This window comes from Nostoc sp. FACHB-892 (assembly GCF_014698795.1).
Lineage (GTDB): Bacteria > Cyanobacteriota > Cyanobacteriia > Cyanobacteriales > Nostocaceae > Nostoc.
Genome location: NZ_JACJTR010000038.1, coordinates 1 through 57,671, shown reverse-complemented (window position 1 = coordinate 57,671; position 57,671 = coordinate 1). Strand labels below are relative to the sequence as shown.

Annotated in this window: 57 protein-coding genes and 2 pseudogenes (1 of these 59 running past the window's edge); 18 read left to right on the top strand and 41 right to left on the bottom strand. The window is 41.5% G+C overall.

What is annotated here, in order from left to right:
* Nucleotides 1–26 carry the 3' end of a CopG family transcriptional regulator gene (locus tag H6G96_RS31310; RefSeq protein WP_190916889.1) on the top strand. The gene continues 136 nt to the left of window position 1, outside the view, so the window shows 26 of its 162 coding nt (coding positions 137–162); the start codon falls outside the window, past its left edge; it ends in the stop codon at nucleotides 24–26.
* 526 nt (nucleotides 27–552) lie between these two features.
* Here H6G96_RS31310 and H6G96_RS31305 read toward each other — a convergent pair.
* Both H6G96_RS31305 and H6G96_RS31300 read right to left on the bottom strand, forming a co-directional pair.
* Nucleotides 553–750 (bottom strand): DUF2811 domain-containing protein, encoded by a 198-nt coding sequence (locus H6G96_RS31305; protein ID WP_190916887.1) that lies wholly within the window; start codon nucleotides 748–750, stop codon nucleotides 553–555.
* Between the two features lie 644 nt (nucleotides 751–1,394).
* Nucleotides 1,395–1,586 (bottom strand): hypothetical protein, encoded by a 192-nt coding sequence (locus H6G96_RS31300; RefSeq protein ID WP_190916885.1) that lies wholly within the window; start codon nucleotides 1,584–1,586, stop codon nucleotides 1,395–1,397.
* Between the two features lie 628 nt (nucleotides 1,587–2,214).
* Between H6G96_RS31300 and H6G96_RS31295 the strand changes: the two genes are divergently transcribed.
* Nucleotides 2,215–3,480: an AIPR family protein gene (locus tag H6G96_RS31295; RefSeq protein ID WP_190916883.1), complete on the top strand. Its 1,266-nt coding sequence runs from the start codon at nucleotides 2,215–2,217 to the stop codon at nucleotides 3,478–3,480.
* Between the two features lie 260 nt (nucleotides 3,481–3,740).
* On the opposite strand, the gene H6G96_RS31290 is transcribed toward H6G96_RS31295, so the two are convergent.
* On the bottom strand, nucleotides 3,741–5,066 hold the full coding sequence (locus H6G96_RS31290; RefSeq protein WP_190916881.1) for a serine hydrolase: 1,326 nt from the start codon (nucleotides 5,064–5,066) through the stop codon (nucleotides 3,741–3,743).
* Between the two features lie 348 nt (nucleotides 5,067–5,414).
* Complete coding sequence (locus tag H6G96_RS31285; RefSeq protein WP_190916879.1) at nucleotides 5,415–5,576, bottom strand: hypothetical protein; 162 nt, start codon at nucleotides 5,574–5,576, stop codon at nucleotides 5,415–5,417.
* 276 nt (nucleotides 5,577–5,852) lie between these two features.
* Here H6G96_RS31285 and H6G96_RS42525 point away from each other — a divergent pair, with 276 nt between their 5' ends.
* Nucleotides 5,853–5,975, top strand: a complete 123-nt coding sequence (locus H6G96_RS42525) for a hypothetical protein (protein ID WP_277932993.1) — start codon at nucleotides 5,853–5,855, stop codon at nucleotides 5,973–5,975.
* 259 nt (nucleotides 5,976–6,234) lie between these two features.
* On the opposite strand, the gene H6G96_RS31280 is transcribed toward H6G96_RS42525, so the two are convergent.
* A complete protein-coding gene (locus H6G96_RS31280; RefSeq protein WP_190916877.1) occupies nucleotides 6,235–6,414 on the bottom strand; it encodes a hypothetical protein in 180 nt (59 codons plus the stop codon).
* 153 nt (nucleotides 6,415–6,567) lie between these two features.
* On the opposite strand from H6G96_RS31280, the gene H6G96_RS31275 reads away from it, so the two are divergent.
* Nucleotides 6,568–6,822 carry a hypothetical protein gene (locus tag H6G96_RS31275; protein WP_190916875.1) on the top strand — a complete coding sequence of 85 codons (255 nt, stop codon included), beginning with the start codon at nucleotides 6,568–6,570 and terminating at the stop codon, nucleotides 6,820–6,822.
* A 164-nt stretch (nucleotides 6,823–6,986) separates the two neighbouring features.
* Here H6G96_RS31275 and H6G96_RS31270 read toward each other — a convergent pair whose 3' ends face one another.
* From H6G96_RS31270 to H6G96_RS31235, 8 genes are all read right to left on the bottom strand, one after another.
* The gene (locus H6G96_RS31270) at nucleotides 6,987–7,175 is read right to left on the bottom strand and encodes a hypothetical protein (RefSeq protein WP_190916873.1); all 189 of its coding nucleotides are present in this window, start codon (nucleotides 7,173–7,175) and stop codon (nucleotides 6,987–6,989) included.
* A 201-nt stretch (nucleotides 7,176–7,376) separates the two neighbouring features.
* Nucleotides 7,377–7,676, bottom strand: a complete 300-nt coding sequence (locus H6G96_RS31265; RefSeq protein WP_190916871.1) for a hypothetical protein — start codon at nucleotides 7,674–7,676, stop codon at nucleotides 7,377–7,379.
* 63 nt (nucleotides 7,677–7,739) lie between these two features.
* Entirely contained in the window at nucleotides 7,740–8,138 is a 399-nt protein-coding gene (locus tag H6G96_RS31260; protein ID WP_190916869.1) for a hypothetical protein, read from the bottom strand.
* On the bottom strand, nucleotides 8,057–9,598 hold the full coding sequence (locus tag H6G96_RS31255; RefSeq protein ID WP_190916867.1) for a hypothetical protein: 1,542 nt from the start codon (nucleotides 9,596–9,598) through the stop codon (nucleotides 8,057–8,059). Before H6G96_RS31255 ends, H6G96_RS31260 begins: the two co-directional genes overlap by 82 nt.
* Before the next feature lie 4 nt (nucleotides 9,599–9,602).
* Nucleotides 9,603–9,893, bottom strand: coding sequence for a hypothetical protein (locus tag H6G96_RS31250; protein ID WP_190916865.1), 291 nt, complete (start codon nucleotides 9,891–9,893; stop codon nucleotides 9,603–9,605).
* A gap of 3 nt (nucleotides 9,894–9,896) precedes the next feature.
* Nucleotides 9,897–10,337, bottom strand: a complete 441-nt coding sequence (locus H6G96_RS31245; protein ID WP_190916863.1) for a hypothetical protein — start codon at nucleotides 10,335–10,337, stop codon at nucleotides 9,897–9,899.
* Nucleotides 10,327–10,647, bottom strand: coding sequence for a hypothetical protein (locus tag H6G96_RS31240; protein ID WP_190916861.1), 321 nt, complete (start codon nucleotides 10,645–10,647; stop codon nucleotides 10,327–10,329). The genes H6G96_RS31245 and H6G96_RS31240 overlap by 11 nt, the downstream gene beginning before the upstream one ends.
* 65 nt (nucleotides 10,648–10,712) lie before the next feature.
* Entirely contained in the window at nucleotides 10,713–11,222 is a 510-nt protein-coding gene (locus H6G96_RS31235) for a hypothetical protein (RefSeq protein WP_190916859.1), read from the bottom strand.
* 122 nt (nucleotides 11,223–11,344) lie between these two features.
* On the opposite strand from H6G96_RS31235, the gene H6G96_RS31230 reads away from it, so the two are divergent.
* The 3 genes from H6G96_RS31230 (at nucleotide 11,345) to H6G96_RS31220 (ending at nucleotide 13,512) form a co-directional block, all read left to right on the top strand.
* Nucleotides 11,345–11,665, top strand: a complete 321-nt coding sequence (locus tag H6G96_RS31230; RefSeq protein ID WP_190916857.1) for a hypothetical protein — start codon at nucleotides 11,345–11,347, stop codon at nucleotides 11,663–11,665.
* A gap of 11 nt (nucleotides 11,666–11,676) precedes the next feature.
* Nucleotides 11,677–12,126 carry a hypothetical protein gene (locus H6G96_RS31225; protein WP_190916855.1) on the top strand — a complete coding sequence of 150 codons (450 nt, stop codon included), beginning with the start codon at nucleotides 11,677–11,679 and terminating at the stop codon, nucleotides 12,124–12,126.
* 573 nt (nucleotides 12,127–12,699) lie between these two features.
* Nucleotides 12,700–13,512, top strand: a complete 813-nt coding sequence (locus tag H6G96_RS31220; RefSeq protein WP_190916853.1) for a class I SAM-dependent methyltransferase — start codon at nucleotides 12,700–12,702, stop codon at nucleotides 13,510–13,512.
* Between the two features lie 176 nt (nucleotides 13,513–13,688).
* Here H6G96_RS31220 and H6G96_RS31215 read toward each other — a convergent pair whose 3' ends face one another.
* From H6G96_RS31215 to H6G96_RS31150, 14 genes are all read right to left on the bottom strand, one after another.
* The gene (locus H6G96_RS31215; RefSeq protein ID WP_190916851.1) at nucleotides 13,689–14,000 is read right to left on the bottom strand and encodes a hypothetical protein; all 312 of its coding nucleotides are present in this window, start codon (nucleotides 13,998–14,000) and stop codon (nucleotides 13,689–13,691) included.
* A 10-nt stretch (nucleotides 14,001–14,010) separates the two neighbouring features.
* A complete protein-coding gene (locus H6G96_RS31210) occupies nucleotides 14,011–14,226 on the bottom strand; it encodes a hypothetical protein (RefSeq protein ID WP_190916849.1) in 216 nt (71 codons plus the stop codon).
* 28 nt (nucleotides 14,227–14,254) lie between these two features.
* A complete protein-coding gene (locus tag H6G96_RS31205; protein WP_190916847.1) occupies nucleotides 14,255–14,530 on the bottom strand; it encodes a hypothetical protein in 276 nt (91 codons plus the stop codon).
* Nucleotides 14,531–14,553: 23 nt separating this feature from the next.
* The gene (locus tag H6G96_RS31200) at nucleotides 14,554–14,886 is read right to left on the bottom strand and encodes a hypothetical protein (RefSeq protein WP_190916845.1); all 333 of its coding nucleotides are present in this window, start codon (nucleotides 14,884–14,886) and stop codon (nucleotides 14,554–14,556) included.
* Between the two features lie 134 nt (nucleotides 14,887–15,020).
* Complete coding sequence (locus tag H6G96_RS31195; protein WP_190916843.1) at nucleotides 15,021–15,260, bottom strand: hypothetical protein; 240 nt, start codon at nucleotides 15,258–15,260, stop codon at nucleotides 15,021–15,023.
* Between the two features lie 14 nt (nucleotides 15,261–15,274).
* Nucleotides 15,275–15,619: a hypothetical protein gene (locus H6G96_RS31190; protein WP_190916841.1), complete on the bottom strand. Its 345-nt coding sequence runs from the start codon at nucleotides 15,617–15,619 to the stop codon at nucleotides 15,275–15,277.
* Complete coding sequence (locus tag H6G96_RS31185) at nucleotides 15,616–15,816, bottom strand: hypothetical protein (protein WP_190916839.1); 201 nt, start codon at nucleotides 15,814–15,816, stop codon at nucleotides 15,616–15,618. Before H6G96_RS31185 ends, H6G96_RS31190 begins: the two co-directional genes overlap by 4 nt.
* Nucleotides 15,817–15,839: 23 nt before the next feature.
* A complete protein-coding gene (locus tag H6G96_RS31180; RefSeq protein WP_190916837.1) occupies nucleotides 15,840–16,001 on the bottom strand; it encodes a hypothetical protein in 162 nt (53 codons plus the stop codon).
* 8 nt (nucleotides 16,002–16,009) lie between these two features.
* Complete coding sequence (locus tag H6G96_RS31175) at nucleotides 16,010–16,612, bottom strand: ERF family protein (RefSeq protein WP_190916835.1); 603 nt, start codon at nucleotides 16,610–16,612, stop codon at nucleotides 16,010–16,012.
* 17 nt (nucleotides 16,613–16,629) lie between these two features.
* Nucleotides 16,630–16,890, bottom strand: a complete 261-nt coding sequence (locus H6G96_RS31170; RefSeq protein ID WP_190916833.1) for a hypothetical protein — start codon at nucleotides 16,888–16,890, stop codon at nucleotides 16,630–16,632.
* A 27-nt stretch (nucleotides 16,891–16,917) separates the two neighbouring features.
* The gene (locus tag H6G96_RS31165; protein WP_190916831.1) at nucleotides 16,918–17,145 is read right to left on the bottom strand and encodes a hypothetical protein; all 228 of its coding nucleotides are present in this window, start codon (nucleotides 17,143–17,145) and stop codon (nucleotides 16,918–16,920) included.
* On the bottom strand, nucleotides 17,142–17,357 hold the full coding sequence (locus tag H6G96_RS31160; RefSeq protein WP_190916829.1) for a hypothetical protein: 216 nt from the start codon (nucleotides 17,355–17,357) through the stop codon (nucleotides 17,142–17,144). Before H6G96_RS31160 ends, H6G96_RS31165 begins: the two co-directional genes overlap by 4 nt.
* A 207-nt stretch (nucleotides 17,358–17,564) precedes the next feature.
* Nucleotides 17,565–18,002 (bottom strand): hypothetical protein, encoded by a 438-nt coding sequence (locus tag H6G96_RS31155; RefSeq protein ID WP_190916827.1) that lies wholly within the window; start codon nucleotides 18,000–18,002, stop codon nucleotides 17,565–17,567.
* Between the two features lie 282 nt (nucleotides 18,003–18,284).
* Complete coding sequence (locus H6G96_RS31150) at nucleotides 18,285–18,851, bottom strand: hypothetical protein (RefSeq protein ID WP_190916825.1); 567 nt, start codon at nucleotides 18,849–18,851, stop codon at nucleotides 18,285–18,287.
* A gap of 257 nt (nucleotides 18,852–19,108) precedes the next feature.
* On the opposite strand from H6G96_RS31150, the gene H6G96_RS31145 reads away from it, so the two are divergent.
* The 7 genes from H6G96_RS31145 to H6G96_RS31115 all read left to right on the top strand — a co-directional run bounded on the left by H6G96_RS31145 (nucleotide 19,109) and on the right by H6G96_RS31115 (nucleotide 36,544).
* Nucleotides 19,109–19,363 (top strand): hypothetical protein, encoded by a 255-nt coding sequence (locus tag H6G96_RS31145; protein ID WP_179069411.1) that lies wholly within the window; start codon nucleotides 19,109–19,111, stop codon nucleotides 19,361–19,363.
* A gap of 340 nt (nucleotides 19,364–19,703) precedes the next feature.
* Nucleotides 19,704–21,284, top strand: coding sequence for a hypothetical protein (locus tag H6G96_RS31140; RefSeq protein WP_190916824.1), 1,581 nt, complete (start codon nucleotides 19,704–19,706; stop codon nucleotides 21,282–21,284).
* A 112-nt stretch (nucleotides 21,285–21,396) separates the two neighbouring features.
* A complete protein-coding gene (locus tag H6G96_RS31135; protein WP_190916822.1) occupies nucleotides 21,397–22,635 on the top strand; it encodes a hypothetical protein in 1,239 nt (412 codons plus the stop codon).
* A gap of 147 nt (nucleotides 22,636–22,782) precedes the next feature.
* Nucleotides 22,783–26,352 (top strand): filamentous hemagglutinin N-terminal domain-containing protein, encoded by a 3,570-nt coding sequence (locus H6G96_RS31130; RefSeq protein ID WP_190916820.1) that lies wholly within the window; start codon nucleotides 22,783–22,785, stop codon nucleotides 26,350–26,352.
* 297 nt (nucleotides 26,353–26,649) lie between these two features.
* Nucleotides 26,650–32,061 (top strand): filamentous hemagglutinin N-terminal domain-containing protein, encoded by a 5,412-nt coding sequence (locus tag H6G96_RS31125; protein WP_190916818.1) that lies wholly within the window; start codon nucleotides 26,650–26,652, stop codon nucleotides 32,059–32,061.
* Nucleotides 32,062–32,232: 171 nt separating this feature from the next.
* On the top strand, nucleotides 32,233–33,315 hold the full coding sequence (locus H6G96_RS31120; RefSeq protein ID WP_190916816.1) for a hypothetical protein: 1,083 nt from the start codon (nucleotides 32,233–32,235) through the stop codon (nucleotides 33,313–33,315).
* Nucleotides 33,316–33,916: 601 nt separating this feature from the next.
* A complete protein-coding gene (locus H6G96_RS31115; protein ID WP_190916814.1) occupies nucleotides 33,917–36,544 on the top strand; it encodes a CHAT domain-containing protein in 2,628 nt (875 codons plus the stop codon).
* Here the strand turns inward: H6G96_RS31115 and H6G96_RS31110 are convergent.
* From H6G96_RS31110 to H6G96_RS31095, 4 genes are read right to left on the bottom strand one after another with little or no spacing between them, the layout of a single operon-like run.
* Nucleotides 36,486–37,376, bottom strand: coding sequence for a DUF928 domain-containing protein (locus H6G96_RS31110; RefSeq protein ID WP_190916812.1), 891 nt, complete (start codon nucleotides 37,374–37,376; stop codon nucleotides 36,486–36,488). The two genes, H6G96_RS31115 and H6G96_RS31110, sit on opposite strands and share 59 nt — an antisense overlap.
* Nucleotides 37,377–37,378: 2 nt before the next feature.
* Nucleotides 37,379–39,730 (bottom strand): CHASE2 domain-containing protein, encoded by a 2,352-nt coding sequence (locus H6G96_RS31105; RefSeq protein WP_190916809.1) that lies wholly within the window; start codon nucleotides 39,728–39,730, stop codon nucleotides 37,379–37,381.
* Nucleotides 39,731–39,756: 26 nt separating this feature from the next.
* A complete protein-coding gene (locus H6G96_RS31100) occupies nucleotides 39,757–40,674 on the bottom strand; it encodes a DUF1822 family protein (protein WP_190916807.1) in 918 nt (305 codons plus the stop codon).
* A 49-nt stretch (nucleotides 40,675–40,723) separates the two neighbouring features.
* A complete protein-coding gene (locus H6G96_RS31095) occupies nucleotides 40,724–41,377 on the bottom strand; it encodes a sigma-70 family RNA polymerase sigma factor (RefSeq protein WP_190916805.1) in 654 nt (217 codons plus the stop codon).
* A gap of 582 nt (nucleotides 41,378–41,959) precedes the next feature.
* Between H6G96_RS31095 and H6G96_RS31090 the strand changes: the two genes are divergently transcribed.
* From H6G96_RS31090 to H6G96_RS31075, 4 genes are all read left to right on the top strand, one after another.
* Nucleotides 41,960–42,685 carry a helix-turn-helix domain-containing protein gene (locus H6G96_RS31090; protein ID WP_190916803.1) on the top strand — a complete coding sequence of 242 codons (726 nt, stop codon included), beginning with the start codon at nucleotides 41,960–41,962 and terminating at the stop codon, nucleotides 42,683–42,685.
* On the top strand, nucleotides 42,579–45,308 hold the full coding sequence (locus tag H6G96_RS31085) for a peptidase domain-containing ABC transporter (protein WP_190916801.1): 2,730 nt from the start codon (nucleotides 42,579–42,581) through the stop codon (nucleotides 45,306–45,308). Before H6G96_RS31090 ends, H6G96_RS31085 begins: the two co-directional genes overlap by 107 nt.
* Before the next feature lie 158 nt (nucleotides 45,309–45,466).
* A complete protein-coding gene (locus tag H6G96_RS31080; protein WP_190916799.1) occupies nucleotides 45,467–46,990 on the top strand; it encodes an HlyD family efflux transporter periplasmic adaptor subunit in 1,524 nt (507 codons plus the stop codon).
* A gap of 124 nt (nucleotides 46,991–47,114) precedes the next feature.
* The gene (locus tag H6G96_RS31075; protein ID WP_190916797.1) at nucleotides 47,115–47,849 is read left to right on the top strand and encodes a peptidylprolyl isomerase; all 735 of its coding nucleotides are present in this window, start codon (nucleotides 47,115–47,117) and stop codon (nucleotides 47,847–47,849) included.
* Between the two features lie 504 nt (nucleotides 47,850–48,353).
* On the opposite strand, the gene H6G96_RS31070 is transcribed toward H6G96_RS31075, so the two are convergent.
* The 10 genes and pseudogenes from H6G96_RS31070 to H6G96_RS31020 form a co-directional block, all read right to left on the bottom strand.
* Nucleotides 48,354–49,061, bottom strand: coding sequence for a PEP-CTERM sorting domain-containing protein (locus H6G96_RS31070; protein ID WP_190916794.1), 708 nt, complete (start codon nucleotides 49,059–49,061; stop codon nucleotides 48,354–48,356).
* Nucleotides 49,062–50,062: 1,001 nt separating this feature from the next.
* The gene (locus tag H6G96_RS31060) at nucleotides 50,063–50,221 is read right to left on the bottom strand and encodes a hypothetical protein (RefSeq protein WP_190916792.1); all 159 of its coding nucleotides are present in this window, start codon (nucleotides 50,219–50,221) and stop codon (nucleotides 50,063–50,065) included.
* A 598-nt stretch (nucleotides 50,222–50,819) separates the two neighbouring features.
* Nucleotides 50,820–51,941 carry a T3SS effector HopA1 family protein gene (locus tag H6G96_RS31055; protein WP_190916790.1) on the bottom strand — a complete coding sequence of 374 codons (1,122 nt, stop codon included), beginning with the start codon at nucleotides 51,939–51,941 and terminating at the stop codon, nucleotides 50,820–50,822.
* 29 nt (nucleotides 51,942–51,970) lie between these two features.
* Nucleotides 51,971–53,131: a phosphotransferase gene (locus H6G96_RS31050; RefSeq protein ID WP_190916788.1), complete on the bottom strand. Its 1,161-nt coding sequence runs from the start codon at nucleotides 53,129–53,131 to the stop codon at nucleotides 51,971–51,973.
* An 854-nt stretch (nucleotides 53,132–53,985) separates the two neighbouring features.
* Nucleotides 53,986–54,159: pseudogene (locus tag H6G96_RS31045) on the bottom strand (IS66 family transposase); the annotation flags it as partial.
* A gap of 1 nt (nucleotide 54,160) precedes the next feature.
* Nucleotides 54,161–55,252, bottom strand: a pseudogene (locus tag H6G96_RS31040) (AAA family ATPase); the annotation flags it as partial.
* Between the two features lie 90 nt (nucleotides 55,253–55,342).
* Nucleotides 55,343–55,555, bottom strand: coding sequence for a DUF2997 domain-containing protein (locus H6G96_RS31035; protein ID WP_190916786.1), 213 nt, complete (start codon nucleotides 55,553–55,555; stop codon nucleotides 55,343–55,345).
* A 2-nt stretch (nucleotides 55,556–55,557) separates the two neighbouring features.
* On the bottom strand, nucleotides 55,558–56,007 hold the full coding sequence (locus H6G96_RS31030) for a DUF1257 domain-containing protein (RefSeq protein ID WP_190916785.1): 450 nt from the start codon (nucleotides 56,005–56,007) through the stop codon (nucleotides 55,558–55,560).
* A 128-nt stretch (nucleotides 56,008–56,135) separates the two neighbouring features.
* On the bottom strand, nucleotides 56,136–57,209 hold the full coding sequence (locus H6G96_RS31025) for a hypothetical protein (RefSeq protein ID WP_190916782.1): 1,074 nt from the start codon (nucleotides 57,207–57,209) through the stop codon (nucleotides 56,136–56,138).
* A 157-nt stretch (nucleotides 57,210–57,366) separates the two neighbouring features.
* The coding region (locus tag H6G96_RS31020; protein ID WP_242063463.1) for a hypothetical protein at nucleotides 57,367–57,671 on the bottom strand (305 nt) is incomplete at its 5' end.

Genomic DNA, 57,671 nt, shown 5'->3' with positions numbered 1-57,671 from the left:
TTGAAGAAGTACAAAATGCCAATTAGGAATTCATCTAGGGTAAGCGTAAAGGGTTTTCCTTTCCCTTTGCCCTAAAATCCGACAAGTATTGATACTACACTTACTAGCGCATTATTAAAAAAGCTGCTGGTAAAATAAAATTTCAACAGCAGTAGTAGCTCAAAGTGATTCAACGCTGATTATGTGTATTATGTGTATAGAAAGGGCTGGCAACTGTTTTTAGCTGGCATTTAGTAAACCATATATAAAACAAAGCTCTGGATTTTTACCAGGGCTTTGAAATTGAATTTTATTTAGCATGACCGAAGAAACAATTCAAAATTCACGCATTCAAAATTCAGAATTGAAGAATAGCTCAGTAATTTTGAATCAATTAATTCAGCTTACTTGCCCCTAAATCCATTTATGGAGAGAAAGATTTATAAACTTGAAGTTCTGTGTCCCTGCATTTATGCATGAGGTAAAAATGTTTGAATAATGAAATTGATAATTTTGAATTCGAGCGTTCGCGCAGCGTCTCGTAGAGAAGCGAGTGACTTCTAGGAAATAGTATTAGCCGCGACGAAACAGAGCTTCAAGGTAAACTTGGGAAACACGGCGATCGCCATCAGCATTTTGCAGCAGAAACAGGGAGATAGCTGCGGTAATAAGACGATGTTCATCCCAATCAGGATGTTTTTCTAAGTAGGTATTAAGAGATTGATGTAGCGTTTCGGGAAGAGTAGTAAAGATATTTTGGGTTGAGTTCATATAATAAAAGCTTCAGAAAAAGCAAATCAATAGGGACAACAAGCTAGAGGTGATACAGTGCAAGTACAGTTTCACCCATTCAATGCTAGCCGAACCACTGGCACTAACAACTGAATAGTTTTATACAGTTGATGCTCAAAATGGAACAGGCGGCAAAGGCTAGTGGATTTATTTTGTGCTGATTGGCTTAGTTTGTCAATGTTGCAAAATATTAAAGATAAATATAGAAAAAATAAATAATTACGTGAAAGCTAGGGTTAGAAGTTAGTTTTGTTTACGTTACGTAATAATAACTCAGTAAAGCAGACTGATTGCTACAGACATAACAAAATACCCATTGGGTGAACAGAAGCCGATTATCCTGTAAAACACCTGTGGAAAACAGCAGAAATAGCTGTAGAAAGTCTGTGGAATCTGCTAGAAAAAGTAGAACTAATGATAAGAATTGCAAAAAGCGACAATAGGTAAGCTCTGCTATTGCCAGGGGCTGAAAACGCAACAGATTATTTGCAGCGTCATTGGTTTGTTAACTGCCATTACTTTGAACAGTTCCCTTCTCTCTAAAGGCTACGAGTGATAACTCTCCTGCTGGCGCGATGAGAGTACTTTTGCCACTGAGGTTGCCACCGAATGAATTAACCACTTCAATGGTTTTGGTAAATCGAATCACGCCCAGCTTTTGCTGCTGCCTCAGCGCTATAGTAAATCGGATAGTCGCCGAATACCGTGCCATCGGGGCTAACAATCCGAAACTGCCAGCATCTACACGGAGTGTAAAATACGGTTAAAACACGAGAGTGAATACAGACAACTGAATGGATCTTGGTGGTAGTCATAGTACTGTGGCTTGCGCTTTTGAATATTAGTAAAGTAGCCATTCTCGTTACGAGAATGAGTATAAATACGTTTTAAGCGAAATTAACTGATCAAGCTTAGTTATAAATGTTCTAAAGGTTTTTCTACATTAGCTCTTTTTGCAACTAACTTAAGTATGAATAATAGTCTATCTTAAGTTAGTTTTTATAGCCAAATACAGCAACTAAGCTGTTGTTTATAGCTGAAAATAGCTTTTCATAAGGAGAGTGCTTAAATATGAAGAGTTTAAGTACTCTTTATCTAAGCTAGGATTTAGGCACTGCACAAATTAAGTATAATGATGCTGTGAATTTCAGCTTTTCAGGCGTGTCAAGCAAGCAATATCGGGGTCAGAGCAATTACCAATTCGCGATTAGTGCCCCATGCCATCAGGCACTTGCTCTGAGAATTTATGCTACACATTTCTTGATCTTCCATCAATGAATTAAATTTGCTTTGTATCCTAGCGGCTCAATTATCCAATTACGTCCACAATTGCGTTAGCGCAGCGTTAGCGACGTAGGAGCGTCATTGGGAACGGGCGAAAAAGCGAATTGTTTGGTCAAGGTTTTGGTTAACATAGAATTTACTTCCATCAACAAATAAAGTATGCCCAAGACTTGGAATATTAAAATAGATAACTATTTTCAAGCCAACCCCAATTGCATTATCGCCACAGCCCAAGTAGACAGCTTCCCTATAGACCTCCCCCTAGAACCCAACATCAGGGAACCCAACCGTAAAAGCGCGACCTACAGACAAGTCTTCGACTCACTGACAACCGAACCCGAAAAATTCTTCTCCCGCCACAGTGGAATCGTTCTGTCAGCCAATAAAGTTAAGCCCAACAGAAATAAAACCGAGCTAGAACTGGAGATTTTGGAAGCTAACGAGGGAGGTAGCGATGGGATTATTAACGGTGGCCATACAGTTTTAGCATTTGAGCAAGCGAAAAATTACAAATACGATTTAACCGAAGCTAGGGTAAAAATTACGATCCACATCGGATTGACTGAAGAATCAGCCAAAGACATAGCCCTGGCCTCCAACACCACAACGCCAGTTGATTCTCGCTCCAAAGTCAACGCTAGAGGTGATTACAAATTCATCAAGCAGTATTTAGTCCAGTTAGAGAGAGCAGAAGATAGAAAATTCCGCATCGCCTATTACCAAAACCAAAGCGGCGCTCCCAGAAATGCCCAGTGTAATGTCACCCACTTGCTCAAGCTCCTTTATTGCCTCGATAGAAATAAATACAATCCCGACGGTAATAAACGAACCAAACACCCAGCAGGGATGAGTCTTCCAAGTAACATCACAGACGCAGAAAGGGAACGGTTAACCGCTTTATTGCCTTTGCTAACTCATGCCTTGTGGATAGAGCAAAGACTGTACGAAATAATCCAAGAACATATCAGCAGCCCCAGAAGAAAAGGTTCCAACGATTTAGCATCAATTGATATACGTAAAACTACGCTTCTGCCTGATAGCAAGTACTCTTTTGGGTTTGGTGCGCCAACTGACCTGGCACTACCGATAATTGCATCATATCGGGTATTTCTAGATAAAGATTATAAATGGATTCTGCCGTTTAACGAATTCGCTGAAGATTTCCTGCAACACTTGTGGAATAACTACTTCCGCAAATATTTGGTGTCGGAAAAAACAGCAGGGAATACAGTCGGGACAAAAATCAGCCGCAATCAAGAGATTTGGGAAAGTTTGTACATTTCGGCGCAGAGTTATCTAAATCAGCACTTGGTGAAAATGGTTAACTCCAGTAAGGCAGAGTCAGAATCCAAGGTGACACAAGGTAGTAGCAAGAGGGGAAAAGGGAAAAGGGATGAACTCAACGCAACCACTGTGCCTAAATAGTTTTTACTGAACAGCGGATGAGGTATAGGGGAAAGACTTTTAGTCCCGAATGGCACGCTTGTTAAGCATAAACCCTTGATATAACTGGATGAAAGGGTGTGGAGTATGGGGTTGCAGGATTGGGGAATCAAGAAAATGTTGAACTCCTTGACGCAACTAAAGTTTAATTGTCTTAAACACACTCAGCCTACACCTCTAAACCCATCCCTAGCAAAGGTTTTATCTTTACAAGCGTGACACTCGTATGTATTAGAAGTATTTTATACTAATCCTGGTACAGCATTGGCTATTTTATTTGCTAGTTCTGGTGGATCTAAGCGATACCGTAATTCGACTCCTGTTACCATCCCTTGGGCATTGCTTATGAACCTATACTGGTGGAAGCTATTTGATTTAAAGACAAATTCAGTTGAAGAAACTGCGAAATACTCCAATGGAGGACAACCCTCTTGTCGGGAGAACAGGATATTGTTCTGGCAGGTAACAGTAATTTCAGCGCCGTCATGAAATTGGTATACACCCTCATAAGAAGCAAGAAGTTCTGAACTCACCTGGATTGTTGGTGGCTCTTGATAGGGTTTTCCAATAGTATGTGTAGCAATCTTTACTATCAGGGGTTCAAGTACACGCGCTTTGTGCTGATTATTTGAGAGTACCGCGACAAAAATACGCTCCTTTGGCATCCGAATAGCGTGAGCCGCGAATCCGTCGATTCCGCCGTCGTGTTCCACTATTTGATGTCCCTGATAATTGGTAATAAACCAACCATAGCCATAATTACAATTAACTAATCTTGTTGTCGTAAATGCTCGTCTAAGCGTTTCCTGTGAAACTAATTGAGATGTGTAAAGTGCTGCATCCCATTTTGCTAAGTCATCCACAGTTGAAGCCAATGAACCCGCAGCATAAGGTATTGTCATACTCATATATTCTGCATTGAGATAACCGTCAGTTCCTTTTTGATAGCCACAAGCGCGTCGAGGAATAATACGTTGTGGCATATCATAGCAAGACTGTTTCATTTCCAACGTATCAAAGATGTTTTGTTGAACAAATTGCTCATAAGTCAACCCTGATATTTTTTCAATAATCGCGCCAAGAAGAAAGTATCCAGAGTTGGTATAAAACCAACGCTTCCCCGGTGCAAACTGCATAGGCTGATATTTGAAAAAGTCAATTAACTCTTCAACGGTAAAATCTTTCCTCTGTAAAGAGTGCATCTGAGGCATTGCTGTGTAGTTTTGTATGCCATTAGTATGAGTTAACAAATGTTCTATTGTTATTAAGTAGTCATGAGTTGGGTAGTTGGGCAAAAACTTTGTAATTGGGTCATCAAGATCGAGCTTACCTTGTTCCATCAGCATCAGCACAGCGACTGCTGTGAACTGTTTTGAGATTGAGCCGAGACGGAAAACCATGTCTGGCTCAATTGTTACTCCAAGTTCTAAGTTTGCTATTCCATACCCTTTGCGATGGATAACCTCACCAGCTTGGGTGACGATAACAGCCACTCCAGGTTCATTTGGAGTGAATGCAGATTGTACAAGGTCATCGATTGCTTTTGATAAGTTATGACTAGTCGACATCGAAAACTCCGAAATTATTACAAAAAGGACGGCTTTCAAGGAAGTAATTTTTCTAGCTACTATGCAGATGTTCTAAGGCTATTCCCTGTTGATAATTGAGTATTTTTGGGTTTCTTAGGCGTTAATGAACAGGGTGTAGGGCGTGGGGAACCCCATAATTAAATAATGGGGTTTCAAATAAGGACGCTGTATTTCATCGCCTCCAATACGGTTCGGATAAGCTTTTGAGGCAGTTCTTGTGCAGGGGAGGAAAGAGAGTAGCAATTTCTCTTCTCCTACTTCTGTTTTCCGCCTGCTCAAGAACTGTTCGCCTCAACAAATAACTTTGTTAACCGAACCGTATTGTCCCTACACCCGAACCTGCAACTCCATACCTCGCCTCGTTTGCGTAACCCCTGGCAGAGAAGGGGTTTGTTCAAAAGGAGATTTGGCTATGGTTTTAGACCAATAGACAAAGGTAAAGACACTGCCTTGGTCTAGAACTATCAGAATACCAGTGTGGTTTTTCATTGCAGATAAGATTAAACCTTCTTCTATTTCAGAAAGAGGCGTTTGTACACAGGCTAGATTTCCATTACTAAGTTTGGTGGCACTTCTGGGTAAGTGCGCGGCAGCCAGGTTAGACGCTGCACTAGTTCCACGTCCAGGAATTACATACTTTAACTCTCACCGTCAACGACCAATTAAGAAGTGACAACAAAAATTACTAAAATTGCAGTATCTTTATGTAGAAACTACGGTCAAATCCAAAACCGGGTATAGCAATAATCAAAACCTTGCTTACTTATGCAGGCTAGTCATCAACTATACGCTGACTTTCCTCCTAGAACGACCTATTCGGCACTAGAGGTAAGAAGCGAAACTGAACCAACGAGCAACGAGAAAGTCGTCGGTCATATCTACACTTAAACCTTTCATACTTGATATATTGATAGCAAAATATCTCCGATTACTCAAGCCCTTCGGAGAAGATTTTTCAGAATATTAATATTTTTTTGTCGCCTAATAACAGCTTTGCTACAAACGACGACTTTCTCGCTTTGTTCTTATAATAGACAAGAATTGATTAGGTGTCAAGAAACATTCGCTCACTGTCGAAAGCTTTTCTTAACCATAAAGGTGAGCACACAATTGCTTTTATCAAACAGATAACTACACAACTATTATTTTAATTGCTATCCCAATCACGAAATTTATATTTGACAGGAGACTTGTGAAGCAATTTTTCGATTCCCAAGCGAATTAAATCTGCTTGGATGCCGTCTAATTTCAACTCAGTTTGAATAAATTCATCAATTGGATTGGCTGTAGTTTTCTGCCAAAGAGCTAATACACGAATTTGTCTCAATGTAATTTAATTGGTCACTGTACACAAGATGCGCTGGCTACGGCAATTGTGCGGATTCATGAAGTTAGCTGATTAATAAGTCCCGCACAAACACGGATTCATTCCTGCTGCTTTTCAGTAAAACTGCATTATACAAGTTTTGAAGGTGGATTTATGGCTGATACTACAATGTTAGATAACCGTAGAAATAAGCAAATAGATTTTGAACCATTAGAAGCGGCAGTAGCAGCAACAGAAGAAGAGTCAGTAATATTAGCCGAAAAGCTTACACAGGTAGCAATTCCTTTATCTGTATTGTTACAAGCACTGAATATAGCAAAATACGATAAGACAGCAGCTTTCCGCTACGCTGACAAATATCTAAACAATATCAAAAAGTCGAAATGGGTTATTATCAAAACGGCTTGAAATTTTCTGATGAAACCCTCGGTTGGATATTTTTCTCCTGATGTAAATTCTCAGTTGTGATTATTCCAGGCATTGAACTTATATTTAATTGAAGAATTTTGGAGTAATTTTTCAATTCCCAAACGGATTAGCTCTGGTCGAACTCCGTCTAATTTCAATTCGCTTTAGATAAACTCATCAATTGAATTAGCTTTTATTTTCTTTTGCAGTGACAACATCTGTTGAGCTTGCATAAGTGATATACTACTAGAAGAATTAGCTTTGGCGTGAGAAGAATGTTGATCGCTAAGTGCAGAATTAAGAAACTGTTTGGTATCGCGGTCATAACCAGAGAAGTTTTTCAGACATGGCATAGGTAAGTATTGCTTAACACCCCCGTAATAAATTGCATAGCTATGCAGTAAGCAGTTAAAATTGGTCTGATTATGGTCTTATATTTATACTTGGTAAGATAACCATCTTCTAATTCATTTTGCTAAAAATAAACTCCAATTACGTCAAAAAGCTTGTTGGCAACATCTAAGGAAATTGATTTAGTCCACACCATAATTACCTTACAATCCCGGAAAAAACTTACTCCAAGCACTTTGCTCTTTTGACGCTGATTCTTGTGAACCTAAAACATTCTCTAGCCCTCGCTGATTATTCTGAATCTCCTGCATATTAAGAGAATGGATCACCTGGGCTAATTCTGGATTGTCTTCTAACAATTCAGCCTCAAAGCTTAACTCCTGCTGCAACAATTGGGCATTTCGCCGCAAGAACATCTGCTGATTGTGCCGCTGTCTGATAAGGGATTCAGTCCGGTGTAATTGTTCTTCAAAACTCAAATTATCGTATTCGTCGTTATACATGAGAATTCTTCTCCAATTAACTTAACTTCATTTTTAGGAAAATTAATCATACCGCCCAACTAATTAGACACGTTTAATTCCTCCATAAAGTAATTGGTATCCCAACCTTAATCTCGTAATAAATTCGTCAGTATTACGATTGCCCCAAACTGGGTTAGTACGGCTTTTTATCCAATTAAGCTGACTATGACAAATTTCATCATGGCAAGAGATACACGTAGGAAATGTTGATACTCCAATAACGTCATTTCCATAGTAAGCGTGATGGATTTCTTCACTTTTCTTAGTCAGACAGACTACACAATAATTGTGAGTTTTTCGGTGAGCGATCGCTACTTGTTTTCTGTACTCTTTGGGATTGCCATATCGAGCATTCCAGTTTAATTGTCTGGGTAGCCGAGATTTTCCAGCAGTAGGGTAACGCCTTTTTCGTTTAACTCTTGCCCCGTTAATTCGTGCCACTTCTGTTTAATTTCCTGAAAATGCGGTCTTCTTCCTAATTCTGTTGCCCATTTTCTAATTTCTTCATACCAGTCAATCTGCTGTTGTGAGGATTGCTGATTATTTTTAGAACTATTAACAGTGTCACCATTCGGTTTGGAATCTTGTTTTTGTTCCAGACCTTTGATATCAAATTCCGGGATTAGGGCAACAAAGGGATTAGACCGAGTGGGAATCGCTAGGGCATATCGAACTCCGGCTTTATCCAACATTTCGCAAGCCTGCCGCAAGATTTCAAGAATCTCCTTTTTCACATTTACAAAATCCTGGGGATGGTCAAGAATATAATTTGATGTCTGCCCCATAGCAATAAAGCACACGTTTTTTAAAGATGGGCGACTAAATCCGGTTTCCCCAGACAGTGGGGATTGCCCCATAAAGACCCCATGTCCTTTAAGTCCGGCGGTGAATTTGATGATATAGTTCCAAAAACCTTGCAAGTCCTTGGCAGTATCAGCATCAACCATTCCTGGAAGTCCCTTACCACCACCAAATACAGAGTCCACCTCGTCTTGGGCAAGAAATAATTCCGGGACACCCTGACATTCACCACCAACAATTGATACTCTTGCTTTCTGCTTGTCAATTTGGTCTGTGGCAAAGGTAATCCAATTTCTTAATTCTTTCATCCCATCAAACTTACGGCTAAACTTGCACAGCCATCTGGTGACATCATCTTTTGGATCGCTGCCGATGACAATTGCTGGACTTTGAGATTTTGCAGCAATTTTGTTGATAATCACCCCTGCTAAAGTTGATTTACCAGACTGGGTGCCGCCAGACAGGTAAAAATGGTGGTTACTGCGAAGGGTCATGTCTTGATGTGATGCAGCATCACACAGTTCATCTAACCAAGCACCATCAATTCTGATGTAGTCAGGATAATTAGCAGCAATCGCTTGTAAAACCTTCATGGAACCCGGATTAATCACCGACTGAACCGACTCTTCATCAATGTCGGCAATATCAGGATTGGGAATACCAGTCGGTGAGGGTGATTGCTGTGCTGGTGGTTCGGGAAGTGTCACCAAACCTTGCAACTGATATTCAGCAATCCACCGGGGTCTTTCATTAACGGGGAGACGATTCACATAGTCAGCAACTTGGCGCTTGGCATCGATTGCAGTGGTGACATAATCATAAGCCGCTTGCCCCTGCAAGTGTTGCTTAAGTGATTTGAGGTCAGCTTCTTGCAAAGACTTGTACACCTTTTCCTTGCTTTCGCTGATTTGAGCAGATACCCCAAACAGTCCAGCACTGAGCGTCCCAGCACCAAGTAGCATCCCGGTTGTTATTCGGTCAGTATTTAAGAAAAAAGGAGCAGATAGACACATTACTGCACTCGCTCCTAAAGAACATAAGATAGTCCGTTCTGCATGAATCACCCCACTGGCAGTTAGTCGTTCTAGTTCAAATGGCATAAACTTACCTCACCCCCAACGCAACACCGGCTGCAACTAAAGTCAAGAAGACAAACAGAAATATCACCCCAGGCATTAACCCAATGGTGAAAGTTTTGCGGTTGAAACCAAAACCTTTAACAACTAATCCGCCAAAGTTGAATAACCCTAGAAATATGCAGCAGATGGAGATTATGCCAATAAACCAAAGAATGTATCGACTAACGGGGCTGGCAACGGATAAATAACCCATAAACATAGAGAAGCCAACCCCACACACTGCATATCCTATATGAGAGAGCTTGATACTTTGCATAATCTAGAATCTGAATGAGTCACCCACTTCATCAAATGCTTTTTCGTATCCCCCCAACTGGCGTTGTTGTTCCTGGGAACCGAAAGCATGACGAATTACCGCCTCCCCATGTAATCCTCTGGTTCGCTGCAAATCCTCCTCAACCTTCATAGCTTCTTGAGAATATGCCAATTGGTTTTTATACATCTCTGCCAAGGATTGCAACTGCTTGAGCTTGTGCCGGGAAAACTTTGTGTGCAACCACTTCTGTGCTTTTAGAGTACCAGCCACTTCTGCTTCATCTAGAACCTGCTTTGCTGTAGTGTAAGCAGGTAACGTGTAGCGATCGCGGATTGATGAAGGTAAATTTCCTTCAATTTGAGTAGCATCTCCCACTCTCAAATCTGTTGAAACTACACCATCATTTTTGCTACCGAATAGACCAGGAAGCCATTTACCTAACATTGCTATACGTCTCCTGAATTTGTTGAACTTGTTGACCGATGTAACGAGAAATACCGTAGATGCTGATGAACGAGAACATCAAAATAGCGAAGGTTGCAATCACCCCTTGAGCCATCAAACCTCGCTGCATTAGTTCTTCAACTCTGTTGGCGTTGTTTGATCGCACTCTCGACTCATCAATAAGTTGTTGGACGATTAGGAATTCCTCTGGTGTCAGGTTTTTTAATGTCACTCCCGACAGATTCAACTCGCCGTCCTTCTTCAGGTGAATATTCAATGGTCTGTGACGAGTTTCTTGTTGTTGCTCCATAGATTGCCACGCCCAATACAAGAGTTAATAGCAGCAGATTCAGTACTGCTGCTAATCCAATTAATTTACTCGGCTGCATCCTTTGAGTTAGCGCCGAAAATACCCGCAACGAGTTCGTTACCGATTGCACGAAAGGAATCTACGTCAGCTTCTTCCTCCATCGCCTTAGAGACAAACTTACTCACCACGTCCTTGGGAGCATTGCGAATCGTTGATAACAATTGGTCGGCTTTATCACTTGTATAAGCGTCAATCCCTTGAGTTAGAACATCCTCCAGAGATTGAATTTCTTGGTTTGAAACCTGGGATGCATGAGCGATCGCTCCTTGCAATGGAGGAGTGGATTTACGACGTGGGGAGTTTTTACCGAGTTTACCGTTGCCATTTTTGGACTTGCCATTAGTGGCTAATTTCCCGGTTGCTTGCCTTTGCTCAAGAATCTGAATAGCGATCGCTTGGGCTTGTTGATCGGTCAATTGATTAATGTCAGCGTCAACTTGGGCACAGAGGTTAGCGATTTCTGACTCAGTGGCTTCTATATTGTAGGGTTGAAGGAATTGTTTAATTTTTTCCATAAAATGCTTCCATTTATGCAAGTAATGGTGTTATTTTAGCATCCATTTATTTGATATAGCATTAAAATTAGGAAATAGGACGCTAAAAAGTATAATTATGGAATCTAATTGGCATCATAAACATGGCAGATAAACGCGACCGAAGATTTTCCGTTAACCTTCCCTTAGTTAAAGAGATACGCCTGATTCTATGGGGACATACCAGAGGAGTAAGCAAAACTCGTATGGCAGAAGCAATTTTGATTGATCGGGTTTCCAGCAATGGGAATTGGCGAGAAGTTTGTCAGGACTTAAAGCAAGAAGCGGCTATCAATCACTCTACGGTTAGTGAACTAGTTGCAGACATACTCAAAAACAACGGCTTGAAAGACGTGTTCGATATCGAAACGGTGGATTGGGAAACATTTTTAGTAGACGAATCAGTAATACCTACGGAGGAATAAACTAAAAGGCTATGGAAAAATATCCTTTAGACTGGCTAAAAACATCTTGTGAGCAAGTCTATTGCCATCCCATAGCAGAACGTACTTGGCGCAAATGGTTAAGATTGTGCCAAGTTCTACAGTACGCTAGGGAAGTGGAAAAGGAACAAGCTATGTGGCTATTGACTTTGGCTTACATGAAGAAGTTAGAGCCGAATAAAAAATTCACCCTGTTTCAAATTAAGTTTAAACTCTCAGGAAATCCATTTGCCGAATTGCATCTAGCTGAAGCAATTTATAACGCTTGTTACACCAATGCAGTTGGAAAGGACTTACCAGAAATCATTCTTAGAGTCACAGGTAAACAGGTGACGGTACGAACACTTTACCGTTGGGCACGAAAGCAGCAAGTTACTTTCTCTTCTTCTAAACATTTAAGTCGCCCAGAAGTTGAGCAATGGATACGATGGGCTGCGGCTTGAATTCAAAAAATACCTTCGGGGCGAATGTTGCCCCTTTTTTATTTTCTTTTTTCAGATGTCGCAAATCAGGTGTGCCGTGACATTTTAAAATGCCCAAAACCCTTATTCTTTCGTTGTGACATCGGGCCGCTTTTCCTGAAACCCTTGTATTTCTAGTGTCACAGCCACCATTTTCTAAAACTCCCTTTCTGCAAGTATTAGAGCGATTTTTATCCCTTTTTTGGCCGCTTTCCGTGCCGCTTTCCTTTTTCAACTTAATTTTTGAGTGGTTAAAAATGCCTCAAATCCAGTTTGGGTAAAGAGTAGAGATGTCACAACTCAAAGCGGCACACTTGGTCAGATTTTGAAAAAACGGGCTTTTGGAGCGGAGCTTTTTTTAATTAAGGACTGGTTATTCATCCACCAGTCAGACAGGTCTAATTCATGCGGTGATTCTGACGACTAACGCATGTATTCTATTCAATAACTTTCCGTTGTTTTGGATCCATTTGATTCCCAACTCGACTTGTGTGTATACCGTTAAGTTAAATGAGAGAAACGCCAGCAAAGATTGTAAGTAGGAGATGTTTATTTATGCCGAGATGGAACGCACAAGACAAACAAGTGTATCGAACCGAAGTGATTCGACGTATTAATGCAGCGATGCCCTTAGTAATGCAGGAATATGCCTCAATTAATTGGGTAGAGGAACTCAAAGGCTACCATACTGACCATGAATATTACCCTGACTACATCCACGCTGACATTCATGGTGTAACTGATGCCTACACCAACCCTCAATCGTGTTTAGCCTGGGATGCTGCTATGGATGCGATTATTCCCCTCAGCCATAATGTTAGTTGCCAGCAGTTGCGCGAGAAAATGGCCGAGCTAATTCCTGAAGACACTTCTCTTGAGACGGTGCTAGAGCTTGGTGCAGGTACGGGTGATGGAGCGTTGGCCTTGGCACGGCGGTTTCCACAGTCCACTTTTCGGATTACTGATGTTTCGCCTTATATGCTGGTGATCAGTAAGCACAAGTTTAATAAGGTTGGATTTAGTGAACGAGCTTTGTTTGAGCAGGTGGATGCCCGTGACACAGGCTACCCTGACAACTCCTTCGCTCTTGTTACATCGTCACTACTCTTGCACGAGACACCTAAAGAATGGATACCCAAGATTCTGAAAGAGATGTACCGGATCACCAAACCCGGAGGTTGGGTACTATACGCTGACACCTATCGTGGTGAATACGCCCTGAACGCTTCTTTTCAAGAACCGTGGTTAGATGACTTTATCCATTTTAACTTCGAATACGAGTTCGCCAAAGCAGGTTTTACAGAACTCAATTACATTCGCTATGCCGTAGGTTTGTGGTATATGGTTGGCCGGAAGCTAGAAACATAACATCAAAGGCAATACTTGTCGGGTTTTGGGAAAAGGGGAAGAAAAAACCTTTACCCTTTAATCTTTTCCCAAAACCAAATTCTGAGTTCAAAATGCAAAAACCGAGCAGTATTGACATCAAGGATCAACTGTTTAGTGATTTAACAACTTGCGGCTCTCGGTACGGCTTGTATTTTTCACATCATCTCTAACTGCTGTGTCAGGTTCTCAATCTTGCGCTGGTAAAAGTTAATCTCGCCTTCTATCTCCAAACGCAACTCTTGAGCAGGTGGTAATTGAACCCCAGATTCGGAAATATATTCGACCTGTTCATCTTCGGTGCTAACTAATACCGCATATCGCCATAAACCGTCTCGTTCAGGAACCACCAAGTTTTCAAATAGACAATACTGAACTCCTACGATCATCCCCTGTTTGGTTCTTTGCCCTAACGAGTATTTTGGTGATGTCCAATGATTGGGAATAGTAACAACTTTTGAAGTTTCCATGCGATTGTTCCTATCTTTGTTTTGACTGTGTTTGTACTACTGGCTGCTGCCTTTTCTCCACTAAAACCTGACCAATAGCTCCTCCAGTACCCAGCCCAAACATTCCTGTAGCAATCATGTACATTGTATATCTGCCAAAAATTTGCACTCCTAAATATCCGATAGATATGGCCGCTAATGTGCCCATGAGACTTACAGCAATTACTTGTCCTTGATTCCGTTCCATAATTTAGAATGCCTTTCCCTGATAGAGGTTATAAATCCTTCTTTCGCTTCACCAGCACCGAGCGTAAATACCGCCGACACTCCGACTCTCCCCGATATATGAGAATCCGCAGCGCTTCTATTTCTTGGATTGGAGAAACACAGATTTCAGCAATCGCACCAATCAGATTCTGTTGCTGATGCACATAATCTTGATGCTGCTGCTCTAACTCCAGAATTCTGGAGTTTAACTGTTGAAGGAGTCGCAATGCTTGAGTTAAGGAAGATTCTTTGCTTTGAGAGCGGTTGTCCAAAGTTAATGTCATGTTATTGCTCCTTATTTAGATTGTTAAAAGCCTTGCCAATCAGGACATTTCGCGCCCTCAATGCCTTCGGGATGAACAGAACAGATTAAAGGGGAGCCGTTGTAAGAGATCCCGTGATAGTATTTGCAACCTATACAACTGGTGGGTCTAGTTAAAGGTCGAGGTCGGCACAAGATAACTTGGTCAATTTCATTTTGACCAGTAATTCGGTCAACCATGAATGCTGTGATCCCAGTGCAGACTATTGCCCCACCAATGGCGTACATAATATTTTTGCCGAGATATTGAGTGCTAACATAGCTACAGATAATTGTTGCTGCTGCACTGATGCCTTTGATGAAAAGACTACAATTCATCTTTTGTTACTTCTTTTTGACTGATGGTTCATTCTCAGTTAAAAGTCTGCCAAAGTCGTAAATCGTTACTGTTGATTTCAGGTTTTGGTTTCGATTCTATTACAAGTTCTGGACTGCCCAAACCAATTGCATTTTTAATTTCCTGTTCCATGTCTAGGTTCCCCTTGTTGATTAACTTGCTCCACCTGATCAATTGCATCCGCTACTTCTCCCAAAACATTGAACGCATCATTTAGCACAACATCATTTGATGTAGAAAAGTATTCGGAGGATTCGATATTGCGATAATCTTGACTACTGCTAATAAGCCGCAATGTATATTGACAGCCCTGCAAGATAGCCTGAATCTCTGATGTAGTTAACTTGATTTCCATTGTTGTTGCTCTACCTAAAATTTATCCCGGTGAATACTGAGGCTTGCTCCGACTAAAGAACTCCCTAAGAATGCGGAAAAACTGACCAACATTCCTCCCAAGCAAATACTTTTCTGCTGCTGCCAACCAGAGATGATGATGTTGGAGTTAGCATTTATGTCGATAATCTCCATTCCCCAGCACCCCATTGCTCCAACTCCCAAAAATCCAGTCAAGAGCAGAGAGGCGATTGCAGTTGTTTCTATGGTGCGGTCGATGAAAATCCTGGGGTTGAATCTTCTTCTAGTACGGCGGCGAAGAACCATTTTACTCTTGTGGTCTAATTGAGATTGGTAAACAACTTGTTTGTGATTAGTCATTTGGAATCCTCCAATTCAATAAAAAACCCTGCACCAGTATTGCTAATCTTTACTCTTTTTTGATTGACCAAGGTTTGAATCACACTAAGACTGAAGTTGATATGACACAATCGAGCGCTACCCCCACAACGACGAAGGTATTGTATGCATAGTGAGGAATTGTCAGTAGGAGTGGGATGAGTGGATTTTCTCGGCATGATATTTTTCCTATTGGTGTTATTCAATTGAGTTCAGGCAATTGTGCAAGCGCTCCTTCCATCCATGCCTGAATCGCTGACATCTCAGAAACACCTCGCAGTACAGCATCGATTACGTGTTTCTGATAAGAGTTAACAGCGTGATTTGGATGTCCAAACTTATTACCAGCCCAAGCCAAACACATAGTTTTTACTAGTTCATCATCTTGGTAGTATCAAGCTCACTTGGACTCGTAACATTTCGAGAATGCAGCCATTCTTTCACCAAATCCAATGGATAATTTAAAAGTGTGCGAACTTCTTTGACTCGCAAATCTTTTGGGCTGATTGATGGTGCAGTTACAGCTTGTTTTGGTGGCTGGACTCTATACTGTTGATTGTCTTTGCGGGGTCTAATATTATTCTGTGGCTGCTCAGGCTTTTGAGGAGTAGTTGCGCCTTCAGCGTCATTATCTTCATCTGCCGTCACCGATAAAATTGCACAAACCGCATATCGTCGTGCATAAGTTAATGCTGCACCAAACTTCTGAGAATCACTAATTTCGGGAAGAGGATAAGTACTGGTGATATTTTCCCCAGATTCATGAAAAATATGAGTTCGTAGTACGGTTTTACCTTCAAAGATTTCAGTAGTTTGAATTATTACTAATCCATGTTTACTGAGTCCGGGAGTGACAGCATCTAATACAGCATCTAGTGTTGCATATTTGCGTTTGTAGTGAGGATTAGTACCGTCTTTTTGAATGGGGTTAAACTCTGACTTTGCTTTAATTAGAGCTTTGATTAGTTCTTGCATTGTCTAGTCCTCTTACTCTACCAATCGTTTTCATTGATATCGCCAGACACTTTTTTGCTAGATTTAGCTTTATTTATCTGAAACTCTGAAGCTTTCAAGACAGGCATTGCCGCTTGCTTTACCGAAGTTTTTGCTTGCAGATAGAGAAATTGTGTCACTCCATCCGCGTCTTCCCCATCCTCGACTTGCGCCCATAAAGAGCAACCTAGTTCCAGTGACTCGTAGTCGCCTAGATTGAATTTTCTAGAGTAGCTAACAGATACAGTTGTGAATTTCATTTTTTGGGATTTACTAAATTTTGGTTGTCAATTCTGTTCGCTAGTATTAACCATCCGAATGCTGAGTTTTTGACATAAATCTCCAGCTTTTACACCAACCACTCCTGGTTGAATTTCAGTAGATAATTCCTCAATGATTGAATGAAAGCCAGGGTCTTTATCATTGATTTCAACCTCAATCAAACCTGCTTTGTTTGATATAAGGATTGCCCGAATTGGCAAAGCTTGAGGAATACTGGTTGCATAGAATTTCATAGTTCTGCATCCTGATTAAACTTGACCTCAACGATTTCTTCCACACAACCCATTACTTCACTCAAGTAGTGCAGGACATCGCTTAAATGAGTTGCTGCCTCTGGGTCAATCTTCTTATCGGCAAGCAACAAAAGCCAGTTTTCATCTTGAGCAATTGCCTGAATATTTACGTAGCACGAGTTGAATTGCTTCAGTATTTCTATCGGTTCCATTGGCTTATTCGATGAGTTGTGTTGTTCTATTTCGATAAAATTTAAGTTTGCTCCTTCCTACATAGGTGGGTCTACTAAACAATTTGCAATTCGCAATTCGCAATTCGCAATTGCGGACAAAATTGTGAATTGATTATTTCAGGGTTACAAGCTCCTCAATTTATTGATGAATAAAATAAACACTATCAATATTCAGAGCAAGCGCCTTCAGGAGTGGATTAATAATTGCGAATTGCGAATTGGTAATTGCGAATTGAGATAGCTACCCACCCGTTTCCTTACGCTGCAACTTAGCGCGTCAAATTCTTTGTCTAGCAACTCTTCTTCCGTGGGTGATTGTTCTGTAGCCGTTGTTGATACCCTTGCCACCTTCATAAATTGGTCTAGCCCGACTGCTGCATCAACCGGCTGGGCGTATCGAAGAGAATCGACTCCGTTAGACCAGTGGGTAATATGCTGAAATATCACCCCAATCATTGAATCAGCTTTGTAAACACGATAATTTCTGGGGCAAGCTCCGCCAACGTAAACCAGCTTGTATCCAGAAATCTCTTGCACCTCTGCATTGGGGTCGGTTGGAGGTAAGAGTATCTTGTCAAGAGACTCTTCCAACTGAATCTGTTGAAGAGAAAATGGGCTAATCATATTCTGTGTGCCATGATGATTTCGATTGTCTAAATTTCGTTTGCGTGGCGATTGCAATTCTTTTGATCTGCGATCGCCTTTTCCACTTCACGGATTTCTTACACCTGTGCGTTCGGATCTACTGGAGAGCGCATAATTTTCAGCCGATGGTTATCAAAACCCGAATTTTGAAGTATGAGGTTATCTGCTGTACTTTGTGCCATCATTGTGTCTGCTTAGTGATTAAACTTGTTGACGATTGCATTCGTCTTGGTGTGCAATCGCCTTTCTCACTTCAGCAACTTACGCCGCTACTGCCGCTCGGACTCCCAACGACGCAATCACTTGTTCAGCACTAGCAGCCACACGATTGAGTCCGTACTGTCTTGGTCTTGCGTACCAACCTTCTTGACTGCACCCGACGAAGCCGACAAAACGCCCGTCTTGAAAGAGTTTGGTGCTAAATGATAACCAGTTGATCTCACCGTGGTACAGGCCAAAAACAGCGCAGGCTTTTTCCAATTCATCGCTTAATCGTTCGTTCCGTTCTAGTGGTGTTTCTGGTAGAGTCGCCTTAACCTCTGCAACTCTTGTAGCGAACCAGTTGCGGTCGAATGGCAGTCGTCCGCCTTTCACGAACTGCACCCATACTGTGATTCCGCCTTCAATCCAGATTGTACGCACTGTTTCGGGTTGGACTTCGATAATCTCGCCAATGATGCGACGGTCACGAGCAGTCAGGGGGTCTTGGGTTGGGGCTACAGCTTCGGCTTGAGATTCGATGTATTTGTCAAGCTCGGCTTGTGCTGCGGCTTGCTTGTCAACAGAATAATCGGCAATTGCTTGTCGTGTATGAGTTACATACGCCATAATAAAAATCTCCAATTTATTTGGGTAAAAGGCGATCGCAAGTTTTCCAGGACAGGCGGTCGTCTTTTGTTTTGATAGATGAAAAAAACTGTACTTTTGAGGCAATAGAAGGTCGGTTTGATTTATACGAGCCTTTCTTGCCCCTCATATTTTTATATTATGATATTATCACTACATTGTCAATACATTTTTCATGAAATTGTCATTACAAACAGTCATTGGTAAGCTAATATTTATAATTAAGGAGTTAAGCAAGAATGACCAAGGGATCAAAAGCGTCTTCAGACAGGGTTTTCATTCAAATCCAGGTTGACCAAGAAAGGAAGACAAGGTTTGCAGAGAAAGTCCGCAATCAAGGTAAAACAATTACTGAAGTACTAATCTCGTGGATTGATGATTACCTTGACGAATCTGAGAAGGTAGATGTTATAGACCTAAAAAAGCGAATAGAGGCTTTAGAGCGCAAATCAAACCAACAGGACTCTTTACTCATGGGGGAATTGCTCGCCTGAGAGAAGAGAATGATTCTCTCAGGCAAAAACATTCACAATTAATGGATCTCCTTAAACCGGACAAGCCCGCTAATCAATAAGCGGGCTTTGTTTTTTTGTAAGCAGTGTATATTGATTATATAGTGATAATATCATTATATACTGATAAAAACTGGAGAAGTAGAAGACGATCGCCGCCGACCAAAGCATTGCGATCGCCTGCTCAATCCGTTAACGACAAAGTGAGCTAATTATAATGCTGACATATTTTTGGAAAAACCTTCCAAATTAGATGCTGGGTTCACTTTGGTTAAGCTGCACCACCTCAACTTTTAGGCATCTATCATAGTGAGCAAGAAATATGCTGACACTAGACAGAGAACAAACAACAGCACTCGATTACAGTGTTGTCAACACCAGCATTCAGGAAACCTTCACCGCCATCGATAGGTTCGAGTGGCAAGCAATAGATGAACTACGTCTAATGCGAGACAACCACTACTACAAAGATGCTGGATATCTCAGCTTTGAGGACTATTGTGAAAAAGAGCTAATCAAACATGGCGGATATCGGCGTGTCAGGGATTTGCTGTCTGCGAAGAAAGTAGTTGATACTCTGCCAGAGGAACTGAGGATAAAAATCACTAAGCCTTCTCAAACTCGCTCCCTGCTCCGGTTGGTCGAAACTCCTGACAAGTTAGAACAAGCTGTTGCGATCGCAGCCAAAGAAAAACCCTTCCCCACTGCCGCCGACTTCGCCAAAGCAGTGCAGCAGGTTGCACCAATGGTTAAACGCGCCACAAAAAGCGAAAACCCCAAAACGCAATTGTGTAATTCTGTGACTGTTTCTTCGCTTTCACATCCTCGTTATAGAGATTCGGGAGTGATTGAGGCAGACGCACCCAATAACTATCAGCAGATTGTTACCTTCAGCGATGGTGAGAGGTTGTTGATCAATAATGCTGATTTGACTGGTTTAAATGACGCAATTGTGTCCGAATCGAATGAGCGGACTTACCCAAAAGAGTATACCGAAGCGATCACTGCTATTGAAGAACGTCATAAACAGGAGTTAGAGCGACTTTCCCAGGAATTGAGAATTGGTTTGCAAACAGAGGCCGCAGCCAGAGCCGAAGCCCAGGTACAAGAACAAATCCAATCTCTGGAACAACTGTTTAAACAACAGAAAGAAGAAAATATCCAGTTGCAACAACGGTTAGATGAGATGGAGGGATTGAGAAAGCTGGAGACTGAGAATCAGCAGCTTAGGCAGCGTATTCAGGATTTGGAAAATTCTAAAGAGCCTCGGACTGGACAAGATTGGAGAAATACTTACATTAAACAAGGGGCTAAAGCTTTAAACAAGAAAGTCCAGCAAGCATTGGAGAAAACCATTGACCTGCGATCGCTAGCCCAGGAACCGCCAAAAGAAAATGCTCAGGAATGTTTGCGGCTCATGGGCATGGCGTTGAAGAATCTTGCCAGTGCGATGAACAATACCCAAGCGTTGGAAGCTGCGGCAATCATTCTGGGAAGTGAGCCGACACAATCCGCGATCGCATATCGAGCCGAGCAATTGGAAATGTTGCCCCAAGCAGTTAGCGATATTAGGTCAGTGCTAGCTAAACCTGGGTGTACGTGGCAGGACTATTGGGCGGTGGCGCAAGAGTATGAGGTGATTAAACAGGACTATTGGGCGGAATTGACCACCCAAGAGACAAAATTAATTACGGCACTCGAGAACGCATCTTCTCAACCAGACACCATTAACGTTGGTTCTATCGTTTCCCACGCCGACCCATACCGCACTTTGTATGTTGAAAGGGGCGAAGTCGTAGAGGATTTAGGCGAGGAAGTGGTAGTTGCTTGGGATCACTGGCGAAACCAGTCCAAGAAAACTGATAGGTATTTCCGAGACGAGTTGCGATTCTGGCAAGGCTAACTGATCTGTTGCCCATACCAGTAATTCTTTAGACAACCAAATAGGAAATAGCAAGCCCCGCAATCACAGAGGGGGAAATTTCTGTGCGTCAATATAAACAGGAGATTATAGAATGACTGCAACTATTACTCGTCCCAAGCTCAAAAAGGCTGCTGTTAGAAAACCACAGTCACCGTATAAAAGGCTTCATGTGATTATTCCCATAGAAGATATGCTCTGGGCATCGCAACAAAAACCCTCCGTTAATCAGCTATGGCAAGAGTGCTGGACGGCTGACCCTTATGGTTCCCGATGGATGCCGCTAACAAGTGCTTTGGGGTACAGTACTTTTATCTCTGCAAAGAAAATTCTCTCTGACAGTGGGCTATTCATTTTCAAGCCCGACAAGTCGATTCAAGACGGCCGAGAAACGGCTAGCTGGATGGTGAAGAATTTGCATGGCAGTCGGATGAAGGAGTTCTGGGAGAAAGCCAATTCTCTTAATCAGCAACCAAATTCTCTAAAACAAGAACCAAATTCTGAAAAACGAGAATCAAATGCTGGGGATTCAGAGAAAGATGCTGGCTCTGAAGAAATGGGTGCTTTAAATCAAGCATCTATCTCAGGTGAAAGTCATTCAGAGCAAGGCTTTCAGAAACCCTCACGAACTGCTCAAGAACATCTCACAAACTCTTCAAAAGAGATTGTGAGATGTATCTCTGACACGCTAAATGAGATTTTGCAAGTTGAGGAGACGGCTTACGCTCCCTTGAGGGGCGCGTCGCCTCAAACTGTTCAAGGCGTGTCAGAGAAGGAGGAAGACTCGCCTATGGCGAATGATTGTACATCGCTGGCGCTTGTGGATGCTGCACCGAGTCAATCTACTTTGTTGTTGGGTAAACACCAGGATTGTGGTAATGAGCCGACAATCTCTCATGAAGGCACTTGTTCCGCCGCGCCCGTAGCTCAAAATGAAAAATCTTCAACTTCAGCGATCGCAGATCAGAAAATAGAACCGAGTCGCCCCTCTGCTGAGTTGATGACTGAAAACTCGGTTTCGGGTGTAGTAGTCAAAGCAGTTCATGAGGGTGAAGGTTCCGCCGCACCTGCCCCCAGTGCTGAAAAATGGTCGCATGAGGCGATTGTAGCGAGGTCAAATATGCGACCGGAGCGTATGCAGAAACTCAAAGTTGCGGCGAATTCAGGGCAGAATCCGGGGTTTGACTTTTTGCTCTCGTGCTGGAATGATGACCCTGCTTTGCAGATTGTGATTAAAAAGGTGCTGGCGAAATATCCGCAGTGGGGAATTGCGATTGTTGATGGGGAGTTGATTAGGGCGAGTATCGTGAGCGGTAGTTTGAGAGCTTTATAAAGTAAAGTTTTGTAAATTATTCAAGTTCTTGCGAAAAACCGGAGTTTTTAGGTGAAAACTTAGTGGGCTGATTATTGGCTATTTAGTAGCTAGTAACTTGATTTATGCTTAACTAAAGTTGGCTACTGCTATTGGTGGAGGCTTGCGATGTCAGGTTTGGGTTTTGCTTGTTGGGGTGCTTTAGCGGCTATCACTTTCGGTGTAAGCTTTTGTACCGTTGATTATGCGAACGCTCAAATAACTCCAGATGGTACTTTACCAAATAACTCTAGCGTCACAAGAGAGGGTGACACCTTTAACATTACTGGAGGAACTCAAGCTGGCGGTAATTTATTTCACAGTTTTGGTGAGTTTTCTGTGAATACTGGTGGCACTGCTTCTTTTAATAATGCTCTAGATATTCAAAATATTATTAGTCGAGTAACAGGTGGCTCAGTTTCTAATATTGATGGGATAATTCGCACGTTGGGTACGGCTAACCTATTTCTAATTAATCCCAATGGAATTGTATTTGGTGAAAATGCCAGCTTAAATGTTGGTGGTTCGTTTGTGGCGAGTACAGCGAATGCACTGCAATTTGGAAATCGAGGATTTTTTAGCGCTACTGATAAAAATATCCCCTCGCCCTTGTTGACTATTGATCCTTCAGCATTGCTGTTTAATCAGATTAATCAAAACGCAGCGATTCAAAATAACTCAGTTGCACCAGCAGGAACAGATTTAGCAGGTTTAAACGCATTAGGTTTACGAGTAGGAGATGGTAAAAGTTTGCTGCTAGTGGGCGGTAATGTCAACATGGATAGTGGACAGTTAAATGCTTATGGTGGAAGAGTTGAGTTAGGAGGACTAGCAGCACCTGGAAATGTCAATCTTCTTTTTAATGAAGATAATCTCAGCTTGAGATTTCCTGAGAATGTGACTCGTGCTTCGGTATCCCTTACCAATCAAGCGGGTGTGCATGTAAAAGCTGCTGGTGGCGGTAATATTGCTATTAATGCCCGAAATGTAGAGATATTAGGCGGCAGTAGCCTTGATGCTGGTATCGCTGAAAGTTTGGGGGCACCTGAGACTGTTGCGGGGAATGTGACAGTGAGCGCAACAAATGCTGTGTCCCTTGCTAATGCTAACATCTTTAGCACGGTGGAAGATGGAGGTGTCGGTAAAGGTGGCAATATCGACATCAGTGCTGCAACACTATCAACTGATGGCGCTATACTTTCTAGCTCAACTTATGGACAGGGGAATGCGGGGAATATAACAGTGGGTGCAACAAATGCTGTGTCCCTTGCAGGTAATACTTACATTCTCAACACGGTGGGAGATGGAGGTGTCGGTAAAGGTGGCAATATCGACATCAGTGCTGCAACACTATCAACTGATGGCGCTATACTTTCTAGCTCAACTTATGGACAGGGGAATGCGGGGAATATAACAGTAGGTGCAACAAATGCTGTGTCCCTTGCAGGTTTTGTTTCTATCCTCAGCACGGTGGGAGATGGAGGTGTGGGGAATGCGGGGAATATAACAGTGGGTGCAACAAATGCTGTGTCCCTTGCAGGTAATACTTACATTGGAAGCAGAGTGGAAGATAGAGGTGTCGGTAACGGTGGCAATATCAACATCAATGCTGCAACACTATCAACTGATGGCGCTATACTTTCTAGCTCAACTTATGGACAGGGGAATGCGGGGAATATAACAGTGGGTGCAACAAATGCTGTGTCCCTTGCAGATAATACTTACATTGAAAGCACGGTGGGAGATGGAGGTGTGGGGAATGCGGGGAATATAACAGTAGGTGCAACAAATGCTGTGTCCCTTGCAGGTAATACTTACATTGAAAGCAGAGTGGGAGATGGAGGTGTCGGTAAGGGTGGCAATATCAACATCAATGCTGCAACACTATCAACTGATGGCGCTGTACTTTTAGCCTCAACTTATGGACAGGGGAATGCGGGGAACATAACAGTGGGTGCAACAAATGCTGTGTCCCTTGCAGGTAATACTTACATTGGAAGCAGAGTGGAAACCGGAAGTGTCGGTAACGGTGGCAATATCGACATCAATGCTGCAACCCTCTCACTCACTGATGGCGCTAGACTTTCTAGCTCAACTTTTGGACAGGGGAATGCGGGGAATATAACAGTGGGTGCAACAAATGCTGTTTCCCTCGCTAATGCTGACATCTTTAGCACGGTGTCAGCCGGAGGTGTCGGCAAGGGTGGCAATATCAACATCAATGCTGCAACTTTGTCACTCACTGATGGTGCTCAACTGCAAACTGGTGCTCGTGATGCATCTGCCACCCAACCAGCAGGAATAGGGAATGCAGGCAATGTCAATGTTTTGATAACAGGTAATGTTGATATTGCTGGACGGAAAAATGGTAGTTTCAGTGGGATTTTTAGCAGTATGGACACAGGAACAGTTGGCAATGGGGGTAGCATTACCATCAATTCTGGTTCATTCTCATTACGAGATGGCGCTGCACTTTCTGCCTCAATTTATGGACAAGGGAATGCAGGCAATGTCAATGTTTTAGTAACAGGTGCTGTTAATATTGCTGGACAGAAAAATGGTAATCAAAGTGGGATTTTAAGCGTTGTGGGCACAGGAGCAGTTGGCAATGGGGGTAATATTACCATTAATTCTGGTTCATTTTCATTACGAGATGACGCTGGACTTTCTGCCTCAATTTTTGGACAGGGAAATGCGGGGAACGTGACAGTGGGTGCAAGAAATGCCGTTTTCATTGCAAATAATGCAGGCATCTTCAGTACAGTGGAAAAGGGAGGTGTCGGGAAGGGTGGCAATATCGATATCAACTCACCTAAAATTACCTTAGACAACCAAGGTCTAATCAACGCCGAAACTGCATCCGGTAACGGTGGTAATATCAACATCAACAGCGATTTACTCTTACTCCGTCACAACAGTCAAATTACTACGGAAGCAGGTACAGAAGAATTAGGTAGCGATTTATTACTCCGTCGCAACAGTCAAATTATTACGGGAGCAGGTACAGAAGAATTAGGTAGCGATTTATTACTCCATCGCAACAGTCAATTCACCATTAACGCAGGTACAAAAAAATTAGATGGCGATGGCGGTAACATCAATATCAACTCAAAATTTATCGTTGCAGTTCCCAACGAAAACAGCGATATCAGGGCCAATGCTTTTACAGGTGCGGGTGGGAGAGTAAATATCAAAGCGAACGGCATTTATGGTATTGAGTTTCGTAAAAGTCCAACTCTCTTGAGTGATATTACTGCTAGTTCAGAATTTGGTACACAAGGGACTGTAGAACTCAACACACCTGGTATCGACCCAAACAGTGGCTTAGTTGCGCTACCCACGGTAGCCGTAGACACTCAAATAGCGCAGGGCTGTTTCAGTCCAGGTTATGCTCAAAACAGCTTTATCATTACTGGACGCGGTGGCTTACCCCCTAATCCCAGAGAAGCTTTTAGTAGCAATATAGTTCGACCAGAGTGGGCAACTCTGGGTCCAAGCAATGATATTAACTCTCAGCAAACTATTAAAGAAAAGCCCCCTATCCCCACATCACCAGCACCGATTGTTGAGGCTACTGGATGGGGAACTAATACTAAAGGTGAGATAGTACTTACAGCCAACGCATCTACTGGCGCTCCCCACAAAAACTGGCAGCAGTCACCAGTTACTTGTAGTTCTGCAAAATCTGCTGACAATTAATTTGGGAAATAAATATGTTGTCAAGTAGATTTTGGCGAAGAGTCCAGCGCAGAGTTAAACAGTTGCAGACAAGAGTGCAACGCAATGTAATGACATGGGGAATCATACTCTACGTATGCAGAAACTCACGCGTTGCAGCAAATTCGGGGCAGAATCCGAGGTTCAACTTTTTACACGAGTACCAGGATGATGATCCAGTAGTTGTGATAGCCATTAAAAAATTGTTAGTAAAGTTTCCGCAAACTTATACTCAAGATTTCGGCTTCCAAGCTAAATTTTTTTCTATAGGAAAGTGCAATGTCTTTTAGAACTGCGCGTTTGGACTGGTTACAAGGTTTAGAAATTGCCATTGTCAGTGCGCTCACTTTATATGCAAATATCTCAGTTGCCCAAATCACCCCAGATAGGACTCTGCCGAATAATTCTAATGTCAAATTAGAGGGCAATACTAATATTATTAAGGGCGGAACTGCAAGAGGGGGTAATCTATTCCACAGCTTTGAGCAGTTCTCTGTTCCCAACGGAAGTACTGCTTTCTTCAATAATTCACTAGATATTCAAAACATCCTGACACGAGTAACAGGTAAGTCAATTTCTAATATTGATGGCTTAATTCGTGCTAACGGTAAAGCAAACTTATTCCTACTTAATCCCAATGGCATCATTTTCGGACAAAATGCCCGATTAGATATTGGTGGCTCATTCTCTGCAACTACAGCAAGCAGTTTCAAGTTTACTAATGGCAGTACCTTCAGTGCTACTGATCCCCAAGCACCGCCGTTACTGACGGTAAATATTACACCAGGGTTGCAATATGGAGCAAGTCAGTCAGGGGCAACTATTACCAACACCGGAAATTTAGCACCCCAGCAAGACCTAACATTAGTAGCTGACAAACTTGATTTGCAGGGACAGCTAAAAGCAGGTAGAGATTTAACACTGCAAGCTACTGATACAGTGCGAGTGCGAGACAGTGTGACAACTCCGTTTTTAACTCAAGCAGGCGGTAATCTCACAATTGAGGGAAATCAAGGAATTGACATTTTAGCCCTCAATCATCCAACGCGGACATCGTTTGCCAGCGGGGGTGACTTTAGCTTAATAAGTGATGGAATTATCTCTGGCGATGCTCGCTTTGCCAGTGGTGGGAATTTTTCGCTCAGAAGTGTATCGGAGGAACTGGCAAACTTCGTAAGCCTCTATGGCCCAATAATTAGCAGTAATGGTCATGTGGATGTTGCAGCTAACTATACAGGGGCATCGCTGTTAATTGAAAGCAAAGAAAATATACGGCTTCAGGGTGATATAAATATTACTAGACCGGACACTAGCATTTTACCTGCTGGACAAGATATTGTAACTTTAAGCAAGAGGACAGCGTTAATTATGCGTTCTGGGCAGAATACTCTAGCTTATGAGGCTATCAATTATGGTAGAGTACCTGCGTTTAGTAGTGGAACTGTACCAGAGGGAATCACGATAGGTGGAAATTTGACCTTACAGCCATTTAATGGTGCTGGGGGAATAGTTGACTTGTCGGCGGCATTGGGAAATGTGAGTACTCAGAGCATTAGTACTAATGGAGGTACCATTACTATTAACAGTGCTGGAGCGATTAAAACCAATGGACAAGACTTGATTACAATTAATGGCGCGAACAATGGGGGTGACATTAACTTAAAAGCCACCAACGGCAATATTACTACTGGCAATTTATTTTCTTACTCCTACAGCTTTGAAGGTGCTGCTAGCAGCATTACCAGTACTGGTTTGTCCTCTTACTTGGAATCTAGCAGTAGTGGAAATGGAGGTGTGATTAGCCTTGAAGCTGCTAACGGCATTACTACTGGCGATTTGTTATCTTACTCATACTCTCCTGAGAGTGCGGGCAGCGGGGGAGCGATTAGCCTCAAAGCTGCGAATGGCAGTATTATCACTAGCAATTTATTTTCTAACTCTTACAGTGATTTTGGCAGTACGGCAAATGGAGGCAACATCAGCCTTGAAACTGCTAATGGCAGCATTACCAGTACTGGTTTATACTCTTATTCTTACTCGAAATCTGGCAGTAGTAGAAATGGGGGTGTGATTAGCCTTGAAGCTGCTAACGGCATTACCACTGGGAATTTAGAATCTTCCTCAGACTCTCGTTTTGGCAGTGCGGGCAATGGGGGTCTAATTAATTTAGAAGCCAACAACGGCAACATTACTACTGCTAATTTACAATCTTACTCATACTCTCCTGAGAGTGCAGGGAACGGGGGAACGATTAGTCTTGAAGCCACGAATAACAGTATTATCACTAGCAATTTATTTTCTTACTCGTTCTCTGAAAAAGGTAACGCTAGAAATGGAGGTGAAATTAAGCTTGAAGCAGCTAAAAGCATTAATATAACTGGCGATTTGCGCTCTTACTCACGTGCTGAAGAAGGTACAGCTAGCAACGGAGGTGCGATTAGCCTTAGTGCTACAAACGATATTAATACTACTGGCGAGTTGTCATCTAAATCAACATCCCAAGTTGGTATACAGGGAAATGGAGGAGGTATAAACTTGATCTCCTTTAACGGCGGTATTTCTGTAGGTATTTTCAATGGCGTTACTTTCAAAGGCGGTTTGAACTCTTCCTCCTTGTCTATTTTTGGTACAGCAGGAAATGGGGGCAGGATTAATATCGAAGCCGCCAAAAACATTAATATTACGGAAGAGTTGGACTCCAGTTCAAAGTCTACTTTTGACGTTGCAAGAAATGGTGGCGCAATAAACATGATTTCCTCCAATGGCAACATTATCATCGGAGGTCTTATTAATAATATTAGCCTAAATAATGACATTGGGGTAGGTGGTTTTGACTCTGGCTCACAATCTGGTAATCAAGCAGGTGATAGTGGTATGGTTCATTTTGAGGCGAAAAACGGCAGCATTTCCATTTTCGGTCCTTCTGGTTCTTCCTCGGAATCTTATAGTGGCATAGCAGGAAATGGAGGCGCGATTAATCTTGAGGCAGGTGATAATATAATCATTAAAGGTAATTTGGATACTTTCTCCCAATCTGAATATGGCACATTAGGAAATGGCGGTGCAATTACCATCAGTTCTTTCAATGGCGGCATTACTACAGGCAATTTGAACTCTTTCTCCTATTCTAATTCTGGTAATGCAGAAAAAGGAGGTGGAATTAGGTTGCAAGCCAATGACATTATTGATACGGGTTCAATTTATTCAATAGGGACGCTGGGTTCAGGAAATATTACAATTATCAGTAATGCGCCTTTTACCTTTGGCCTTGATAAAATATATGACGAGCCTAAAGCAATTTCTACCAACACTTTTGGCTCTGGTAGGGGGGGAGATATTCAAATTACTGCTCCTTCGATTTCACTTACTGATGGCGCTCAAATATCTGCTTCAACTTTTAGTAGTGGAACAGGAGGAAATATTAATCTTAATGCCACTAACTTTGTGGAAGTAACTGGAACAACAAGCAACGGAGTAGGGTCATTATATAACACCCCTAGATTAAGTGGAATACCTCCAGGTGATACTCCTGTAGGTTATATTCCCACTAGTACAAATTCAACTGATATCGCTGGCACACTATATCCTAGTGGCTTGTTTACTCAGGCAACCGTCGGCTCTACAGGTAACGCTGGCAACTTAAATATTGAAACCGGGCGAATAAGCATTAAAGATGGAGGAGCGATCGCTACCACAACATTCGGGCAAGGTAGCAATGCAGGCAATATCTCTATCAAGGCAGATTCTATTCTAGTTGACAATGGCTCAATATTAAGTGGGGTAGCACAAGGAGCGAGGGGTGAAAGTGGCAAAATTAACCTGCAAACTCGGTCTCTTGATGTCACAAAAGGGGGAATCGTACAAACTCAGACATTAGGACTGGGAAAAGCTGGAGAGATTATCGTTAATGCAACAGAGCAAGTTAATATCTCTGGCGCTGGTAGCGCTTTACGCTCAAGTAGTGGTGGCGAAAATAGTTTATTAGGTAATCCAGACTCTGCTGAAATTGCTTTAGGTGGCAATATCAACCTTACAACCACTAGTCTAAGCGTAGTCGATAGTGCTGTTTTGGATGCTACAACTGAAACTAATTCTAAAGGTGGCAATATTACAATCGATACAAATGTTTTTCAAATAATAAAAGGTGGCAAATTACTTACTTCCAGCTCTGGTGGAGGTAACGCAGGTGACATTGCAGTAAATGTCAAAGAAATACAACTCGGTGCTAATAGCGGACTATTTGCTCAAACTCTGAGTTCAGCAAACGCTGGAAGTCTGAGTATTCAACCCCTCAATAATGGGCAGGATTTGCTGCTTAATTTACAAGATGGAGCGCAGATATCAGTAGCCACTTTAGGTAGTGGTCAAGGAGGAAATCTTACAGTTCTTGCACCTGAGTCTATCAATATTAGTGGTAGTGGCACTTTGACAGCCACATCTGAAGGTGATGCTAGTGGGCGAGCGGGAAATGTGCTTCTTAGTACTGAAAAACTAACTATCGCTAATGGAATGCGCGTTTCAGCTACTACTAATTCTACTAACCCCGTAGCTAGTGGTGGCAATCTGACTGTGCAAACCTCGCAATTGAACCTAATAGACGGCAGCAGTTTAGAAGCTGGGACGACAGGAACTGCACCAGGCGGAAACTTAATAATTCAACCCAATGGCAATGGGCAAAACTTAGCTGTAAATTTTACTGGAGGAGCAACGGTATCGGCTGCTAGCTCTGGTAGTGGTAAAGGAGGAATCTTAAGTATCAATGCTCCTGAATCTATTAATCTCACTGGTAACGGCTCAGTGATTTCGGCTGAGACGACAGGACAAGGAGCAGGCGGTGATTTGACAGTGACAACAGGAAAATTGACAGTTCAGGATGGAGCGAAAATAACTGTCAGTAGTATAGGCTCAGGTTTTGCAGGTGACTTAAAAGTTAACGCTAACTCGGTATATCTCAACAACGCGGCCAAAATCACTGCTGACACAACAGGAGGTGGCGGAAATATTTTCGTGCGATCGCCCTTACTGTTACTAGGCAATCAAAGTTCTATCACTACCAATGCCCGAGGTTCTGGTATTCCTGGCGGCAACATTAATATTGACACAGATTTCCTGATTGCGTTTAAAAATAGCGACATCAGCGCCAACTCGACAAACTTCCGTGGCGGAAACGTGCGAATTAATGCCCAAGGTATCTTTGGTACACAGTTCCGAGATGTGCCATCTGATAGCACAAGTGACATTACTGCTACTGGAGCAAGCCCTGAGTTCAGTGGTTCTGTAGAACTCAACACACCTGGTATCGACCCCAACAGTGGCTTAGTTGAGCTACCCACAGTAGCTGTAGACACTCAGATAGCGCAGGGCTGTTACAGTCCAGGTTATGCTCAAAACAGCTTTATCATTACTGGACGTGGTGGTTTACCTCCTAATCCCAGAGAAGCTTTTAGTAGCAATATAGTTCGACCAGAGTGGGCAACTCTGGACCCAAGCAGTGATATTAACTCTCAGCAAACTATTAAAGAAAAGCCCCCTATCCCCACACCACCAGCACCGATTGTTGAGGCTACTGGGTGGGGAACTAATACTAAAGGTGAGATAGTACTTACAGCCAACGCATCTACTGGCACTCTCCATAAAAACTGGCAGCAGTCACCAGTTACTTGTAGTTCTGCAAAATCTGCTGACAATTAATTTGGGAAATAAATATGTTGTCAAGTAGATTTTGGCGAAGTTTCCGCAGTGGGGAATTGCTTGTGTTGAGGGGGTTTTGATTGATTAGAACGAGTAGAGAGAGTTGGTTAATTGGCAGAGAAAGTAATCATAGTGGTTTGAAATTTGCGTCTGTAAAGTTTTGTAAAAGTTTTGAGTTTTTACGAAAAATTTGGGTTTTGGGCTGATGTCATCGTAGAAACCTCGTTTAACAACTTGCTGATTATGGTACTCATTAACGGTAGTGATTTCAATGACAACAATACCATCAACGGTACCCCATCTATCTTTCGTCCTGCCCTAAATGGGACTGATGACAGTGATACCCTTAATGGGGGTGCTGGTAGCGATATCCTGAACGGCAATAGGGGTATCGATATCCTTGATGGGGGTGCTGGTAGCGATATTCTCAATGGTGGTTCTGGCAGGGATACTCTGATTGGGGGTGTTGGTAACGGCGATGATACCTTCGTTTTCAGTGAGGGTGACGACAGAATTGATGGCGGAGACGGTTTTGATACCGTAATCTATAGAGGCACACCTCGGGGGATTATCTTGTCAGGTCTTGGAACCGTTAGAAAACCTGCGGGATTGGGGCTAGACACGCTCTTGAGGGTAGAAAACATTGTTGCTAATGGGGGTGTTGCCAACAACACCATAGATGCATCCCAATCTGTGGATGGGGCATCTCTCACTGTTAACTTAGAAACCCGAAGTTTGGTTGTCAATAACGTTCCTGCTTTGGGAACATTGCCATTTACAGTAGTCAACTTTGATGATGTCATCGGCACAAATGCAGATGACAGTATTGTTGGCGACAACCAAAATAACCAATTATCGGGTGGAAATGGCAACGATACGATTAAAGGTGGTAGCGGGACTGATCGCCTTACTGGAGGAGCAGGTAACGATATTTTCGATTTTGACTTACTTCTTGAGAGTCAACCTGGTGCATCATCAAGCGATGTTATCACTGACTTTGTTGGAAACAATGCCTCGCTAGGTGACCAAATCGATTTATCTACTATTGATGCCAACCCCTCTTTAGAAGGAAACCAAGCCTTCACTTTCATTGATACTGCCGCATTCTCCGCAGTTGGTCAAGTTAGGTATGTAGCAGGTACTCTTGCAGCTAATACCGATTTCGATTTTGGCGCTGACTTTGAGATTCAGCTTACCGGAGCGCCAACACTGTTTGTGGCAGCAGGAAATCCCACAAGCGACGTTATTCTTTAATTAATCGTAATTAAATAGGGAGGGGAAAGGTAAGTTGAGCTTGCCTCTCCCTTTTATAATTGCTCGACCACACCGCCCAAGCATGAGAAAATGTCGAATCAAAATAGCGTTTGGAAGTAGCGATCGCAATATGATCTGATCAGCAGTAATCAGCTAATGCAGATATTTAACTAAATAAAATTTTACACGGCGGCAACGCCTGATCTATTGGTTCACTCACTTGCTCAGGCATTACTAGGGGAGGGATGGCTTGAGAACTTTATAAAGTAAAGTTTTGTAAATTTTTTAAGCTTTTGCGAAAAACCGGAGTTTTCAGGTGAAAGATTAGTAGCCTAGTTACTCACTATTTACCAGCTAGTAACTTGATTTATGCTTAACTAGGCTTTGGTGCTGCTATTAGTGGGGGGGGTGCAATGTCAGGTTTGGGTTTCTACTCATTGGGGTGCTTCAATGACTATCGCTCTAATGGACAAGGAAATGTGAGGAATGTGACAGTACTTAGAGCCAACACATCTAATGGCACTCCCTACAGGAACTGGCAGCAGTCACCACTTACTTGTAGTTCTGCAAAATCTACTTTCAATTAATTTGGTAAATAAATATGTTGTCAAGTAGATTTTGGCGAAAAGCCCAGCGCAGAGTTAAAAAGTTGCAAACAATAGTGCAACGCAATGTAAGCGTAATTATACTTACAGCACTGTTCTTAGTAACAACAGTTTTGCCTAGTGCTGCTCAAAGGGTTGTAATAAACATACCTTCTCCAGGTTCACTTAATGCAGAAAATCTGGTACAACAAGGCAGAGCTTTGTATGAAGCTCAACAATTTGGTGATGCTGTTAAGAGTCTAGAACTAGCTGCGGCTAACTATGCTCGTAACGGAAATCAGCTAAGGCTTGCGATGACTTTAAGGAACTTGTCCTTAGCTTATCAAGAACTTGGTTTATGGACAGAAGCACGAGAGGCAATCACCAAAGGTTTCAAGTTATTAGAAAATTTAAATAACTCGCCAGAAAGTTCGCAAATCCTTGCCCAAACATTAGATGTGCAAGGGCATTTTCAGTTAGCACGGGGACAAGCTGAAACTGCATTACAAACCTGGGAGCAAGCTGCTAAGATTTATACGCAAACAGGCGATTGGGCTAAATTTACCCGCAATCGCATCGTTTCTGCACAAGCTTTGCAAATGTTAGGACTTTATACTCAAGCTAAAAAGATTCTGACCGAAGTACAACAAAGCCTTGAAAAGCAAGAAGACTCAGCTTTGAAATCTACAGGGCTGCGTAGTCTTGGTGATGTACTACGAATTGTAGGGGATTTGAATGAATCCCAACAGGTATTAAAGCAGAGTCTGAAAGTGGCTTTATCCTTGCAAGCAAATCCAGAAATTGCTGAAGTTTTAATCAGCCTAGCTAATGCAGCACAAGATCAGGGAGACACTCAAGCTAGTTTAGATTTTTATCGCCAAGCTGCTGCTATATCAATTCCCCCAAGTATGCGTATCCAATTGCTGTTGAATCAATTTAGTTTTCTTTTGAAAACAAAGCAATGGAGTAGTGCCGTCGTATTGGTGCCCCAAGTCCAGTCAGAGATTAACAAGTTACCCCCAAGCCGGATCGCAGCTTACGCTCAAATTAATTTTGCCCAAAATTTAGCACGATTAAAACAGGAAGCAAGCGGGATCGCTTTTTCATGGATAGATATTGCCCATCTGTTAGCAAAAGCGATTGAGCAGACACAAAGTCTAGAAGATAAACGGGCAGAGTCTTATGCTCTAGGTACTCTCGGCTGGTTGTACGAACAAACAAAACAATTTACTGATGCTCAATCGCTTACGCAAAAAGCTTTATTCATCGCACAAAGTATTGATGCGTCTGATATTGGTTATCAATGGGAATGGCAAATGGGGCGTTTACTTAAAAACAAAGGAGATAATAAGGAAGCGATTTCATACTATTCTAAAGCAATCGAAACCCTTCAAACTTTACGCAGCGATTTAGCTACTACTAATCAAGGAATTCAGTTTACCTTTCGTGAAAGTGTGGAACCAGTGTATCGTGAATTGGTGGAATTGCTGGTACAAACAAAAGGGAACTTAGAGCCACCGCCAGACAACCTAAGACAAGCTCGGTTTCTAATTGAAACTTTACAATTGGCAGAACTAGATAACTTCTTTCGACAAGCTTGTTTAACTGCAAAGGTAGAAATTGACCAAGTGGTTGAGCAAGACCAAAGTGCAGCAATTCTTTATCCAATAATTCTACCAGACCGCTTAGAAGTTATTTTGAAGTTGCCAGGACAAAAGGATTTAAAACATTACGCTACCAATATAGTTAAGCAAGATGTGGACAGGACTCTTGAGCAATTGCAAGAAAATATCCCTGAGCCTCACACATTACGGCTGGTTCAGTCTCTATCTGCACAGGTATACGATTGGTTGATTCGGCCTGCTGAAGCTGAACTAGGCAAGAATGAAATAAAAACATTGGTATTTGTTTTAGATGGTGGATTACGGAATATACCAATGGCATCGCTCTATGATGGCAAACAATATTTAATAGAAAAGTATGCCCTAGCAATTACCCCAGGTTTACAACTATTTGATCCCAAGGCTATACCAAAGAGACAATTACAGGCACTAACAGCAGGGTTAAGTGAAGCACGTTTAGGATTTTCAGCCTTACCAAACGTAGAACGTGAATTACAAGCAATTAAGTTACAAGTAGAAACAAAAGTGCTACTGAATCAGCAGTTTACTTCAGAGGCGCTCCAGAAGCAGATGAAATCGTTGCCTTTTAAAGTTATTCATTTGGCAACTCATGGACAGTTTAGCTCCGATGTTAATAAAACGTTTGTTCTCTCTTGGGATAAGCAGATTAAAGTTAATGAATTAAGCGATTTTTTGAGAACTAGAGAGGAGAACAAACCAGAACCAGTTGAATTGCTAGTACTGAGTGCTTGTGAGACAGCCAGTGGTGATAATCGAGCTGCTTTAGGATTAGCTGGGGTAGCTGTTCGTGCTGGGGCACGCAGTACCCTTGCCTCCCTATGGAACATAGATGATCAATCTACTTCGATACTGATGAGCTACTTCTACCAAGAATTAGCTAAAACACCTAACATAACTAAAGCCGAAGCATTGCGTCGTGCCCAACTAGCTTTGTTACAAAATCCTAGTTACCAACGTCCAAGATTTTGGGCACCCTACGTTCTTGTCGGAAATTGGCTGTAGCGATATTTGCCTGTGTTGTTGCTGTTTGTGCTTCAGGCTGACAGCAATCAAGTATTGGTTCTGTAACCAAGTTTTGCAAGTCTACAGACTCTAATAAACTAGCCCAATCGCTTACTAAGTTAGTATCCTGTTTAAAAGTGCGACGCAAATTAGCCAAAGTAGTCAAAGCATCGTACCAAATACCATTGGCAGCATAAAGAGCGACTTGTTGCTTTGGTGTTGCTTTACTTATTTGGTCTTGCACATTTGGTTTGAGCGCTAACAGTTGCACGTTTCCTTCTACAGAAGTCAGGAATTTATTATTTTGCTTGCAATAGATGTTGAAGTACCAACGATATTGCTTACCGATTTCAAGAGGTGAAGAGGTAGAGGGAAGGGTTACACCGATTATCCCTGGACTTTGTGCTAAAGATATTTTATAAAAAGTCTGAGCTTTTTCATCCTCTATTACTAATTTGGCATAAGAAGAGTCAGATGTATAAGGAACATAAAACCAGAATGTAGGGTGCTGCTGAGTCGTTAACCCCGAAACCACTCGTAAACTCGAATATTCAGGTACTAAAGCTATGAGCAACTTACTCTCAAGTTGTACATTTTGTGTGGTTTCATTTAAACAGCCACGGCTTCCACCTCCTCTGCGTTGCCCAGGGGCACCTGTATTCGGTGGCGGTGGTGGTGGTGTTTGAAAAATTAATCTATTTTTTGGTTGTTGGCTGGCGTTGCCCGTTGCGGGTTGCACCGAATTAGTCGGTTTAGCAAGCTGTGCTTGAACTGGTATCGCATTAATCAACGCTAAAATAATAGTTAAGGATAGTTTAATAGAGTTAATCATAATTAGAATTTTATAGACTCATTACTGTTAATTTGTTGAAGACGCAAGGCTACTACGCTTCCTCCAGTCATCCCTAAAGCCAAAACCGAAGGAACAAGTGGTATCCAATATCCTTGTATTAATAGGTAATAACAAAAGCCATATAAACCCATAAGTGCTGCTCCTGTTGTTAATCCCCAAAGTACGATTGTTTGGAAACACCGAGCAATTGTCCCTCCAACAAAAGACCAACTCAAAACCCATACTACTTCGCTCCAAAAAGGCAAAACCTGGAGCAAGGGCCGTCCATCCAAAACTGCACTAAGGATCTGGCTCACCATTTGAGCATGAATAATTACACCTGGCATTTCGCTCAAGGGAGTTAAAAAAATATCGCCTGCACTAGAAGCGCTAACACCAATCAGAATAATTCGATTTTTGATCAAGCTAGAGTTAACCTTGCCCGTAAGCACATCTTTTAAACTGACTTGTTCAGCAACTTGCGTTAGAGAAGGAGAAGAACGGTAATTAAGTAAAACTTGATAACCTCTATCATCAATTTGTTGATACCCGCCCATGTGCGAACGCAATTGCTTGAAGACAATTTTACCTACTTGTAACTCTCCTTGCTGAGTGTAGTTAACATTAATACCTTGAGACTGTAAGTAATGAAAAGCTAACCGCGCACTAAGCGCATAAGGTGTGGTACAAGGAGATGTAGAACTTGGTTCCATCGCTATTAAATGGCGACGGATAACATAATCTGAGTCAACTACAAAATCACTAAATCCTTGGCGTTGTAAGGAAATTTCTGGAGGTGGCGCAATACCTGGCTTTTGCTCCCCTTCACTAACTTCGCAAATCCCATAAAAGCGATCGCTGTTTCGTAAACGAGTAGCTAAATTCCTATACTTTGCATCTACTGGAAAATCTCGGTATATATCTAAACCAATTGCCCGTGGGTGATAAGAATCAAGTTTTTCTAACAGTTGCATCAGTGCCAAATCCGATAACGAGCCTTTTCTTTGTTGTTGCTCTTTTAATTGGAAATCCTCTTCGTTGATAGTAATTACTAAAATCCGCTTATCTTGTTTATCAGGGGGTCGTAGCTGCATTAAATGGTCTAAAGCCTGTAACTCCCATTTTTGTAGTATTTTTAACCAGCGTACCCCCATCACCAAACCAGCGATCGCCAAACTTAACAACAGTACTTTTTGAAAACTAAGCGGTTTAGAGTACGAGCGAGTTCTATAATTATTTAGTTGAGTTTGTCCAGTTTTGGGTTCTGGCTTTTTAAGCAGGTCTTTCCAAGTTGGTGGTATTGCTGCTGGATTTTGACAAATTATCGGTAAGCAAACTGCACAAGGATATTTATCTTCAATACCATGTAACTTTTCTCTTGATTCTCGTACTGCTAAATACAGAGACTCGCCACTGGAAAATTTTTCGAGGAAATTTTTTAAAAACTCTTGCGCCACTAAGTCTTGCACTGGCTCCCGCATCACAATGATTTGTGGGATATGCAAATCTTCTAGCTGAGATGCTAGTCCTAAACCATCACAGGAATTAAAAATAGCTAACTGCAATCCTTGGCTTACAGCTTTTTTAAGGGCATACTTAAGCTGCTCAATTGTTAAGCAATCTGTTTCATTAATATAGATATTACCGCTCTTGCCATCCTCCAGGCTTTCACTATGACCGGCAAAAAATAAGATATCCCAGTCTTGCTCCCAAAGCTGTTTATTTAACTGGCTGCGCTGTGGTTCTACTAGAAAAGTTGTTTCTGCATCTGGTAACATCTCCAATAGCTCTCGATCTTTGTCAATCAAGATTCCTTCACTATTACCTAGAATTGCTAAGATTTTTACTTGACCTGCAATAGTACTTGTCTTTGGTTTTGGCAGATATTCATACTCTGGGGCGCTTAAAGCAACTTCTGCTTTTTGGTAATCCTCAAAAAAATCCCATAAATGCCACGGAAGACGACGTAGCCAGGTGTCACTGGTTTTGATTAGTACGCGGACTGTATCATCTGACGTTAGCTGTTTAAGTAATTTCTCCTTCACTGGGCGAAAGGAATTACAATTGAGCCAACTATTCATTTGCTCATTTAACTTCTTGTTTAACTTGTGGCAGTTGTTAAGATGCTCATTAAGAGAAGTTCCGACATGAATGTTCAGCGGTGTAATGCGAAAACTTGATAAACTGCGATAGGTTGTTCGCCAAAGCTGATAATCTGCAATTATCTCTGGCTTTGAGGGCAGATAGCCTTGAACTTCTATACTGGCGCGATCGCCTTCTGCCCCAATCTCCAGTGTGACTTTTACTCCCTGGCTCAAATCACCATCTAGCTTCAAGACAACCAACTTTTGCATGATTAGGAATAGATAATCCTATGTGCTTAAATAACAAACTTCTCAGTGATATTAATATCCCCCAATTCCAAGTTAACGCTAAAACGCTCTCCTATTTGAACATTAAACTCTAATGTTACATGAGTACTACCACGACCAGCACGCGTTTCCATAACAGTAATCCCTTTCTCATCTAGCACTTTGACAATCAGATTATTGGGTAAGTAAGCTTGCTCACCGGATGGATACATTTGCAATTTCAGTTGGATTTCTACCGAATTTTTGGGTGTAAGCGTAACAACTAGTGCCAGCGATTGTCCGGGAAGTTCTATCCCCATGTCAATCAACTTACCCCGCGTCACTCCGTTTCGATAACGAAAAGCTAATTGTGGTGTTTTTGGGGCTAGAATTTCTGATATCGGCTGCCAACTTGCATCAATTATATTTTGCAACCAATAGCTCAAATTGACCTCCGTCGGCTTCCTTTCAAGTGAATCAAGATATGCAAGTAAGTCCTCAATAGTCTGTAACTCGCTAAACAAAAGTTCACCAGCTTTTACTGTTTTAGCAAACCCGATTAGAGTTGCAATTTGATGCTCTATGTCTAGCTCAACTACAACTACGCCGATTCTGTCATCCGGGACTTCTGGTGGAATATAGCAGAGATTACCAGAACTTACGGGGCGACATTCTAAGTGACCCAATCCACTCAACTTCAGGTCTGCCACATCTGCATAATAGTGCATGGCACAATTCCAACTATCGCTGGTTCTTGGATCTGTGGGAATGTTCATCATTTCCATGTAATCATTTACCGCACAGACAGCCAATGTATTAAGATATACTTGCTTTTTCTTTTCTGGTGTCACCTGTTCATCAGCAAAAAAGCGTGCTATCTTTAGCGCTGCTTGGGTAATAGCAACGGGAATGGATTTTTCTTCTAAGTTTTTAGTGCTATGAATCATAAGTTTCCTTCCGCTTTCTAGATAACCTTCTATAATAGACATCTCTGCTTTAATGCCCAATTTCGTGATACCCTTGCCTGATAGCAAAATTTCGTAAGCGGGGTAAGCATTCACGTTTATAGAAATTGGGTGCAGTTGATGGAGGTAAGTCGAATTCCTTAGCGATATTTTTCCAGGGGGTTTCTGGAGGCAGGCGTCGCAGAATCAATATTTGGCAAGTTACATCAGGTCGTCCTTTAACATGAGTACTGGCTAAGTCATTGTCTGGATCTGTAAAAGCCCATTGGTAAGTTTCTTCTAAAATTGGTGGAATATCGGCTGCTACTGGCAAGCTTTCTACCGTGTTAATTGTATTTTCAATTTCTAAGCTAGATAGGGGAACAGTCTTAGCTTGAATTTCGCTTTCTCTAGAGCGAAAATCTTTCAGTCGCCACTTGAGACAATTGTCGAGCCAGGTAATCACACTACAACTCTCTGGGTTATACTGCTCTGGGTTCCGGCAGAAATATAACCAAGTTTGTTGCAGAGCATCATTATAGTAAGGTGTGTTCTCTTTCCATAGTTTGCCCGATTTCATTACAACTTTAACTATCTCACTAAGTTTTTGCCGCCGCATCAAACTCTTTGCTGGATAAGAACAGGCTTCGGCAACCAGATGCTGGAGTTGTTGGTTTAGATTACTTACCGCGTGGACGTTTGTCATAGAGGATCTCCTGGTAAATACTTGCAGAAGTAGTCTAGAGATGCCTCTGACTGTTTAAATTTCTGATAAACGAATCCATAACTTGATGTTTAATACCTGGATTAGTAGAGCTTATTATCTAGTTATCAGACTCAACTTCAAGTTTTTCGCGGAATTCGGAAAAAATTTTCCGGCGTTGCAGAATAGAAATATGGATCGCAGGGTCAGAGATTTGCTGTCTGCGAAGAAAGTAGTTGATACTCTGCCAGAAGAGCTGAGGGCGCATATCACCAAACCATCCCAGTCCCGTCTCCTAAATCATTCATTAGTAATATAAAGTTTTGTAAAGAATGTAAGTTTTCCGCGAAAAACTTGATTTTTAAATTGATAACACAATAGGGGCATAAGTAATGCTTTTTTGTCACTTTGGAAAAATCCAATACCTCAAACGGTTATGGGGCTTTAGTTTCCACTTTTTGTCCATAAATTTTAGTTTCTAGTTAGAAAATGGAGCCTCAAATCCTGATGAAATCAAAGTCTTAGAATTGAGCTTCAATTCTTGTTTTCCAAGAGTGATATGAAATATCTTGTCAGGAGTTTAAAATGTCATTATCTCAAGAGAAAACGGATAGTAATAATCCGGGTACATTTAGTAGTAAATATTTAACCTCCTTTCAACGCAAACTACTACAAACTAGCCTACAAAAGGATTTACCTGCATCGTATTATCAGCGTATCCAAATTATGTTGCTAGCTGATGAAGGAAAATCTCAAACAGAGATTTGTCAAAGCTTGGGATGTTGTGCAGCAACAGCACGACATTGGACACACATAGCCCGAACTGGGATGGCGCATCAATGGCAAGATTGCCCCATTGGTCGCCCGAAGACTGCGAATGATCGGTATTTAGAGCGTTTGAAGGAATTAATTAATAGTAGTCCTCACGAGCATGGTTATGCTTTTCGACGATGGACAGCGAACTGGCTTGGGAAACATCTAGCAAAAGAATTTGAGATTGAGGTAAGCGATCGCCATATTAAACGACTGCTCAAACAGATGGGATTATCCACAATACTAAAACCCAGCAATTCTGAAGCAAACAGCAATGAGCAGGCTAAGAGTTCCAAAATTTTGATTGGTGATCTCAAATCAGCAGTTATTCCAGATGATTCCGAATTTTTACCTATTAACTTTGCGAAATTAGAAAAACCTTTAGACATTCATGGCGCAAGATATATCCGCTCAGTTAATAACTCTGCAACAGTTCAACAATACTCTGGGTTATTCTCTTTCGACAGAGGAATTTCAACACTGTCTTCAACAAGTTAAATTTATCAACCCGAAAGTTGGCAAGTTCTGGCAAGGAACTGATGCTCAACCAGGAATCTATATTGCGATCACTGGTAAAGTAAGGTTACTGGATAGCGCCGATGAGTTAATCGCTACTTTGGAGGCGGGAGGCTCATTTGGAGAATTTACCTTATTCCCAGATGCACAATTTCAGCCCTATACCGCCAGAGCCTCGGTAAATTTGCAACTGTGCTTTGTTCCGGGTGAGGTGTTGTGGTCATTGATGGCTAAATATCCCCAAATTCGTGAGCATTTGTGGGCTAAGGCGCTATCTCGTAATCCGCAACAGGTGAACTCGGATAACACTCCAATACTGCCATCTGACTCAAAACGGCTCCATGAAACGAAGATTTTATCAACGCCAGCAGTAAAGCCACGCGAGAAAAAGATTAGTAAAGCCTATTTTCCCAACTCCACGCAGCGAGCGGGGCATTTATTACAGTGTGTCATTCGGCGCTATCCGTTTTTTGCCCAACAGAGTGGATCGGATTGCGGTGCAGCTTGTTTAGTGATGGTGTCTCGCTATTGGGGGAAAAATTTTAGTGTCAATCGCCTGCGGGATATCGCCAATGTTGACCGTAATGGCTCATCGCTGCGGGGGTTATCGGCGGCGGCGGAAAGTATTGGTTTTTCCACGCGACCTGTTAAAGCGAGTCTTGACCAATTAGCGAAGCAAAAATTGCCTGCGATCGCTCACTGGGAAGGTAAACATTACATCGTTGTCTATGAAATTACCTCCAAACACGTAATTGTCGCCGACCCCGCCATTGGTCAACGCAACCTCAGTCACCAGGAATTTAAAGCCAACTGGACTGGTTACACATTGCTGCTGCAACCGACAGCAATGCTCAAGGATACTAAAGAGACTTCTACCCCCTTTTGGCAATTCTTTGAATTGATCAAGCCTCACTCGTTGGTAATGCTGGAAGTGTTTGTAGCTTCCTTATTTATCCAGATATTTGGACTTGTTACTCCCTTATTTACCCAGTTAATTTTAGACCGCGTAGTAGTGCAGCGTTCTGAACTAACCTTAACGGCAGTGGGGTTAGGGTTACTAATTTTTAGTTTATTCCGTGTAGCGATGACAGGGTTGCGGCAATATCTGTTAGACCACACGGCGAATAAGCTTGATCTAGCACTGATTGTGGGATTTATTCGCCATACTCTGCGCTTGCCCTTGAGTTACTTTGAGTCCCGTTATGTGGGGGATATTATCTCTCGTGTACAGGAAAACCGCAAAATTCAACGTTTCCTCTCCGGTGAGGCGTTGTCCATACTGCTGGATTTAGTCACTGTCTTTATCTATTTAGGATTGATGTTTTGGTACAGTTGGAAAATGGCGTTACTGGTGTTGGTGATTGTACCGCCTTTTTGCCTGCTGGCATTGATTGCCACACCTTTTTTACAAAGGATTTCTAGGGAAATCTTTAATGCTGTTGCTAATGAAAGTAGTTATTTGATTGAAGCTCTTTCTGGTGTACGAACAGTTAAATCTACAGCAGTGGAACAGACAGTGCGTTGGCATTGGGAAGAGTTATTAAGTAAGGAAGTAAAAACTAACTTTTCTGGGCAAATTATCAGCAATCGCCTGCAAATATTCAGCAACACAATTGAAGCAGTGGTAACTACCGCTTTGCTATGGTTTGGGGCGTACCAAGTGATTCACAACGAGTTAACCATTGGGCAACTGGTGGCATTTAATATGCTGCTGGGAAATATTATTAGACCCTTCCAACGATTAACAGTTTTGTGGAATCAATTGCAAGAAGTGGTGATTGCGGTGGAACGGATTAATGATGTGTTGGATGCGGAACCAGAAGAGGATTTACAGCATCAGGCGCGGCAATCTTTACCGCCCGTTCAAGGTAACATTCGCTTTGATAACGTGACATTTCGCTATCATCCCGAAAGCGATATTAATGTTTTGGAAAATCTCAGTTTTGAAGTACATAGCGGGCAAATGGTTGCCTTGGTGGGACGGAGTGGTTCAGGGAAAACCACGATTTCTAAGTTGGTTTTGGGGTTATATCCTCCCACAGATGGCAAAGTCTTGATTGATGGGCAGGATATTGCCAGTATTTCGTTGCGTTTTCTACGCGAACAGGTTGGGGTAGTTGACCAAGATACCTTTTTGTTTGGCGGAACGATTCGAGAAAATATTAGCTTGGCACATCCTGGGGCAACTTTGGCAGAGATTATTGAGGCAGCGCGACTAGCGGGTGCTGATGAGTTTATTAAAAAGTTACCTATGGGTTATGAAACCCAGATTGGTGAAGGAGGGGGGATGTTGTCTGGAGGACAGCGACAAAGAATTGCGATCGCAAAGGCGTTATTAGGCAATCCCAAGCTGTTGGTTTTGGATGAAGCGACTTCCCATCTGGATGCAGAGTCAGAAAGGATTATTCAGACGAATTTAAACACAATTCTCAAAGGCAGAACCACCTTAGTAATCGCCCATCGCCTTTCAACTGTGCGGAATGCAGATTTGATTTTGGTGCTAGATCGCGGCGTGTTGATTGAGAGTGGAACTCATAAAGAGTTAATGGCGAAGCGCGGACATTATTTTTATCTCAATCATCAGCAGATGGATGTTGCGGGGTGAAAGAAGAGGACAGTTCGGATAAGACTTGATCCCCCCACCTGCGGCGACCCCCTTAAAAACAGGGTAAAGATCAGAGAAAGCCCCCCTTTTTAACAGGGGATTGGGGGGATCTCCGATGTCCCCACTCCCAAAATCCCAAATTGATATCAGGAAAAATCATGCCAAACACATTAAATGGAAAGGGTGAAACCCAAATTTATGAGGTAGGACAGCGCAAGGAAGTTTTGACGGAGCAAACACCAGCCAGATCAACTGATGATTGGGCTTACGCAACCAAGGATTTACTTGATAGTTTGCCCCAGGTTTGGACAAGAGGATTGCTATATTTTTTAGTGGTGTTTGTGTCGATCATTTTACCTTGGGCGATGCTATCTAAGGTGGATGAAACGGGTACGGCAAGAGGGCGACTTGAGCCAAAGGGAAAGACGGTTAGATTGGATGCTGCTGTAGCAGGTACTGTTGCTGAAATTCGAGTAAAGGAAGGTGATTCAGTTAAAGCTGGGCAAACTTTATTGGTATTAGAATCAGAATTAGTTAAGGCGGAATTGCGACAGGCACAGGATAAATTAGAGGGACAATTAAACAGACTTTCTCAGTTAAATTTATCTAAAAGCCAGTTAGTTGTATCTTTGACAACTCAACAGCAACAAAACCAATCACAACAGTTAGAAAAGCAGTCTCAAATTGACCAAGCGCGACAGAATATGAATGCTCTTAGGAATTCCTATGATCTACAAAAAGACGAAAAATTATCTCAAGTGAATCAGGCACGGCAAAATCTTGAGCATAATCAAACTGCTAATAAGTTAGTAAACAGTAGTTTGGCAAGTAGTGAGCGAGAAGTTGAACGCTATCGGAGTCTTTGGCAGTCAGGAGTTGTTTCAGAAACTAATGTTGTCCAAAAGCAAGATATAGCTAAAGACAGGCAACAGTTATACGAACAAAATAAGTCAGATATTCAGCAGGCTAAACTACGTTTGGTAGAACAACAGAGTAGTTATGAGCGGACTATTCGGCAAGCAAATGCAGATATTGAGCAGGCACAGTTGCGACTGAAAGAGCAGGAAAGGAGCTATCAGACTTTGACTCGTTCTGGTAAGCTGGCTGTGCTAAAAATCGACGAACAACAGAAAAATTTGGAGACAGAAATTACTACGCTTCAAGCAGAAATTGCTCAAAACAGGAGTCAAATTGTCGCGTTAAAGTTTCAGTTAGGACAACGCGAGTTAAGAGCCAACGTAAATGGTAGAGTGTTTCAGTTACCGATACAACGGGCTGGGTCTGTAGTGCAGTCTGGAGTAATGATTGCGGAGATTGCACCCCAAGGTTCGCCTTTAATAATTCGGGCGCAAATGGCGACAAATGAGAGTGGTTTTTTGCGAAAAGGATTGCCAGTAAAGGTAAAGTTCGATGCTTATCCGTTTCAGGATTATGGCGTGATGGAAGGAGAATTGTTAGAGATTTCTCCTACTACCATAGAGGTGGAAACACCTAATGGAAAGGTGGCAGCTTATGACTTGGAAATTGCCCTAAAACAAAATTGTATTCCTTCGGCTAATAAATGTATTGCCTTGCGTCCTGGGGATACAGCGACAGCTGAGGTGATTGTCCGCCAGCGCCGGATTATTGATTTTCTGCTTGACCCATTTAAGCAGTTGCAGCAGGGTGGGGTGAAATTGTAAAAGTTTCACTATACCTATATATTCCTAGACCTAAGCTACTAGCCCCTTTCGTTTGAAAGCAAAGCGGAAAGATTAGTATGCCACTTTTATTTTAAGTCCACCTAGCTAATTTAAGAGAAACATCATGTCACAATCTATTAGTGTTACCAATGAGGATATTCTTCAACAAGTCAAGCTATCCTGCAAAATTCCTGAGATAGTTGAGCAGATTGTTAGCCGCAATGTAATTATATCTGCTGCTGAAGAAGCTGGCATAAAAGTAGAAACAGAAGAATTACAGAAAGCAGCAGACTTATTCCGCTTAATGAATAAACTCACCAGTGCTGAGGAGACATGGACTTGGCTGGAAAAACATAGTTTGTCTTTAGATGATTTTGAAGAAATTGTTTACAGTGATGTCGTTTTCGGAAAGTTAAGTCAACATTTGTTTACAGATAAAATCGAACCGTATTTCTTAGAACATCAGCTAGGCTACACTAGCGTGGTGATGTATGAGATTGTATTGGATGATGAAGACTTGGCAATAGAACTTTTCTATGCTGTTAAGGAAGGTGAGATGAGTTTCTATGATGTGGCTCACAAATATATCCAGGATACTGAGTTACGCCGAAAAGGAGGATATTTAGGGATAGTGCGCCGCCAAGATTTAAAGCCGGAGATTTCTGCTGCTGTCTTTACTGCTACGTCACCTCAGATTCTTAAGCCGATAATGACTTCTAAGGGATTACATCTAATTTTAGTGGAAGAGATTATCCAGCCAGAATTGGATAACGAACTGCGTCAGCAAATTCTCACTGAATTGTTTGATAAATGGATTAAACACCAAATTGAGGAAACTAATCGGATTAAAAATGTATAGCAGTCCTAAATCATTTGTGAAAAAACAAAGTATATTTGTAAATCCTTCTTCCCTATTCCCTATTCCCCATTCCCTATTCCCTGTTCCCTACCTCAACGAGAAATTTCACAACTCATTTAGGATCGCTATATAACTGTATTTCCATTAACAAGCTAGAGCTATTTTAAACCAACAAAAAAATCAGCATTTCTCGTTTGGTTTAGTTTTCAATACTCAAAACAATGCATAAATCTTTAGCAATGTTGTTTTTCGTCTTCTTTCCCATTATAGCGCAATACACTTCACCTAAGCCCAAAACCCTGATGTAGAGACGCGATTTATCGCGTCTTCAAAGACCAATTATCTACGCCAATAACCTTAACTGAACCGTATTGCCTTATAGCGTTTCCTAAGCAACTGAAATAGACCAAAATCTTGCTTACCAAGGTTAGTAGCTTTGAAAACTTACCTTACTAGATCGGGAACCGCTATAACGCCTGTAACAGCCTGATATCCTTTAGTCTATTACCTTTCCCTCTTTCTCCACATTTTCCTAGAGGATTTCTTCTTGAACAGGACTCCAAATCCTAGTATAGAACCTAAACCGAGGATGGTGGAGGGTTCTGGGATGGGGACACCATCATAACGCCCCCCGACTAGCAGCGGACCAGCATCTCCAACCTCTAGTGGAGCCGTTAAATTTGGTTCAGTAAGGGTTTGAGCGACAAAACGCGTCCCCAAGGGAATGACTCCTCCTGTAAAAGTAACGCGTGGGGCTCGGAAAACCTCTCTAGAGTCCCCCAAGATAAAGTTATTATCAACTTCAATATTGGCAAAAAGGTTAGATATGCCAATCTGTCCATCTCCATTCACATCTGCCCAGATTACCTCGTCATCAACTTCATCGAGTTCAGGAAATAAAAACAGCTCTATTGTAGTGATATCTAGTCCTGTACCCTCATTGAGAAAGTTTTGTTGACCGCTGATATCAGGTGCATTCCATACAAGAACCGTACGGGGGGGATTCACGCCAATTCCGAAATTGCGGGAAGGGAGATTGGGATCGGGAGTTGTCAAAACGGGTTCGACTAATATAGCAGCAGCCGCTGGAGCTAAAGAAAAAAGACTGCTGAATGCCGCACTAACAACGAGCGTTCCTATGTTTTTAGTATTCATGACTTTAAAGAGAGAAACGTATAAAGCAACATCGTCAATAATACTTAATTTTGACAACTATCAAAATTAAGTATTTCCTTATTCCCAAATAAGCATTGAAGGCAACAATTCTGGAGATGCTAAACGTAAGAACTGATACCCTACGCCTGCTATACCTCGGAAAAAACTAGAGGTAAAAAGCCAGTCTTGAGGACTGAATCGAATGGCACTAAGATAACGGCAAACCTATTATTTATAAGGCTTTTGGGTGTGGGGTGTAGGGCAGGGCAAACGCATCTAAATTACTCTTGATCACAACGAAGGTTAAGAAGGAACGAAAAAATCAGGATTTCGCGTTTGATTATTTTTTAAGCCCCGAAGCGATCGCCTAAAACCTTAGCAATAAGCAAGAGTTAATGACATTATTTTTGACTCTATTGATAATATAGTTTGCTTATTGACATGATGCGGTCGCCCTGGGGTGTAGGGAATTAAGAAGATATTATTCTCTTTGACGCACTAAAACTCAATTTTCTTAAACACTACACCCTATACCCTACCCCCAATACCCTGTCAGCAAGGAGATTTTAGCTTTTCTTAGTGCTATTCAGGACTGAATCTTTGAACCAGTCTTCTGATTCATTGAAGCTTTTAGCCACAAGAGACATTAAGTTATCAGCATCGATGAGAATTGGATATTCGCTGCTAGCGATGAGATTAGTCTTGTGGCATTCACTTGCTCCTAAGATAGACCTATCCTACTATTCTAAAAATCCCTACTTTTTTTCGTAAAATGTGCTTGAAAGCCTTGATTTTTCGTTTTCAATTCTCAACAAGCTTAAGGTTTTTGGCATAAATATTATTAGTGGGATAGGTTCATCGATTCCACTGAAGACGTTTGTTAAGTTTGTCTTCTCTTCCCAGGAGTTTACACCAATTTCTGAGACGTTCTTTCATGGATATTCTTTACGATGATTACCCTAGAATATACAAAATATATTCTAGGGTAATCATTGCGCCTCAAATAGTGTTTAGTAAGTTACTAAATTAGATGAGAACGCAGGTACATTAAGAAAGAGTTAGACCTGAGTTCCGCAATGAGTACACTCAGCGGCCATGAGTACAAGTCCCCCTCTTAGTTCAAGTTCATTGTCTTCGAGGTCGTTGATGAAAGTTTCATAATCGCCAAACAATTCAATACCAGCTAGTTTGATGTCATTAACTACGATGTTAGCCATTTGATTTTTTCTCCAATAATGAATTTGTGCCGTTAAATAAGAATCAATTAGTATTTCTTGATTCCTGCTATCATCATAATTTAAATTAATTGAATACGTCTATATTTTTCCTATTTTATTAGTACATGAATAAAACCATTTATGTCACTATTAGCCAGTAGATGAACAAAAGTATTTACAGTCATTGCGAACAAACGGTTTGCGGAGCATTTAGTAAAGAAGCAATCTCAACTGCAAGGAATTGCTTTATTCCTCTTCGCTGCATTCGCAATGATATTGGTAAAAATAGTCTAATAAAAAGGCAATTAAAACTGAATTATAGTCTAATACGGTTCAGTTAAGGTTAAAAACTGAATCGGCACGGTTGGTTTAAGGAACGAAACCCAACATTATCAAGCCTTTGTTGGGTAAGCCTTACGCTCAACTCAACCTACTATTCTTCTTAACTAAACCGTATTGAATTATAGTCTGTTATAATGACATAAAACTGAAATACTTATGTCATTATAAATTTTAAACTTGAACAAAAAACATAACAAAATCAGCCCAAGAGGAATCTTGGGCTGAAATATAACAATTATCAACAAACATATTCGTATCAGTTGCCCAATTCTACCTGCCTGTAAATATCCTCTGAGTTAGCATTTAAATAAATACGTTGCAAATCAATCCCCAAAGTGCAAAATTGCTCACAAATAGCCTGCATCCGCCCCTCAGTTGAATCATTCCGTTGATGCCAAGCCGCCAGCAACCCATTTGCTACAATCTGACAGCGATTCATGCCAAAACTTTCTTGAACAGCAAATTTTTTGTCTGGTTCTTCTGCCAACCCCAACCCTAATGCTAATTGTTTGGTAAATAAAGGAATTTCTGGTTTAAAGTGTAATTGATGTTCTTGATAAACACTTTTTAAAACTTGCTTAACAATTTCATAGTCTCTCTTGTCAAAGTAAAGCACCCCTGAATCATAGCGTTGGTATTCTTTGGAATTGTACAAAACCTTAAAGCTGAAGGGAATTACTAACTCATTCAGTCTTTGTGTTAAACTCCCCATCACTGCAACAGCACCTTCAGGAGTTACATTGATGTAAATTCTTACAGTTACAGGCTGAATCTTTACATCTTCCATACGACTGAAACCTGCATTGCCAACTGCCATGTAAAAGCCATTCTGTACTCGATTTTTCGGCATCTTGATAGCGATAGAATCGCCTACTACAGATGCTTGTTCAACAACTTGAAGATGCTTATTCGGTTGAATATGCAGTCTCAAACCGTTTTTAGTCACGGCTAAAGTGCCATCACTTTCTTCTCTTAAAACAGACCAACCAGGGTCAAAGTAGCCCTCTCCAAAATTACTTTCATGCAATCGCTTATAAAATCCTACATCTACCCCTAAAACAGTATTATTCTCCAAATCTAAGGGCAAACCATTTCCCTCTCCATCTAGTGCCAACATACTTCGCATAGAACCGTTGTAATAGATACCGTAAAGAAAACTCCGCAATTGCAGACTTAGATATTTCTGTTGCATCTGGGTTGGCATCTTCTGAAAACGTTCAACTGCCTCAGATGGTAATTCCAAAGGTTTATAATCTGGATGATGGATAGAGAAATCAGATTTTATCTCGATTTTCCGAACAATATCTTGCAAAACATTCAGTAATTGCCCAGTTAAACCAGTTTCTACCTGAGTTTGAGGAGAATTTAATAGTTGCATAACTACTTATTTAGTAATAACAAAATAATTTAAACAGCAGAACTACTCAGGTGAGTTAATTCAACAGCAGCAGCGCCAAAAATTGTTGGCATCGATTGTACAGGACGGTTTAATAACGCCTTCGCAACCTGAAGCATAGCAATCCCTATATTGCCAAAAGATTTTTGATATTGAATCATTGCCTGAATCTGTTGAATTAAAGCAAAACCTGTAAATTGCACTACCCGTTGCAAGAAATCAGGGCGGTATTCTAGAATTTCTGAAAAAGTGTTTAAATAAGCTTGGGTTAATGTAGCAATTGAAGGCTGAAGTAGTTCTAAAGGTGTTATTGCCAAGCGTAGAGACTCTTCAATACTCAAAGAACTACTGATAACCAAGCTACCCAGCCAGATTTGTACATAGCTGCCAATAAGTGTTCCTAAATCAAAAGCTGGATCTCCCCAAGTCGAGCGTTCCCAATCAATTAGCCGGACAATATTGTTACTGGAATCCTGCCAATCTTTGTACAGGAGAATATTATTTAGTTTCAAGTCATTGTGGGTAAGGCAAGAAGGGGTTACAGCATTACCTAATTCAGCGATTGCCTGCCCCAAGCTATCATAACGTTGGTATAGAGCAAAAAATTTTAACCCATCCCCAGGAACTAAACCAAAAATTTCTGGTTCAACCCGTTCTAATCTCTGAACTAAATGTGATATTTGATCAGCTATTAAATTATCGGAATTTTTAGAAAAGAATTTCTGGTATTCTTGGCAGTTGAAAGTATTACAATGGATCATCCCTAAAATATTACCAATTGCTGTAGCAATTTTTGTAGAAAATATCTTTTCCCTAGTATAGAAATCCATTAAATCTCGATAATCATCCAGATATTTAAAGATAATAATGGAATTCTCGGCATCAAAATGCATTACCTCTGGTAAAAACGAGCGGTAGTTACCAAGGTTTGGAAATCTTTGTAAAAACTCTTGAATTCGCCACTCACTTAAAAATTCACCAGCCGCTTTCCCTTCCTGATTGTGTCGTTCTTGTTTAACAAAAAGCTTGCGGTCGTCTGGTAGACTCAGTAATAAATTAAAGTTTTTGGCTGTAAGTGGTTCTACCTTGCTGGGAGGTTGCTCAGACTGATTACACAGCCCTTGTTCAATTAAATAATCGAAAACATTATGAGAATTTAATAGAAATGTCATAAGCTTTGAATTTATCAACTAGGTACTACTTGTATATCAGCCAAAAATCATTATTTCTTGGTAACAGATGATTACGACAACGATAAAGCTTTGATGCCACTAGAATCAGTCAGCTAAGTTTTCAATAATATACCATCGCGTTTTTATTATGCTTAAATGTAGTTATATTTATCCCATATCTTACTTAGAAAATTGAAAATCCTGTTTTTAAACTTACTTTTTTGCACAGGATTGGATTTTAGCCGTTGTACTAAGCTTGCTTTATTACAATCATATTGTTCTAATTAGACTTTTATAGCGTTTCCTAAGCAACCGAGGTACACCCAAATCTTGCTCACGAAGCTTAGTAGCTTTAGAAACGTACCTCACTAAGTCGAGAACGGCTATAAGTATTTCAACTAATAATAAATATAGTATATAGTTTATTCACTTTTTTCAAGATTATAATTTCTAGAAAAAGGACATAAATAGTACAGTTATGGATTATAAAAAGGTAACTTAGGTATTGAAAGCATATTGAGGATAAAATGTCTATCAAGCAACGCTAAAAAGTGGAAATTACAGTACACAAAATGGTAATAATTTTAATTAAAACTTTAACTTTAGCTATATAATTGTAAGTTTTTTAATCTACTTACTTGTATAATTTCCGCAAACTATTCAAATCTGCTCTTGTTATTAAATTCAATATTTAAAATGGCTAGCAAAATTGAACCAGTTATGTCCTAAAAATTATAAGAACAGGGCAAACGCATCTAAATTATTCTTGACCACGACCAAGATTAAAAATCAACGAAAGAATTCAACACTTCTCGGTTAAGAGCAAAAACAAGATAAAGTGTAAGGGTTCAGGTCTAATATTTAGGAAGCAGAGATGGGCGAGACAGATAATTATTAGAATTAGCCAGCAGTGCTTGTGCAAAAAAGTCAATCACAGACCTACCTTGACGACGACAGGTTTGCATCACTGTTAACAGATGGGCAGTGTGTCTAAACCTGTCCATTGAACGGGAGCCACCACTAACTTTAAAGCGCCTTTTCCACCTCATCAATAAACAAGACACAAGGTGCGATCGCGGATGCTGTTTTCAGTGCGCGTTTAACATTACCTTCGGATTCGCCAACTAGTGAACCTAGAAGGGACGCAATATCGAGTTGCAGAAGTGGTAAATTGAGTATGCTAGCGATGTTTTTGGCACAGTGAGATTTTCCTGTTCCGGGTGGGCCAGCCAGCAATACACCTTTTGGTTGGGGTAACGAGAGACTTCACGCCTCTTGCGTGAACAGCCGCCGCCGCCTCATCAGCCACTCACGCAGAAGATCCAAACCGCCGAACGGGATTATTGCAGGTTTCCCTAGTTCGATACCCATTTGAGACAGTAGCCGAGTTTTGTACTCGACGGCTTTGGGGATAAAGTCAGTGTCAACTACGACACCATCATTAGTTAAGTTTTCTTTGACTGTTAACCGAAGGAAGTCGCTAATCTCCTCCAGGGTTAAACCCAGTGCTGCACGAGAAAGAGTTTCAAATTCAGCATTTTCAAGCGTAACAGTAAAGGTTAATTCTTGCTCCCTAGCAGACTGTTGTAAGTCGTGCAAATAAGAATTGAGATGAAGTAGTATTTGGTCAATACTAGGTAAAGGAACTTCACAATAAGGAATCAATCTGACTAGGGATTCGTGTAATTGTATGTTCTGACCCAACAAGACAATGCGTTTATCTGTGGGTTTTAACCTGTGGTAAAGGTTTTTTACCTTGCTTAAAATCTCCCATGATAACTGAGGTGAATTCTTAGCAATGAAGGGGTGAATATCTCCAAGGATAAATACACCATTCCCACTAAAGTTAGCAATGTAGTCGAATACAAATAGTAGTGGATCGGACTGTAGAGGTCTTTTGTACTCTGCAACTGGCTTAAACACCAATCCCCCATCTGCTGCAATTAAACATTGCTCCAAGGTTGATACCCCCAGATTCCAGAAGAACACTGGACTTGAGAGCTTGCTAAATGCCTCTATAGTCAGCCACTGAATAATCGTCGCTTCATCGGGCGACAGAACATCAACCGCAGCAATGGGGATTTGTGAATCGAGTGTGGAGAGAAGATTTGAGAGTTTCATGTCAATTATTCAAATATTTCACTTATGAAATGGCGAAGCCTTTATGATCAGCAGTTACCAGCCGAGTTAAGACTGGTAACTGATGACTGATTACTGACGCAAACGTGTTTGATTACTGTTCGTAGTCCGAAGTTGTTGGGTTTGGGCTTCATCTTTAAACGTGCGATCGCTCTCGCTGACAGCTCCAAGTGCTTCCTCAAAGGGTTGCGTAGCCGATAAACAACTCAACCCTTCAAATCCCTCAGCCTCTACACGAACTTCACCTGTAGCAGTGTCGAAATGAATCAAAACTGAACGTTCCATATTTATCTCCGTGCAAATTGTTTAACTTCTTGATGTCCGGCAAAGGTTAGGCGTAGGGTTTGCACGCTTCCGTTAGTTTCTTCAGCGATCGCACATTCCCCAAATTGCTCTTGTAACTCGGCAGCTTTAGCTCTCACCAAACGTTTACCGTAAGCCAACATCAACTTGTTACTAAAGAAGTCTTGTCCCAACTTCGGAACTGTTTCATAACTGTCGTGGATTACCTCGTACACGCCGTTTGACTGATTCCACTTGAATCCGATGTCTGCACGAGCTTTTATGATGCGACCAGATACGATGATTTCAGCGCTTTGTCCTTGAGAGCCGCCGTAGTATCCTTTTAGTGATTGTGCTGTTTCATGTACTTGCGGATTCAGTTTCAAATCTTGTAAAGCTTGTACCAGACATTCACAGTTAACAAGCTTGGTTTTAACTGTTGAGAAATGTGACATTTTTAGCTCCAAGGCTTTCAAATTGGTTTGAGAAATAGTACGGATGCGATATCCTTTTTGGGTTATTCTGGAAACTACGTATTAAATCCATTAGTCTTGAGCGATATACCCTCGCCCAAGACTGTTTTTTACCTAAACTTGAAAGACATGACCGTAGCTTTCGACAATCCCACGTCGCCAGTCGCAAGTGATTGTAGATTGCGTTGTTCATCCAGCAACTTGGCGCGGATAGAATCCATCTTTTGCTGCAATTGACTGCGCGTATCAGAACCAAGATTTTTAGACTCAATCGCTGGATCGTTAACGATAGAATCTAAGTGTGCCATCATCGCCTCCAAGCTACTGCCTGCCTCCGGTGAAGCGTTTGCCAACAGCACTTGAACCTTCATCAGATGACGCTCCATCTTCTTTTTAAACTGTATGGGTTTCCTCCCTGGTTCCCAATCGGCTAACTCTTCTAGCAACTGGGCGGCGAGTTGTTCACCGCCAGCGATCGCTGATTCCCGTAGCCTTTGCTCCAGATTTTGGTCATACTGCTGAATGAACTTGGTAATCTGGTCTAGACACTCGGCTTGTTGCTGATTGAGTTGCTCAGAGAGGGCAGGGATAATCACCGGGCGACCTATAATGACTTGCAAATAGTCTTCAAGATCGGTCAGAGTCGGGAATGCTCTTAACAAGTTTGCTTTTACAGATTCTTGCTTATCCTGTGCTAATTCCCAGGTGTTAAGTGAGAGGAACTGGTCAATGCGCTCTTGGTAATCAACCAACCCAGCTTCATAATCAGCTTTTAATTGATTACGCAGTCCAGGGGCGATATTATCTCTGATATTGATTAACTGATTCCAAACAAGTGGAGCTAAATCAATCGGACAAACCCAATCGCCAGTATCAGCAGACATCCACTCTTGAACCGAAGCAATCTCTTGACGCAATTGGGCAGCAGCTTCATCCAACTTCTTGAATACCTTAATACCACGCAAACCGACTTCGGAATTAGTGACTTTCACAAGGTCTGATTCAATTTCAGAAACTTCAGCTTTTAAGACATCTGCCCATTTAGGAGCAGCAGACTTTGTACTTTTCTTTAGCTGAATGCGAAACCGAATACGGGTTTTATTTAACTGTGAGAAATTGTGGCGCTCGACTACTGCATCAGTTAGGAAATTCGCAGCAATAGGGTTGTCGATTGCTTGTACCATGATTATTGACCCCAATCATTATTTTTCACTTTCAATTCAGCGAAGCTTTCTTTGTGACTATTTGAATGTCTTTAGTAGCTCTATAGATTACTTTTGTAGAGCTTTTTTGTAGCTGAATATGTCTTTTAATGACTGGTGGTTTATGTATTGACATGGCTTAAAATAACTGAAGTTGCTGTGAATTATCCTGTGCCAAAGGCTTGTTATAAGTCATGCCTTCGACTTCATAACAGCGAGTCATAAGTTTGTTTCGATTTAGCCGAAAGCTGGCTTTTTTTCTTTGATTTGGCAGAGGGAGAAATAGATACTGTGGATGTTGGATGCTACCCTCATCTCCCAAGTATCGACAATGTGTACCATTAATTTGGTAAACTTTTGATGAGCTTAATAGTGTCGCGTCATACACTTTAATTAAATTTGTTTCCATCTGATTAGTATTGAAGTAGAGTGTGCGATAATCTT

Bases quoted from the DNA above. Each gene is read 5' to 3' on its own strand.
- H6G96_RS31305 (WP_190916887.1), bottom strand. From the start codon at position 750: ATGAACTCAACCCAAAATATCTTTACTACTCTTCCCGAAACGCTACAT.
- H6G96_RS31300 (WP_190916885.1), bottom strand. From the start codon at position 1,586: ATGACTACCACCAAGATCCATTCAGTTGTCTGTATTCACTCTCGTGTT.
- H6G96_RS31295 (WP_190916883.1), top strand. From the start codon at position 2,215: ATGCCCAAGACTTGGAATATTAAAATAGATAACTATTTTCAAGCCAAC.
- H6G96_RS31290 (WP_190916881.1), bottom strand. From the start codon at position 5,066: ATGTCGACTAGTCATAACTTATCAAAAGCAATCGATGACCTTGTACAA.
- H6G96_RS31285 (WP_190916879.1), bottom strand. From the start codon at position 5,576: ATGAAAAACCACACTGGTATTCTGATAGTTCTAGACCAAGGCAGTGTC.
- H6G96_RS42525 (WP_277932993.1), top strand. From the start codon at position 5,853: ATGCAGGCTAGTCATCAACTATACGCTGACTTTCCTCCTAGAACGACC.
- H6G96_RS31275 (WP_190916875.1), top strand. From the start codon at position 6,568: ATGGCTGATACTACAATGTTAGATAACCGTAGAAATAAGCAAATAGAT.
- H6G96_RS31270 (WP_190916873.1), bottom strand. From the start codon at position 7,175: ATGCCATGTCTGAAAAACTTCTCTGGTTATGACCGCGATACCAAACAG.
- H6G96_RS31265 (WP_190916871.1), bottom strand. From the start codon at position 7,676: ATGTATAACGACGAATACGATAATTTGAGTTTTGAAGAACAATTACAC.
- H6G96_RS31255 (WP_190916867.1), bottom strand. From the start codon at position 9,598: ATGCCATTTGAACTAGAACGACTAACTGCCAGTGGGGTGATTCATGCA.
- H6G96_RS31250 (WP_190916865.1), bottom strand. From the start codon at position 9,893: ATGCAAAGTATCAAGCTCTCTCATATAGGATATGCAGTGTGTGGGGTT.
- H6G96_RS31245 (WP_190916863.1), bottom strand. From the start codon at position 10,337: ATGTTAGGTAAATGGCTTCCTGGTCTATTCGGTAGCAAAAATGATGGT.
- H6G96_RS31240 (WP_190916861.1), bottom strand. From the start codon at position 10,647: ATGGAGCAACAACAAGAAACTCGTCACAGACCATTGAATATTCACCTG.
- H6G96_RS31235 (WP_190916859.1), bottom strand. From the start codon at position 11,222: ATGGAAAAAATTAAACAATTCCTTCAACCCTACAATATAGAAGCCACT.
- H6G96_RS31230 (WP_190916857.1), top strand. From the start codon at position 11,345: ATGGCAGATAAACGCGACCGAAGATTTTCCGTTAACCTTCCCTTAGTT.
- H6G96_RS31225 (WP_190916855.1), top strand. From the start codon at position 11,677: ATGGAAAAATATCCTTTAGACTGGCTAAAAACATCTTGTGAGCAAGTC.
- H6G96_RS31220 (WP_190916853.1), top strand. From the start codon at position 12,700: ATGCCGAGATGGAACGCACAAGACAAACAAGTGTATCGAACCGAAGTG.
- H6G96_RS31215 (WP_190916851.1), bottom strand. From the start codon at position 14,000: ATGGAAACTTCAAAAGTTGTTACTATTCCCAATCATTGGACATCACCA.
- H6G96_RS31210 (WP_190916849.1), bottom strand. From the start codon at position 14,226: ATGGAACGGAATCAAGGACAAGTAATTGCTGTAAGTCTCATGGGCACA.
- H6G96_RS31205 (WP_190916847.1), bottom strand. From the start codon at position 14,530: ATGACATTAACTTTGGACAACCGCTCTCAAAGCAAAGAATCTTCCTTA.
- H6G96_RS31200 (WP_190916845.1), bottom strand. From the start codon at position 14,886: ATGAATTGTAGTCTTTTCATCAAAGGCATCAGTGCAGCAGCAACAATT.
- H6G96_RS31195 (WP_190916843.1), bottom strand. From the start codon at position 15,260: ATGGAAATCAAGTTAACTACATCAGAGATTCAGGCTATCTTGCAGGGC.
- H6G96_RS31190 (WP_190916841.1), bottom strand. From the start codon at position 15,619: ATGACTAATCACAAACAAGTTGTTTACCAATCTCAATTAGACCACAAG.
- H6G96_RS31185 (WP_190916839.1), bottom strand. From the start codon at position 15,816: ATGCCGAGAAAATCCACTCATCCCACTCCTACTGACAATTCCTCACTA.
- H6G96_RS31180 (WP_190916837.1), bottom strand. From the start codon at position 16,001: ATGTGTTTGGCTTGGGCTGGTAATAAGTTTGGACATCCAAATCACGCT.
- H6G96_RS31175 (WP_190916835.1), bottom strand. From the start codon at position 16,612: ATGCAAGAACTAATCAAAGCTCTAATTAAAGCAAAGTCAGAGTTTAAC.
- H6G96_RS31170 (WP_190916833.1), bottom strand. From the start codon at position 16,890: ATGAAATTCACAACTGTATCTGTTAGCTACTCTAGAAAATTCAATCTA.
- H6G96_RS31165 (WP_190916831.1), bottom strand. From the start codon at position 17,145: ATGAAATTCTATGCAACCAGTATTCCTCAAGCTTTGCCAATTCGGGCA.
- H6G96_RS31160 (WP_190916829.1), bottom strand. From the start codon at position 17,357: ATGGAACCGATAGAAATACTGAAGCAATTCAACTCGTGCTACGTAAAT.
- H6G96_RS31155 (WP_190916827.1), bottom strand. From the start codon at position 18,002: ATGATTAGCCCATTTTCTCTTCAACAGATTCAGTTGGAAGAGTCTCTT.
- H6G96_RS31150 (WP_190916825.1), bottom strand. From the start codon at position 18,851: ATGGCGTATGTAACTCATACACGACAAGCAATTGCCGATTATTCTGTT.
- H6G96_RS31145 (WP_179069411.1), top strand. From the start codon at position 19,109: ATGACCAAGGGATCAAAAGCGTCTTCAGACAGGGTTTTCATTCAAATC.
- H6G96_RS31140 (WP_190916824.1), top strand. From the start codon at position 19,704: ATGCTGACACTAGACAGAGAACAAACAACAGCACTCGATTACAGTGTT.
- H6G96_RS31135 (WP_190916822.1), top strand. From the start codon at position 21,397: ATGACTGCAACTATTACTCGTCCCAAGCTCAAAAAGGCTGCTGTTAGA.
- H6G96_RS31130 (WP_190916820.1), top strand. From the start codon at position 22,783: ATGTCAGGTTTGGGTTTTGCTTGTTGGGGTGCTTTAGCGGCTATCACT.
- H6G96_RS31125 (WP_190916818.1), top strand. From the start codon at position 26,650: ATGTCTTTTAGAACTGCGCGTTTGGACTGGTTACAAGGTTTAGAAATT.
- H6G96_RS31115 (WP_190916814.1), top strand. From the start codon at position 33,917: ATGTTGTCAAGTAGATTTTGGCGAAAAGCCCAGCGCAGAGTTAAAAAG.
- H6G96_RS31110 (WP_190916812.1), bottom strand. From the start codon at position 37,376: ATGATTAACTCTATTAAACTATCCTTAACTATTATTTTAGCGTTGATT.
- H6G96_RS31105 (WP_190916809.1), bottom strand. From the start codon at position 39,730: ATGCAAAAGTTGGTTGTCTTGAAGCTAGATGGTGATTTGAGCCAGGGA.
- H6G96_RS31100 (WP_190916807.1), bottom strand. From the start codon at position 40,674: ATGATTCATAGCACTAAAAACTTAGAAGAAAAATCCATTCCCGTTGCT.
- H6G96_RS31095 (WP_190916805.1), bottom strand. From the start codon at position 41,377: ATGACAAACGTCCACGCGGTAAGTAATCTAAACCAACAACTCCAGCAT.
- H6G96_RS31090 (WP_190916803.1), top strand. From the start codon at position 41,960: ATGTCATTATCTCAAGAGAAAACGGATAGTAATAATCCGGGTACATTT.
- H6G96_RS31085 (WP_190916801.1), top strand. From the start codon at position 42,579: ATGGCGCAAGATATATCCGCTCAGTTAATAACTCTGCAACAGTTCAAC.
- H6G96_RS31080 (WP_190916799.1), top strand. From the start codon at position 45,467: ATGCCAAACACATTAAATGGAAAGGGTGAAACCCAAATTTATGAGGTA.
- H6G96_RS31075 (WP_190916797.1), top strand. From the start codon at position 47,115: ATGTCACAATCTATTAGTGTTACCAATGAGGATATTCTTCAACAAGTC.
- H6G96_RS31060 (WP_190916792.1), bottom strand. From the start codon at position 50,221: ATGGCTAACATCGTAGTTAATGACATCAAACTAGCTGGTATTGAATTG.
- H6G96_RS31055 (WP_190916790.1), bottom strand. From the start codon at position 51,941: ATGCAACTATTAAATTCTCCTCAAACTCAGGTAGAAACTGGTTTAACT.
- H6G96_RS31050 (WP_190916788.1), bottom strand. From the start codon at position 53,131: ATGACATTTCTATTAAATTCTCATAATGTTTTCGATTATTTAATTGAA.
- H6G96_RS31035 (WP_190916786.1), bottom strand. From the start codon at position 55,555: ATGGAACGTTCAGTTTTGATTCATTTCGACACTGCTACAGGTGAAGTT.
- H6G96_RS31030 (WP_190916785.1), bottom strand. From the start codon at position 56,007: ATGTCACATTTCTCAACAGTTAAAACCAAGCTTGTTAACTGTGAATGT.
- H6G96_RS31025 (WP_190916782.1), bottom strand. From the start codon at position 57,209: ATGGTACAAGCAATCGACAACCCTATTGCTGCGAATTTCCTAACTGAT.